Source organism: Pseudomonas sp. NFX5, assembly GCF_049132125.1.
GTDB lineage: Bacteria > Pseudomonadota > Gammaproteobacteria > Pseudomonadales > Pseudomonadaceae > Aquipseudomonas > Aquipseudomonas marginalis.
In genome coordinates this window covers 341,247-390,429 of sequence record NZ_JAFMZG010000035.1, presented here as the reverse complement: position 1 = coordinate 390,429, position 49,183 = coordinate 341,247, and the positions used below count along the sequence as shown (strand labels likewise).

The following is a 49,183-nucleotide window of genomic DNA, read 5'->3' as shown; positions in this document are numbered from 1 at the left end:
GCCCTGAAACCCGCGACCCGGTTCAGCCTGGAAGAATGCAGTGACTGTGTTGGGGCCGCTTCGCGCCCCAGCGCGGGGCAAGCCCGCTCACTACAACCGGCTTGTTTACCACCATCAGCGTTGTTTCATGCGGTCGATGACCACCGCCAGCAGCAGGATCGAACCGCGGATCACATACTGGTAGAAGGTGTCGATGTTCTTCAGGTTCATCGCGTTCTCGATGATCGCCAAAATCAACACCCCGGCGATCACGTGACGGATCATGCCGATGCCGCCGCTCAGCGACACCCCGCCCAGCACGCAGGCGGAGATCACCGTCAGCTCGAAGCCCTGGCCGATCATCGGCTGGCCCGAGGTCATGCGCGAGGCGAGGATCACCCCGGCCAATGCGCCGATCAGGCCGTGCACGGCGAAGATCAGGATCTTGGTGCGGTCGACATTCACCCCCGCCAGCAACGCCGCTTCCGGGTTGCCGCCGATGGCCATGGTGTTGCGCCCGTAGGTGGTGTAGTTGAGCAGCCAGCCGAAAAACAGGAAGCACACGATGGTGATCAGGATCGGCACCGGTACGCCCAACAGTTGGCCGTTACCGAAGATAAAGAACTGGTCCTGGGATACGCCCACCGCCTTGCCGTCGGCAAAGATATAGGCCAGGCCGCGCACGATCTGCATGGTCGCCAGGGTGGTGATCAACGCATTGACCCGCAGCTTGGCGATCACGATGCCGTTGATCAGCCCCACGATCAGGCCCATCAGCAACGCCGCGCCGATGCCCAGCATGACGCTGTCGGTGTCGCGCATCACAATCGCCGCCACCACGCCGGCGCAGGCGATCACCGAGCCCACCGACAGGTCGAAGTGCCCCGATGCCAGGCAGAATAGCATGGTGCAGGCGGCAATGCCCACGGTGGAAATCGCCAGGCCCAGGCCACGCATGTTCAACGGCGAAAGGAAGTTATCGATGAGCAAGGCGCACAGGACAAAGATGCCCACCGCCGCCAGCAGCATCGCCCAGTTGTCGAGCAGTGCGCGCATATCGAGGGGTTTGCGTGCCGTCGGCAGCGCGTTGTTTTGAGTGGTCATGGTCTTCTCTCAGTTCGCCAGGCCGCGCGGCAGGGCCAGTTGCAGCAGGTTGGATTCGGTCGCGTGTTCACGGGTCTGTTCGCCGCGCATCGCGCCTTCGCACAGCACCAGGATGCGGTCGGAGATGCCCATCACTTCCATGAGGTCGCTGGACACCACGATCACCGCAATGCCCTGGGCCGCGAGGTTATGGATAATCTGGTAGATCTCGGCCTTGGCGCCGATGTCGATGCCGCGAGTCGGCTCGTCCAGCAGCAGGACCTTCATCGGCATCGACAGCCAGCGGCCGAGAATGGCTTTCTGCTGGTTGCCGCCGGACAGGTACATGATCTTTTGCGCGGCGGTCGGGGTTTTGACCTTCATTGCCTTGATCTGCTGGTCGGCATTACCCTTCTCCCAGCCATCGCGCAGTAACCAGCCGAACGAAGAGTGGGCGCCACGGGCGCTGATATTGATGTTCTCGGCGACGCTGGACAGCGGAATGATGCCTTCCTTCTTGCGGTCTTCCGGGCACAGCAGTACACCGGCGGCGATGGCGTCGCGGGGCGAGCGCAGTTGCAGGGCCTCCCCACATAACTCAAGGCTGCCGGCGCTGGCGCGCTCCAAGCCGCTGAGCAAACGGAACAGCTCCGTGCGCCCTGCCCCGACCAAGCCGAACAGGCCGAGAATCTCGCCCTTGCGTACCTCAAAACTGACCGGCTCACGCAAACCCGGCCCCAACAAACCGTCGACCTTGAGCGCCACCTCGCCGTGCTCGCGCGGGCGGTAGTCGTAGATGTCCTGGATGTCGCGACCGACCATGCAGGTCACCAACTGGTCGTGGGTCAGCGCGCTCATGTCATCGAAGGTGCGCACGTAGCGGCCGTCCTTGAACACCGTCACCGCGTTGCAGATGCGGAACACTTCTTCCATGCGGTGCGACACGTAGAGCACCACTTTGCCCTCGTCCCGCAGGCGCGCGATGATCGCCATCAAGCGGTCGATCTCCCGCGCCGACAGGCTGCTGGTGGGTTCGTCGAAGGCAATCACATGGGCGCCACGGGACAGCGCCTTGGCGATTTCCACCAGTTGCCGCTGGCCCAGGGACAGGCGCCCGAGTTTTTCCTCGGGGTCGATTTCATCCGCCAGGCCCTTGAGGCAAGCCAGGGCCTGCTTGCGCAGCAGGCCCCGGTTGACCACGCCGAAGCGCGAGGGCAAATGCCCGAGGAACAGGTTTTCCGCGACGGTCATTTCCGGCACCAGATGCAGCTCCTGGTGGATCACCGCCACGCCGCTGGCGATGCTGTCGGCGGCGCATTTGAACGCCATGGTCTGCGCGCCGATCTGCACCGTGCCGCTGCTGGGGATATAGGCGCCGCCGAGGATCTTCAGCAGCGTCGACTTACCGGCACCGTTCTCGCCCATCAGGGCGTGTACCTGCCCCGGGTGGGCGGTGAAGCTGATGCCGTCCAGCGCCTTGACCCCGGGAAAGGTCTTGCCGATAGCGTCGAAACGCAGGGCTGCCGCCGTCATTTCCACAGCCCGATCTTGGTCAGTTCTTCCTGGAAGTTGGCGCGGGTGATCAGGGTCACTTCATCCATGGCCGTGTACTTCGGCGGTTCGGTGCCCTTGGTGACCCACTCGTACATCATCAGCGCAGTGTTGTAGCCCTCGATGTGCGGGCTTGGCAGCATGGAGCCGAAGAAGCCGCTGTTGGCCTTCTTCAATTCGCCGATGGCGTCGGTGCCATTGATACCGATACCGATCACATTGGCCGCAGCGAAGCCGGCGCTTTCGGTGGCGCGCACGCCGCCGAGCACGGTGTTGTCGTTCATGCCGCCGATGATCAGGTTTTTCGCACCGCTGGGCAGCTTGACCAGGGCCGAGTTGGTGGCGTCCATACTGCCGGGGACGTCGAGGGTTTTCAGTGCGGCGGTGAGGATGTGGTCTTTAGGGATGCCGGCTTCTTCGAGGGATTTGATCGAGCCGTCGGTGCGTTTCTTGCCGGTGTCGAGTTCATTGAAGGTGTTGATCACCGCGTAGGTGTCCTTCCAGTCCCAACCGCGTTTTTTCGCCTCGGCGGCCATGGCCGCGCCCTGTTTCTGGCCGACTTCAAAGGCGGCCATGCCCAGGTACGGCACGTCCTCCATGAAGTTGCCCTTGGCATCGACAAAGCGGTCATCCACGGCAATCACTTTCAAGCCGTTGGCCTTGGCCTTGGCGACGATCGCCGGGCCCAGGGACACATCCGGCGGGCAGATCACAAAGCCCTTGGCGCCGTTGGCGGCCAGGCTGTCGATGGCCGAGAGGGTTTTCTCGCCATCGGGCACGGCGATCTTGATCACGGTAAAGCCATGCTCCTTGCCGGCTTTTTCGGCAAAGGCCCATTCGGTCTGGAACCACGGTTCCTCGGCCTGCTTGACCAGGAAACCGATCTTCACTTCTTCAGCGGCCAGCAACAGCCCGCTCAAGCTCATGGCCGAGACCGCCACAGCGGCGCAGCACAGGGAACGGATACCACGACGACGATGATTCATACGGGTGACTCCTTGTTGTTGTTTTTAAGTCTTGGGGTTAACCGGCAAAGCGATGGCAAGGCATGCCGGGTACATCGACTTCGATGGCCAGCACCGCGCCGTCCAGAGGGTGATCCAATGGGCTGGCGGCGCTGGTGATATACAAAGTGGTGAGGTTGGGGCCACCGAATACGCAACTGGTGGGGCGACTCACGGGCAACTCGATAATGCGGTCCACCTCCCCCTCGGGCGTCAGGCGCAGCAAGCAACTGCCGTCCCAACGGGCGTTCCAGATGTAGCCTTGACTGTCCATGGCCGAGCCATCCGGCCCGCCGCGCAAGTGCGGCCCGAACCACGGCGTTGCGGGCTCGAGTTGGCCGTCGGCCTGGATCGAATACTGGTAGAGCGTGGCGTCCAGGCTGTCGCCGAAATGCACCTGGCGGCCGTCCTCGCTCCACAGCAAGGTGTTGGGAATACCCAGGCCGTGGAGCAACGGCGTGACCTGGGCATCCGCATCGATGCGAAACAGGCCGCCGGAGCGCCGCGTGATCGGCAGGTCTTCGCCGTGTTCGCCGATGTTGTTCTGCATGGTGCCCAGCCACAGGCGGCCCTGGGCATCGCAGCGCGCTTCATTGCCACGGTTGCCCGGTTGCGGGTCGGCCACGCACAGCAGGGTCAGGGCTTCGGTGGCCAGGTCCAGGCGGTAGACACCGCTGCTCAGGGTCACCAGCGCATCACCGCGTTCACACGGGATAAACGCCGAAACGTGCTCGGGCAACTGCCAGATCTGCAACTGCCCGCCCATCAGGCGCAGGGCCTGTTTGCCGGCGATATTCACCCAATACAGTGCCTGGGTGGGCGCGTCCCAGAACGGACCTTCGCCCAACTGAGCACGGTGCGGAGTAACGGCGATGCACGACATGTTGCCTCCTGATTATTTACAGCGAGTCGCGGGATGGCGTGCCATCCACCAGGCGCTGGATGCGCAGGGGGTTGGCGTTTTTCAACGCGTCGGGCAGCAGGCTGTCAGGGTAGTTCTGGAAGCACACCGGACGCAGGAAACGGTCGATGGCCAAGGTGCCGACCGAGGTGCCACGGGCATCCGACGTCGCTGGATAGGGGCCGCCATGCACCATCGAGTCGCAGACTTCAACGCCGGTCGGGTAGCCGTTGAGCAGGATGCGCCCGACTTTCTGTTCCAGCAGCGGCGTGAGTTCGGCGAACTGTTGAAAGTCTGCCGGTTCGCCAATGATCGTCGCCGTGAGCTGGCCGTGCAGGCCGTGCAAGGCGGCGCTGAGTTGGGCTTGATCAGCCACTTCGACAAACACCGTGGTAGGACCGAAGACTTCTTCCTGCAGCACTTCATCGCCCTCGAGCAACAAGCGCACATCGGCCTTGAACAGCTGCGGTTGCGCCTGATTGCCCGCCTGGGTGCTACCGGCCACATGCTGAATGCCAGGATGCGCCAGGAGTTTTTCCAGGCCTTTGCCGTAGCTGCTCAGGGTGCCGGCATTGAGCATGGTTTGCGCCGGTTGCTCACCGATCAATTGGGCGACCTGTTGGGTAAACGCAGTGAACTGCGGCGAGGCGATACCGATCACCAGGCCAGGGTTGGTGCAGAACTGGCCGCAGCCTTGCACCACCGATGCGGTCAGATCCCGTGCGACCGCTTCCGCCCGCGCTTGCAGGGCCTGGGGCAGCACGATCACCGGGTTGATGCTCGACATCTCGGCAAACACCGGGATCGGCTGCGGGCGCGCCGCGGCCATATCGCACAAGGCGCGACCGCCCTTGAGCGAGCCGGTAAAGCCCACTGCCTGGATCGCCGGGTGCTTGACCAGCGCCTCGCCGACGCCGCCGCCGAAGATCATGTTGAATACACCCGCCGGCATCTCGATTGCTTCTGCCGCACGAATGATTGCATTGGCCACCTGTTCAGCCGTGGCCATATGCCCGCTGTGGGCCTTGAATACCACCGGGCAACCGGCCGCCAGCGCCGCTGCGGTATCGCCGCCGGCGGTGGAAAACGCCAGGGGGAAGTTGCTCGCGCCAAACACGGCCACCGGGCCCAGGCCAATGCGGTATTGGCGCAGGTCCGGGCGTGGCAGTGGCTGGCGATCGGGTAACGCCTTGTCGATACGCGCACCATAAAAATCACCGCGACGCAGCACCGTGGCGAACAGGCGCATCTGGCCGCTGGTACGCCCGCGCTCGCCTTTGATACGTGCGGCGGGCAGCGCGGTTTCGCGGCAGACCAGCTCGATGAAGTGATCGCTCAGGCCATCCAGCTCGTCAGCGATCGCGTCCAGGAACTGCGCACGGCGCGCGGCACTCAACGCACGGTAAGCCGGATACGCCGCGGCGGCGGCCTTGGCAGCGGCGTCGACTTCTTCCGGCGTGGCCTGGTAGAAATCCTGCGGCAAGGTTTCGCCCGTGCTGGCATCGACGCTGTGCAGCTTGACGCTGCCGTTGGCGCTGCGCTGGCCGCCGATGTAGTTGTGGCCGAGGAACTGGGTCATGTTGATCTCCTTAAAGGGGGGTGACTTGGCCGGGTTCAAAGGCCGCCTCGCTGCTGCCGACACCATTGACCAACGGCGCGCCGAACTCGGCCTGGCTGATCTCGAACACATCGCCCGGTTGGGTACGTATACCATCGGCGAATGACAGCGTGGCGGTGCCGAAGAAGTGAATGTGCACATCGCCCGGCTTGAGGAACTGGCGGTATTTGAAGTGGTGGTACTCGAGGTTTTCCAGGCTGTGGCACATATTGGCCTCGCCACTGAGGAATTCGTTCCGCCAGATTTCCTCGCCGTTACGCAGGATGCGGCTGGTGCCGGCCAGGTGCTGGGGCAACTCGCCCACGCGCAGTTCGGGGCCGTAGCTGCAACTGCGCAGCTTGGAATGGGCCAGGTACAGGTAGTTCTTGCGCTCCATGATGTGGTCGGAGAACTCGTTGCCCACTGCAAAACCCAGGCGATAGGGCTGGCTGTCCGGGCCGATCACATACAGGCCGCCGATTTCCGGTTCTTCACCGGCGTCTTCGGCAAACGGTGGCACCGGGAAGGCTTCGCCTGGGCGCACGACGATGCTGCCGTCGCCCTTGTAGAACCATTCCGGTTGCACGCCAGCCTGGCCGGCAGCGGGCTTGCCGCCCTCGACGCCCCATTTGAAGATGCGCATGGTGTCGGTCAAGGCGCTCTCATCGCCGGCCTGCTGGTGCATTTTGTCCCGCGCCGAGGCACTGCCCAGGTGGGTCAGGCCGGTGCCGCTGATGAGCATATGGGCCGGGTCCGGGTGGTCCAGCGGCGGCAAAATCTTCAGGTCGGCCAACAGTGCGGCGTAGTCATGGCTGTCGCCCAGGCCCAGGCTCTCGACCTGCTGCTGCAACTTGACGCCCGCCTCGATGGCGGCCAGCGCCAGTTCGCGCACGCTGCGCGCGGTACGCACTTCGCGCACTGTGGCGCCTTCTACAACGCCGACCCGGCGTTCACCGTTGCTTGACTCGAACTGAACTAAACGCATCAGACTTCTCCCAGATTAAGTACGTGTGGCGCCACGGGCGCTGGCGGCGAATTGATCGGCGGGCAGTACGTGCTTGCGCTCCAGCACGCGGTAGACCACGCCGGTCAGGACCAGCCCGAACACCATGACCGCGGACAGGAAGTACAAGCCCGAGGCGAGGTTGCCGGTGTATTCCTTGAGCGCACCGATCACGAACGGACCGATATAGCCGCCGAGGTTGCCCACCGAGTTGATCAAGGCAATGCCCGCCGCCGCACTGGCGCCGGCAAAGAAGCGCCCCGGCAAGGTCCAGAACACTGCGGTGCAGGAAAACAGCGCAAACGCCGCCAGGCACAGCGCGGCCATTTGCAGCACCGGCACACTCAGCCAGGCGCTGAAGAACAGGCCGATGGCGCCGAGCACATACAGCACCGCCAGGTGGCCGTAGCGATCATTCAAGCGGTCGGAACTGCGCGGGATGATCAGCAGGCCGATGATGCCGAAGATGTACGGCACGGCGGAGATAAAACCGGTGACCAGGTCGGTGCCGCCAAACTGTTTGATCAGGGTCGGCAGCCACAGGCCCAGGCCGTAAATGCTCAGGGTCACCGGCAGGTAGAACAGCGCCAGCAGCAGCACGCGTTTGTCCTTGAGGGCATGCAGCGGGTTGCCGTGGCGGGTCTGGCCGTAGGCTTGCAGGTCTTTGTCCAGCTCGCCGGTGAGCCAGGCCTTTTCGTCGTCGCTCATCCATTTGACCTGCCTGGGGCCATCCGGCAGGTAGCGCAGCACTGGCCAGGTCAGCAGGATCGCCGGGGTGCCGATCACGATGAACAGCCACTGCCAGCCATGCAGGCCGAGGATGCCATCCATGCCCAGCAGGCCGCCGGACACCGGGCCGGTGATCATCATCGCAATCGGTTGGGAGAGGATGAACAGCCCGAGGATCTTGCCGCGATGGCGCACCGGGAACCATTGGGTGATGTAGTACAGGACGCCGGGAAAGAATCCGGCTTCGGCCGCGCCGAGCAGGAAGCGCATCACATAGAAGCTGTGCGGCCCTTGCACGAAGGCCATGCCGATGGTGATCGCGCCCCAGGTGATCATGATCCGCGCAAACCAGCGCCGTGCGCCGAAGCGGTCGAGCATCAGGTTGCTGGGGATCTCGAAGAGGAAGTAGCCAATGAAGAACAACCCCGCGCCCAGGCCATAGGCCGCATCGCCGATACCGACGTCGGCGCCCATGTGCAGCTTGGCAAAACCCACGGCGGAACGGTCCACGTAGGCGATCAGGTACAGCAGGATCAGGAAGGGAATCAGTTTCAGCGTGATGCGCCGAATAAGCCGCAGTTCCTGGCTCATGGGGTCGATCTCCGATTGTTGTTTTTATAGAAGCTCGGGGGACGCCTCTCGCGGAAATCCGCCAGGGTCATACCTCAGTTAAGCCAGACTATATAGTAGGACTATTTGCAAAACAACTCTTCCAAAGCATCGATTTTGCGCTTATGTTTAAGCACGCATAGAACATATAGTCATACAATAAGAGAATCGATCATGTCTGATAAAAAGCCCGGCCTACGCTCCGCCCAGTGGTTTGGTACCGCCGACAAAAACGGCTTCATGTACCGCAGCTGGATGAAGAACCAGGGCATCGCCGACCATCAGTTCCATGGCAAGCCGATCATCGGCATCTGCAATACCTGGTCGGAGCTGACCCCGTGCAACGCGCATTTCCGCCAGATCGCCGAGCACGTCAAACGTGGCGTGATCGAGGCCGGTGGCTTCCCGGTGGAATTCCCGGTGTTCTCCAACGGCGAATCCAACCTGCGCCCCACCGCCATGCTCACCCGCAACCTGGCGAGCATGGACGTGGAGGAAGCCATTCGCGGCAACCCGATTGACGGTGTGGTGCTGCTGACCGGCTGCGACAAGACCACCCCGGCCCTGCTGATGGGCGCCGCCAGTTGCGACGTGCCGGCCATCGTGGTCACCGGTGGGCCGATGCTCAACGGCAAGCACAAGGGCCAGGACATCGGCTCGGGTACCGTGGTGTGGCAGCTCAGCGAACAGGTCAAGGCCGGCACCATTACCCTGGATGATTTCCTCGCGGCCGAAGGCGGCATGTCGCGTTCGGCGGGCACCTGCAACACCATGGGTACTGCGTCGACCATGGCCTGCATGGCCGAGGCACTGGGCACGTCCCTGCCCCACAACGCGGCGATCCCGGCGGTGGATGCGCGGCGTTATGTGTTGGCCCATATGTCCGGCATGCGTGCGGTGGAGATGGTGCGCGAAGACTTGAAGCTGTCGAAGATCCTCACCAAGGAAGCGTTTGAAAACGCCATCCGCGTGAACGCCGCCATCGGTGGTTCGACCAACGCCGTGATCCATTTGAAAGCCATCGCCGGGCGCATCGGTGTCGAGCTCGACCTGGACGACTGGACCCGCATCGGTCGCGGCATGCCGACCATCGTCGACCTGCAACCGTCCGGGCGCTTCCTGATGGAAGAGTTCTACTACGCCGGTGGCCTGCCCGCCGTGCTGCGTCGTCTTGGTGAAGCCAACCTGATTCCGCACCCGAACGCCTTGACCGTCAACGGCAAGACCCTCGGCGAGAACACCAAGGACTCGCCGATCTACGGCCAGGACGAAGTGATCCGCACCCTCGACAACCCGATCCGCGCCGACGGTGGCATTTGCGTGTTGCGCGGCAACCTGGCGCCACTCGGTGCGGTGCTCAAGCCGTCGGCCGCCAGCGCCGAGCTGATGCAGCATCGCGGGCGTGCGGTGGTGTTCGAGAACTTCGACATGTACAAGGCGCGCATCAACGATCCGGAACTGGATGTGGACGCCAACTCGATCCTGGTCATGAAAAACTGCGGGCCCAAGGGTTACCCAGGCATGGCCGAAGTCGGCAACATGGGCTTGCCGGCCAAGCTGCTGGCCCAGGGCGTGACCGATATGGTGCGGATCTCCGATGCGCGCATGAGCGGCACCGCCTACGGCACCGTGGTCTTGCACGTGGCGCCGGAAGCCGCGGCAGGTGGACCGTTGGCCACGGTGAAGGAAGGTGACTGGATCGAACTCGATTGCGCCAACGGTCGCCTGCACCTGGACATCCCCGACGCAGAGCTGGCGGCGCGCATGGCCGACCTGAAACCGCCGCAGAACCTGATCGTCGGCGGCTACCGCCAGCTGTATATCGACCATGTGCTGCAGGCCGACCAGGGTTGCGACTTTGACTTCCTGGTGGGTTGCCGTGGTGCTGAAGTCCCCCGGCATTCCCACTAATTGGGATGCTATGATGCCGCGAATTTAAGTCGGAGCATCCCTGTCGTTATGGATCACCAGCCGTCCAAGCCGCGCAAGAGCATGCATGCCCAGATCGTTCAGGACTTGGGCATGCACATCGTTTCAGGTCGCTTCAAGCCCGAAGAACGGCTGCCCATGGAGGCCACGCTGTGCGAGGAGTACAAGGTCAGCCGTTCGGTGTTGCGCGAAGCGACCCGGGTGCTCAGCGCCAAGGGCCTGGTGTATTCCAAGCCACGGGTGGGTGCAGTGGTGCGGCCGCGCTTGAAATGGCACCTGCTCGACCCGGACGTATTGTCCTGGTTGATGCAGTCCACGCCCCACAGTGAATTCTTCAATACCCTGGCCGGTGTGCGGCGCATCCTCGAGCCGGAGATCGCCGCCATGGCCGCGACCACCGCCACCGATGAAGACATCGCCACCATCGAAAAAGCCTACCAGGGCATGGAAACCGCGCAGACCCACGAACAGCTGCTGCAGGCCGACCTGGACTTCCACCGCGCCATTGCCGATGCCACCCGTAACGACCTGCTCGCCTATATGTGCAACATGCTGTCGTTGCCGCTGCGCGAGTCGATCAACATCACCAACCGCCGCCCGGACATCCAGGGCCTGAGCCTGCCCCGGCACAAGGCGATCCTCACCGCGATCCAGAACCGCGACGCCCTCGGCGCGCGGCATGCGTCGCTGGTGCAGCTGGATGACACGCGGGTGGCGTTGGATACGGTGATGAATGTGCTGACGCCGTTGTAATGTAAACGTAGTCAAATGTGGGAGGGGGCTTGCTGTGGTGAGCGGGCTTGCCCCGCGTTGGGCTGCGAAGCAGCCCCAATACAGTCACTGCATTCTTTCAGGCTGAACCGGGTCGCGGGTTTTAGGGCCGCTTCGCGCCCCAACGCGGGGCAAGCCCGCTCACCACAGCAAGCCCGCTCCCACACTGGCACTGTGCAGGCCGTTAGAGGGTGTAGGCGATCCCTACCTGCACCGTGCGCGGTTCACCTGGGTAGGCGTACACATTGCCGAACGCACCTTCTTCATACTCTCGATTAAACAGGTTTTTCACGTCCAGGTTCAGCCGCACCTTGTCGTTGACCTTGTAGTAGCTGAGCAGGTCGACCACGGTGTAGGCGTCCATCGAGAAGGCGTTGTTGGCGGTCTGCCCGGCCCGTTCATCCACATACTTGCTACCCGCGCCGAGGCCCAGGCCCTTGAGGGCGCCGTCCTGGAACTCGTAGACGTTGAGCAGGCTGAAGCTGTTGCGCGGGATGTTCAGCAAGCGCGTGCCGCTGCGCAGGGTGTTGTCCTTGGTCACTTCGGCATCCACGTAGGCGTAGCCACCGATCACACGCCACTCGGGGGTGATATTGCCCGCCACGTTCAGGTCGAAACCAAGGCTGCGCACCTGGCCGGCGGCGACGCTGAAGGTGGAGTCGAGAGGGTCGGTGGTGAGCACGTTTTTCTTCTCGATCTGGTAGATCGCGGCGTCGACACTCAGTTGACGGTCCAGGGCTTCCCACTTGATGCCCATCTCGTAGGATTTGCCTTTCTCCGGCTCAAAACCACCGCCCTGGCGACTGGCGCCGGTGTTGGGCTTGAACGAACGCGCGGCGTCGGCGTAGACCGCGACGGTGTCGGTGAGGTCGTAGATCACGCCCACGCGTGGGGTGACGGCGTTGTCGCTGGCTTCCCAGCTTTTACCGCCCGGCACGTAGGTGTGGTAGTCGTGCTCGAAGCGCTCGAAGCGTGCGCCGGCGAGCACTTTAAGGCGCTCGGTCAGGGCCACCTGATCCTGCACGAAGGCCGCGTAGGTCTTGAGGTTTTCCTTGTCGTGGGTCGGCGTACGCGTGAGGTTCGGGCGCGCCTGGCCGTAGACCGGGTTGAAGATATCGATTGCATAAGCACCCACTGCGCCGCTGGAGCGCTGGATGATCGACTTGTAGTCGTAGTCTTCGAATTCGACGCCGGTGAGCAAGGTGTGGTCGAAACCACCGGTGGAGAAATGCCCGGTGAGGTTGAGCTGAGTGTCCTTGTCGGTCCACTCCAGTTTGCGGTAGTTGAAGTTGCGGCCCAGGGTGCGACCGTCGGCGGCCAGGCCGTTGGCTTCAATGGCATTGCCTTGCAAGGTGCCGTCCAGCCATTGGAAACCACCGCCCAGGGTCCAGCTGTCATTGAGCAGGTGCTCGAAACGCAGCTGGGCCATGCTGTTGTCGTTGTGCAGTTTGCCGGCGTCTTTTTCACCCCAGAAAGTGTCACGCGAGGCGGTGCCTTTTTGATTGGGGTAGCGCGTCAGGCCACGGTCCAGCGGGTGGTTGTTGCGCATGAAGTCGCCTTCGAAGATCAACTTGGTGTCATCGCTGGCCTGCCAGGTGATCACCGGGGTCACGCCATAGCGTTCGGTTTCGACATGGTCACGGAAGGTGTCACCGCCCTCGCCCACCACGTTCAGGCGATAGGCCAGGCGACCTTGTTCGTCCAGCGGGCCGGAAGCGTCGAGGGTGGCGCGCTGCATGCCCTGGTCATCCAGTTGGCTGCCGAGGGTCACGGTCGGCTCGGCCAGCGGTTGCTTGGACACCACGTTGAAGGTGCCGCCGGGATCGCCACGGCCATACAGCATGGTTGCCGGGCCGCGCAGCACTTCGAGGCGTTCGATGGTGTTGGCGTCGGGCATGTTCGGGTAGCCGCGGTTGATCGGGAAACCGTTGCGGTAGAACTCGCCGGTGGTGAAGCCACGTACGGTGAAGGTGGTGAGCCCCTGGCCGCCGAAGTTGTTGGCACGACCGACGCCACCGGCGTAGTCCAGGGCATCCTGCAAACGGGTGGCGCCGATGTCTTCGACCACATCCTTGGACACGACGCTGATGGACTGCGGGGTTTCATGAATCGAGGTGTCGGTGCGCGTCGCACTCGCCGAACGTGTGGCGTGGTAGCCCTTGACCGGCCCTTGCGCCGTCTCGTAGTCCGCCTCGCCAGTGACATTGGTGGCTTGCAGCTCAAGACTGGCCTTGTCGGCAGGGACAACCTCGGCCCAGGTAAACGGGGAAAACGCCTGAAGCACGCAGAGGGAAATCAGGGTACGACGCATGGATGTTGAACCTAGTGAATGAGCCAGATGGGGCGGCAAACCTGCCAAAAAACGCGGGAATGGTATACCAAGTCATTCGCGTTTGACATAAGTTCTCATTCACTATTTTTCAGGTAACAGCTTTGTATCGATCTGTAGGAAATTGGACGCGAGGCAAATGTGGGAGGGGGCTTGCCCCGATATCGGTGTATCAGTCACAGCAACATCGACTGGTCTACCGCTATCGGGGGCAAGCCCCCTCCCACATTTGGATTTTTATACAACTTTAGAAATGGATCCGATCAGCGATAGCGCTCCAGCCAATGGGCGTAAGGCGCCGGCAAGGTCCAGGAGGATTTCTCCACGCCCAGCTCCTTGGCCGCAAAGTACGCCCAATGCGGGTCAGCCAGGTGCGCACGACCGACCGAGACCAGGTCCAGGTGCCCGGCCTGCAACGCACCTTCCGCCAGTTGCGGCGTGCCAAAGCCCCAGGCCGAGGTCACCGGGATGCCGGCTTCGCGGCGCACGCGCTCGGCGATCGGGCCCATGAAAGCCGGGCCCCACGGGATATTGGTGTCGGGGATGGTGAAACCGACGCTGACGCTCAGCAGGTCCAGGCCGCCGGCCTTGAAGTTGCGGGCCAGTTCGATGGATTCGGTCAGGGTTTGTTCGTCACGGCCGTCGTATTCGATTACACCAAAACGCGCGGTCAGCGGCAGGTTTTCCGGCCAGACCTCGCGCACGGCAGCGAGGGTTTCCAGGAGGAAACGGCTGCGGTTGTCGAAGCTGCCACCGTAGGCGTCGGTGCGCTGGTTGGAATGCTCGGAGAAGAAGCTCTGGCCCAGGTAGCCATGGGCGAAGTGCAGTTCGATCCATTCGAAGCCGGCGTCACGGGCACGGCGGGCGGCGTCGACGAAGTCCTGCTTGACCCGAGCGATGTCGTCCAGGGTCATGGCGCGTGGCACTTGCGGCAGGTTGGCACCGAAGGCGATGGCCGACGGCGCGATGGTTTCCCAACTGCGTGCATCGGAGGCAGGCATATGGTCGTCCCCTTCCCACGGGCGGTTGGCGCTGGCTTTGCGACCGGCGTGGCCGATCTGGATGCCTGGCACCGAGCCGGCGGCCTTGATGGCCTTGACCATGGGCACGAACGCCTGGGCGTGGGCGTCGCTCCAGATACCGGCGCAGCCTGGGGTGATACGCCCCTCAGGCGCTACCGCGGTGGCCTCGACCACCAGCAAACCGGCGCCGCCACGGGCCATGCTGGCCAGGTGCACGAGGTGCCAGTCGTTGACGATGCCGTCATCGGCCATGTATTGGCACATCGGCGGGATGGCGATGCGATTGCGCAGGGTGACGTCTTTGAGTGTGAACGGTTCGAACAAAGCGGGCATTGAGAACTCCGGGAGCGAGTGGATGATTCGATAGTTCGATGGTAATCGAACTATGGTATTCGATGATAGCCCCCTGTTATGATTCGTTTCATGCGAGCCTTTAAACACCCCACCCCGGAAGACCTGACCCTCGAGCGCCTGTTGTACGCGCTGAGTGATCCGGTGCGCCTGGAGATTGTCCGCTGCCTGGCCGGCGTGCCCGAGGCCAGCTGCGGCGAACTGGACGGCGGGCGCCCCAAGTCCAGCATGTCCCACCACTTCCGGGTCCTGCGCGATGCCGGCCTGGTCCACACCCGCAGCGTGGGCACTACCCATATGAATTCATTGCGCGGCGAGGTGCTTGAGGAACGGTTTCCGGGATTGTTGCAGAGCATCCTGACGCAACGATAAAAGCCGGATCAGTCCAGCAGCGCGATCAGCCGCGACTCGATCGTCATGTCCCGCACGTCCAGCACCGCCAACGTCACCGGCAACTTGAAGCGCCGCCGCCCTGCACTGCCGGGGTTTACGTACAGTGTTGCGCCCCGCCATTCGATCAGGGGCTTGTGCGAATGGCCGGTGATCACCAGCCGAGTAGACGTGTCGAGTAAGGCGGGTACGTCGGCGATATCATGCACCACCAGCGTCCGCCATCCGTCCACCTCCAGCATCAGATGATCGGGCACCTGCTCTGCCCACGGCGCGTCCTGGTCATTGTTGCCACGCACCACGTGCAGGGGCGCGATCTGTGCCAATTGCTGAAGAATCTCAGGGCTGCCGATATCACCGGCATGGATGATCTGCCCGCATCCCTGCAAGGCAGCGACAGCCTCAGGGCGCAGCAGGCCGTGGGTGTCGGAAATCACGCCAACTTTCATAGGGCCTCCGGGGTGGACATCGAACGGTGAAACACCGGCGCGCCATCCAAATATACGCGGTCTTTGCCATTGCCCTTGGAGGCGTAGAGATTGCGGTCGGCACGCTTGAGGACCGCCGACATATCGGCCCCGGTCGTAAAGCGCGTCATGCCCGCACTGCAGGTGTAGTGATGGGGCGGCGCGACACTGCAGCGGATCGCTTGCAGCAGGCGCAGCGCGTAATCGGTGGCGAGATCGGGGTCATCGACCAGCAGCAGCACGCCGAACTCCTCGCCGCCAATCCTGCCGAAACTGTGGCTGCCGGGGGTGGATTTCAGGCACGCGGCCATGGCGCAGAGAATCCGGTCGCCGACATCATGGCCGAACTGGTCATTCTTCAATTTGAAACTGTCGATATCCAACATCATGAAGTAACCGGTATCACCGGCCGCAATCAGTTTGGCGAAGCCCTCCATAAAGGCGCGCCGGTTCAGGATGGAGGTCAAGTAATCCGTCTCGGCCAATTCCCGAAACTCACTCTCGACCAGTAACACGGAGCGCAGGTTTTTCAGGTAGTAGACATTCAAGATAAAGCCGATCGACACCGACGCCGCACAAAAAATAAACACATAGGTGTCGACCCCGTCATAAAGGCTCAGCTGAATGTTGGGCCACGTCAGTAACCAGACCAGGGCGGCGCAGACCAGAAAATCCTGGACCACGATAAACAGGATTGCGCTGCTCATCACCAAGGTCACGGCCAGCGGCAAGGCGAACACCTGCAACGCGGGGCGGGTGTGCACCACATAGGCAAAACCTGCGGACAGCAGCACCATGTAGAACCCGCCCAGCGCCCGCCACAGCACATAATGCGTCACCACCCGGTGAACCCCATACACCACGCACAGCCCCAGCGTGACCAGCACCACCGGCCAGCCGAACATCCCCCCACGATCCACCAGCAACACCGCCAGCCAGGCGAAAATCCCGATCAGTTCGGCCTGGGCGATGGCGGGCGACAACAGCCTCTGCATCCGAGGCCTGAGTTTCACATTTGCCGGCATCCCGTCACTCCCTGTGCATGGGTGGCCGGTGTGTCATCGGCATGACTCAGTTGAAGACTGTGCAGGCAGATCGCAAACGAATAGGCCATGAACCGTCTTACCAGCACGACAAAAGGTGGCAGGACCTCAAGTTGCGTCTTGGAATGAATCTTGAAATAGCCCCGCTCGGCCCCCTCTTGCACCAGACGAATGACGTGGGTCTTGGACACCGAAAGTTGCTCAGCGATGGAAAGATAGGACGATGACCTGAAACTTGCGCCCTGGTTATCCCGCGTACACGCATCGTTATAGATCGCCAGCATCAACATATGCCCGGCATCGCGTTTTACCAGCCAATAACAATCCGGTATCAACAGGTCAATGCTCAGGTTACGGCAGAGAAGCACCGAAAACCCTTTGAAATACCGGGCCAGATAGGCGCGATCATCCAACCCGGCCATTGAGGCGCACACCGCGGGTTCGGGGCACATCACGCCCAGCGGCTCGACCATGGACGTGAGCATCGGCCGGATCTCCGCGCAGGCTTGGGACGATGGGCTGAACAGCCGCAGACGGCTGTCGTCCGGATGCCTCGACACCGTCATGAACCCCAGTGCCCTGAACAGCAGGAAGATCGACTCCAGGCTGTTTCGCGAACAGAACCCGCGCGCCACACAAAACGCTTTCACCTCGGACAGCAAGGGGACCGGCTTGGTGAAATACGTGCTCAATAACGTAAAGGACACCATCAAGCGACTGAATTTCAGCGCCGTCTTGTAGAAAAACGGTCTTTTTGAATAGCACTCCAGCAGAGCCGAATAATGGGTACGAATACACCCGTCAAAATCCATATGGCGCTCAAACGCCCGCGCCGACTGTTCAATCGCCAGCTTCAACGAACCACTGCACATGAGAAAGAGCCCTGATCAAACAACTTGGATTCACTGATCTCAATTGCAGCACCGGTAATGGCGTTTTGCCTTGAGCGCAATCTAGCGTGATTAGCTCAGGGGACATCGTCGTTACCAAAATTGTTCCAAAAAACCCGGGCGGCTTAACCGTTTCAGTCGCCGCGGCGAACCTTCCCCGCAAGCCGGCGTCCGAGCTAAGGCACTGTTGCCTACCGTTCGCCGCGAGGTTGTCGTTTGAAAGCCGCCATCATCAAAAAGTACCGCCTGATCATCAAGACCATGGGCTATGTGGGCTGGTCACTGTTCTGGCTGTTGCTGTGGGACGTCGCCGTCACCGTGGACTTCATGCTGTTCCTCACCGCCAAGATCAATTTGCCGCTGATGCCCCTCACCCTGCTGGGCTCGGCACTGATCGTGCTCATCAGCTTTCGTAACAGCAGCGCCTATAACCGCTGGTGGGAGGCCCGCACGCTGTGGGGCGCGATGGTCAACAATTCACGCAGCTTCGCGCGGCAGGTATTGACCCTGCTGGACGACCCCGACGGCGAAGTGAACCCGGTCAAGGCCACCCTGCTGCGCCGCCACGTAGCCTACGTGAATTGCCTGGCTGCGCACCTCAAGGGCGAGCCGTGCCCTGATGAAGTACGCGCCTTTATCCCCGCCGAGGAATTCGCCCGCAACGGCGCCACCAATAATTTCGCCAATGACATCCTCACCGGCTCGGCGGCGTTGCTGGCCAGGGAATACAAGACCGGGCACCTGGACAGCATTCGCCTGGCACGGCTGGAATCGACCCTGGTGGATTTGTCCAATGCCCAGGGCGGCATGGAGCGGATCGCCAACACGCCACTGCCCTACCCCTACGTGTATTTCCCACGCCTGTTTATCTCGCTGTTCTGCCTGATCGTGCCCGTGGGCCTGGTGGAATCCCTGGGCTGGTTCACCCCGCTGGCGTCCACCGTGGTGGGCTTTATGTTGCTGGCCATCGAACGCATCGGCACCGACCTGCAAAGCCCGTTCCGCTCCAGCGAACACCAGATCCAGATGGAAGCCATCTGCGAAACCATCGAGAAAAACCTGCAATCGATGCAGCGTGATGCGCTGGGTGGCGAGCGCATCGGATAAACACGCCCTTCGGCCTAAAGTGCGTGCTCCCGCAGTCGATACAAAGGGAGTACGCATGGGCCACATCCCCTCAAAACAACACATGCGACGCTCGACGCCACTGTTTTCTCCTTGCCAAAAATATAAATACCCGCGGGTGAAGTCATGAATATCAAGCAAAAGTTGACCTGGGCGTTTGCCGCTATCGCGTGCCTGCCAGTCATCCTGGTGGCCGTTATGGTTGTGCTGAACTTGCGCGAGGGGGCCCTGGCCAATTTCCTCGACAGCAGCGGTCGCGAGATCCGTCAGATCGACAACGGCATGAAGCAGTTTTTCGATGGCATCAGCCAGAACGTCGACTTCGTCGCCAAGGACCCGCGCGTTGTCGCGGCCAAGGACCTCAAGAGCTACGCCGGCGCCGACGCCGCGCAAATCCCCCTGACCCAGACCAACAAAGACCTGCTGGCGATTTTCGATCAGTTCGCCAAGAGCCACCCGAGCACCGCCTACTTGTCCTTGGGCCTCGCCGACGGCGGTTATGCCAGCTGGCCTGACGACACCAAACTGAACAACTACGACCCACGCGTACGCCCCTGGTACAAGGCCGCCATCGCCGCCCCAGGCGCCACCGTGCGCACCGGCGCCTATTACTGGGCACCGGACGACGTGGTGCTGATCGGCACCGTGCACACCGTCGCCGACGCCACCGGCAATATCCTTGGCGTGGTCGGCCTGGACGTGTCGCTCAAGCAGCTCACCGAGCTGGTGCGCAACATCAAGCTGGGCGACAGCGGCTACCTGATGCTGGTGGAAGCCAACGGCAACGTGCTGGTGGACCCCAGCGACGCCAAGCACAACTTCAAGCCGATGGCCGACCTGGGCCCCAACTACGCCGAACTGGCCAAGCGCGGCGACGGCGTGACCCAGGTCGACATCAACGGCGTGGCCTACATGGCCAACGTGGTCAGCTCCAAGGATCTGGGCTGGCGCTTTATCGGCCTGATCAAACGCGATGAAGTCATGGCCGGCGCCACCAGCCTCACGTGGTTGATCGCCGCGATTGCCGCCGCCCTGGCCGTGGTGTTCGCGATTGTCGGCGCCAGTTTTGCGAGCATGATCGTGCGCCCGATTCGCGGGGTGGCCGACGGCCTGCAGGAGATTGCCGAAGGCGAAGGCGACCTGACGCGCCAACTCAAGGTGCAAGGCAAGGACGAAACCGCCAGCCTGGCAGGCTGGTTCAACCAGTTCCTGAGCATGATCGCGCAATTGGTGCAGCGCATCGGTAACGCCTCTTCCGACCTGCAGACCGCCGCCGCCGACACCAGCGAAGTCGCCAATAACATGAATCAGGCCGCCGGCCGCCAGCGCGAAGCCGTGGAGCTGGTAAGCACCGCGTTCAACGAAATGGTGGCCACCGCCAACGAGGTCGCGCGTTCCTGCAGCGCCGCCGCCGCGAGTGCCGACGAAGGCTACCGCGACGTGCACAATGGCCAGCAGCACATCGGCGAAGCCACCGGCAGCGTGCTCAAGCTCAGCGAAGACCTGCAAAAGTCGACCCAGACCATGCAGTTGCTGGAGCAGGACAGCCAGAACATCAACACCATCCTCGACACCATCCGCTCGATCGCCGAACAGACCAACCTGCTGGCGCTCAACGCCGCGATTGAAGCCGCGCGCGCCGGTGACCAGGGCCGCGGTTTTGCCGTGGTCGCCGACGAAGTCCGCGCCCTGGCACGCCGCACAGCCGACTCCACCGGTGAAATCGACAGCCTGCTGGGCAACCTCGCCCGCCGCACCCAGGAAGTCACCCAGCAGATGCAGGGCAGCCTGCTGGTGTCCCACACCAGCGTGGAACGCATCCAGCAGGCCCGCGACAGCTTCGACAAGATCCAAGGCTCGGTGGACTCGATCCGCGACCAGAACACCCAGATCGCCACCGCGGCCGAAGAACAGCACCAGGTGGCCGAAGAGATCAACCGGCACATCGCGCAGATCCATGCCGATGCGCAACTGGTCGAAGGCTTTGCCCACTCGGCGCAGACCGGATCGGGGCGGTTGACGGATATTTCCGGTCAGCTCAAGGGGTTGGTGGGGCGGTTCAAGTTCTAGGGTCGCCTGCGGGGACGTGTATTGGCTACTATAGCCTCGCACTCCCCGCCTCTTACCCAAGCACTGCTATCAACGCGCTGTCGGGGATGACGGTGGTCACCAATGACTTCGGGATCGTGCAGGCCCTGATGGATGCGACGCAGGTCACGGTGATCCACACCGGCGGCCAACTGGACCATGACAACCCTTCTTCCGTCGGCGGGCTGGCCGTGGCGACCCTGCGCCAGGTGGTCACGGACATCGCCTTTGTGTCCATCAGCTCCTGGGACGTGCACCGAGGCATCCCCCCCTCGGCGCTGAAAGTCGAGGTCAAGCAAGTGGCGATGCAATCGGCGTCCCAGGTGGTGTTGGTGGCGAGCAGCTCGAAGTACGGCACTTTCAGCATGTACCGTATCGGGCAAGTCGAATCGTCGCACCGCCCCTCCCACATTTGAACCGAACCGACACAGAGGCTCGTCGACTACCGAGCCGCTTTCCAATCCCGCAACCATTGCAGGCCCGCTGAGGTGTCGCCCTTTGGCCGGTATTCACAGCCGACCCAGCCGTCGTAACCCAACTGGTCCATCAGTTCGAACAGGAACCTGTAGTTCAGCTCGCCCAGGTCAGGCTCGTGACGGTCCGGTACCCCGGCAATCTGGATATGGCCAATGCCATCGAAGTCGCGGAGCAGCTTGGTGGCCAAGTCACCTTCGACGATCTGGCAGTGGTAGCAGTCGAACTGCACCTTGAGGTTGCGCGCGCCGACTTCACGGCAGATGGCGTGGGCCTGGTCCTGGCGATTGAGGAAAAACCCCGGCATGTCGCGGGTGTTGATCGGTTCCAGCAACACGGTGACGCCGACCTTGGCCGCCGCCGCGCTGGCGTAGGCGAGGTTTTCCAGGTACACGGCGTGATGGCGCTCACGCAGGAATTCCGATGGCAACAGCCCCGCCATGACATGCACGCGGTGGTTGCCGAGCACGGCGGCGTACTCCAACGCGCGCTCGAAGCCACTGCGAAACTCGGCTTCACGCCCCGGCAGGCTCGCGATGCCCCGCTCCCCCGCCGCCCAGTCACCGGGCGGTGCGTTGAACAACACCTGCACCAGGCCGTTATCACTCAAGCGCTGCTTGAGCACCTGCGCGTCGTACTCGTAGGGAAACAGGTACTCCACCGCTTCAAAACCATCGGCCTTCGCGGCACTGAAACGCTCGAGAAAGTCATGTTGCGAGTACAGCATGCTCAGGTTGGCAGCAAAACGAGGCATAGGAACTCCTGGAAATCAGACAAAAGGCCAGATCAACAATGTAATCACGAAACCCAAGGTGCCGAGCAAGGTGGTGATCACCGCCCACGTGCGCAAACCGTCGGGCACGTTAAGCCCGGCAAGTTTGGTGAAGATCCAGTAGCCGGCATCGTTGATATGGGACATAGCCAGCCCGCCACTGTTCATGGGGTACTCCAGAGGAAAACGGCGGCTGACACCACACCGGCGAGCCGCGTTGGAGTTGGGATCGATCACTCACCAATGAACGGATCATGTTAATTATTTTTTCAATCTGACATTTTTTAACATCGATCCGAGAAAACCTCCGCCTCACCCCTTATCGCCTTTCCCCACGCAAACTCATTTGCGACCCTTGTGCTTTGCGTATTATGGTATACCATCATACGCAATCCACTCCCCCACACCTGATGGAGCCGCTCATGAGTTTCGAAATCCGCAAGATCGTCAGCTACGTAGAAGAAACCTTTATCGAAGGCGGCAAGGCCGCGGACACCCCGGTGAAAATGGTCGGCCTCGCCGTGGTGCTGAAGAACCCATGGCTGGGTCGTGGCTTCGTCGAAGACTTGAAGCCCGAGATCCGGGCCAATTGCTCCGACCTCGGCGCGCTGATGGTCGAGCGCCTGGTGGGCATCATTGGCGGCGCCGAAAACATCGAGGCGTATGGCAAGGCTGCCGTGGTCGGGGCCGATGGCGAGATCGAACACGCCAGCGCGATCATCCATACCCTGCGCTTCGGCAATCACTACCGTGAAGCGGTCAAGGCCAAGAGCTACCTGAGCTTCACCAACAAGCGCGGCGGGCCGGGCACCTCGATCCAGATCCCGATGATGCACAAGGACGACGAAGGCCTGCGTTCGCACTACATCACCCTGGAAATGCACATCGAGGATTCGCCGCGCGCCGATGAAATCGTCGTGGTATTGGGCTGCGCCGATGGCGGCCGCCTGCACCCTCGTATCGGCAACCGCTATATCGACCTGGAAGAGCTGGCCGCTGAAAAAGCCCAGTAAGCAAGACCGGCCAAAACAAAAAGCATGCAGGAGCGCTCCATGATTCGGCTCACCGCTGAACGCACCCCGGCTGGCACCAGTTATCTGGCGACCGGCCAAGGCCAGCCTGTGGTTTTGATCCACGGCGTGGGCCTGAATAAAGAAATGTGGGGCGGGCAAGTCGTTGGCCTGGCCACGAATTACCGCGTGATCACCTATGACATGCTCGGTCATGGCGCCAGCCCGCGCCCGGCCGCCGGCACGCCGCTGCTGGGGTATGCCGACCAGTTGCTGGAGCTGCTCGACCACCTGCAATTGCCCCAGGCCACGGTGATCGGTTTTTCCATGGGCGGCCTGGTCGCCCGGGCGTTTGCCCTGCACTACCCCGAGCGTCTCACATCCCTGGTAGTGCTCAACAGTGTGTTCAATCGCAGCCCCGAACAGCGTGCCGGCGTGATCGCACGCACCGCCCAGGCCGCCGAACACGGCCCGGATGCGAATGCCGAAGCCGCGCTGTCGCGCTGGTTCAGCCGTGAATACCAGGCGGCCAACCCGGCGCAGATCGCCGCCCTGCGTGAAACCCTGGCGGGCAATGACCCCCAGGGCTACCTGACCACCTACGAACTGTTTGCGACCCAGGACATGTACCGCGCCGACGACCTCAAGGGCTTGCGCGTACCGACCCTGGTCGCCACCGGCGAACTCGACCCCGGCTCAACCCCGGAAATGGCCCGGCAACTGGCCGATCGTATTCCCGGCGCCACCGTTGCGGTGCTGGCCGAGCAACGGCATATGATGCCGGTAGAATCGCCACGCCTGGTCAACCAGCTGCTGCTGGGCTTCCTCGACACGGTGTACGCCCAAAACAATCCAATCAAGGGGATCGTTGCATGACACTCGCACGCTTCCAGATGTGCATCGGCGGTGAATGGGTCGATGCCCTGTCCGGCAAGACTTTCGACAGCCTTAACCCGGCCCTGGCCGAACCCTGGGCGCAACTGCCCGACGCCGATGAAGCCGATGTGGAGCGCGCCGTGCAGGCCGCACAAAGCGCCTTCGACAGCCCGGCCTGGCGTGGCCTCACCGCCACCGCACGGGGCAAATTGCTGCGCCGCCTGGGTGACCTGATCGCCGAGAACAAGGAGCAACTGGCCCAGCTCGAAAGCCGCGACAACGGCAAGTTGATCCGCGAAACCCGTGGCCAGGTCAGCTACCTGCCGGAGTTTTTCCACTACACCGCCGGCCTGGCCGACAAGCTCGAAGGCGGCACCCTGCCGCTGGACAAGCCGGACCTGTTCGCCTACACCGTGCACGAAGCCATGGGCGTGGTCGCCGCGATCATTCCGTGGAACAGCCCGCTGTACCTGACCGCGATCAAACTCGCGCCGGCCCTGGCGGCGGGCAATACCATCGTGATCAAACCGTCGGAACACGCCTCGGCGACCATCCTCGAACTCGCGCGCCTGGCCCTCGAAGCCGGGATCCCAGCGGGCGTGGTCAACGTCGTCACCGGCTACGGCCCCAGCACCGGCGCCGCCCTCACCCGCCACCCACTGGTGCGCAAGATCGCCTTCACCGGCGGCGCGGCCACGGCCCGCCATGTGGTGCGCAGCAGTGCGGAGAACTTCGCCAGGCTGTCCCTGGAACTGGGCGGCAAGTCCCCCAATATCATCTTTGCCGACGCCGACCTCGACAGCGCCATCAATGGTGCGATTGCCGGGATCTATGCGGCGTCCGGGCAGAGCTGCGTGTCCGGTTCACGCCTGCTGGTGCAGGATGAAATCTACGACGAATTCGTCGAGCGCCTGGTGGCACGCGCCCAGCGCATCCGCATCGGCAACCCCCAGGACGACGCCAGCGAAATGGGGCCCATGGCCACCGCGCAGCAACTGGCCGTGGTCGAAGGCCTGGTCGCGGATGCCATCGCCGAAGGCGCGCGCCTGCGCACCGGCGGCAAACGCCCGCAGAACCTCGGTGAGGGCTGGTTCTATGAGCCGACCTTGTTCGAGTGCGACAGCAACTCGATGAAGATCATGCAGGAAGAAGTGTTCGGCCCGGTGGCCTCGGTCATCCGTTTCAAGGACGAAGCCGAAGCGCTGGCCATCGCCAACGACTCGCAGTTCGGCCTCGCCGCCGGCATCTGGACCCGCGATCTCGGCCGCGCCCACCGCCTGGCGCGGGACGTGCGCTCGGGGATCATCTGGGTCAACACCTACCGCGCCGTGTCGGCCATGGCGCCTATCGGCGGCTTCAAGAACAGCGGCTACGGACGTGAAAGCGGCATCGATTCGGTGCTCGCCTACACCGAGCTGAAGACGGTGTGGATCAACCTCTCCCAGGCGCCCATGCCTGATCCTTTCGTGATGCGCTAAGAGACCCCGACCATGATCGAACCCGGCATTTACAAAGACGTCATGAGCTCATTCCCTTCCGGGGTCACGGTGGTCACCACCCTCGACCCGGACGGCGGCATCGTCGGCATTACCGCCAGTGCGTTCAGCGCGCTGTCGATCGACCCGGCGCTGGTGCTGTTCTGCCCCAACTATGGGTCGGACACCTACCCGATCCTGCGCGACAGCAAGCGCTTCGCGATCCACTTGCTGTCCGCCGACCAGACCGCCGAGGCCTATGCTTTCGCCAGCAAAGGCAAGGAAAAGGCCAAGGGTATCGAGTGGCACCTGAGCGAGTTGGGCAACCCGCTGCTGGCCAAGGCCACGGCGATCATCGAGTGCGAACTGTGGCGCGAATACGACGGCGGCGATCACGCGATCATCGTCGGCGCGGTGAAGAACCTGATCCTGCCCAAGGAACCGGTCACGCCGATGATCTACCACAAGGGCAAGCTGGGCCCGCTGCCGGCCCTGGCCTGAGGCGCGCGGGGGCCGTGAGGGTTTGTCGCTTAAGGAACGCAGCATGATAAACTTGGGCACGATTTTCGGCCCTCAATCGGCCCCGGCCGGCCGAGGCCTCCAGTTAACCGCCAAATTCAGAGCAGACCCCATGAAACGCGCGCCCCTCGACGACAGCTTCAAGGTCAATCACAACCCGGTCACCCTGCGCGAAATCGTGCTGGAAAAACTGCGCAGCGCCATCATGAACTTCCAACTGCTGCCCGGTGACCGCCTGGTGGAGCGCGACCTGTGCGACCGCCTCGGCGTCAGCCGCACCTCGGTACGCGAAGCCTTGCGTCACCTGGAGTCCGAAGGCCTGGTGGAATTCGCCGATGCCAAGGGCCCGCAGGTGGCGATCATCACCCTGGCCGACGCCGTCGACATCTATGAACTGCGCTGCGTGCTCGAAGGCTTGATCGTGCAATTGTTCACCCTGCGCGCCAAGGCCAAGGACATCAAGGCCCTGGAAAAAGCCCTGGAAGAAAACCGCAAGGCCCTCAAGGACGGTGAGCTGCAACAGGTCATCGACTCGGTCCAGGGCTTCTACGACGTGCTGCTCGAAGGTTCGGGCAACCATGTGGCGGCCACCCAGTTGCGCCAGCTGCAAGCGCGCATCAGCTACCTGCGCGCCACCTCGGTGTCCCAGGAAAACCGTCGCGGCACCAGTAACCAGGAAATGGAACGCATGGTCCAGGCGATCAAGAGCGGCGACCCGCTGGCGGCCCACCAGGCCTGCGTCGATCACGTGCGTGCGGCGGCCGCCGTGGCCCTGGACTACCTCAAGCGCAAACAGGAAGAAACCGGCAAGATTCCGGAAATCACCCTGCCCATCGCGCTGAAAGAACCGCGCATAGGTCACTGACCTTGGCCAGCCACAGCTTTTGCCCGACATGCGGCGGCAGTGACCTCGGTCACCAGCTGCCACCGGGCGATACCCATGAGCGCCTGATGTGCCGGGGCTGCGGCTATATCCACTACATCAATCCCAAGATCATCGCCGGCTGCATCATCGAGCAGGACGGCAAATACCTGCTGTGCCAACGGGCGATCCCGCCCCGCCCGGGCACCTGGACCTTGCCTGCCGGCTTTATGGAAGGTGGCGAAACCACCGAGCAGGCGGCGTTGCGTGAAGTCTGGGAAGAAAGCGGCGTACGCGCCGAGATCGTATCGCCCTACTCGATCTTCAGCGTGCCGAAAATCAGCGAGGTGTACATCATCTTCCGCGCCATCGCGCTGGAGATCACCGGCCAGTTCGGCCCGGAGACCCTCGACTACAAGTTCTTCGCGCCCGAGGAGATTCCCTGGGACAGCATCTACTACCCGGCGATCCGGCAGATCCTCGAACGGTATATCGAGGAACGCCAGGCTGGGGTGTATGGCATTTACATCGGCAATGATGACAGCGGCAAGATTCATTTCATCCGCTGACCGCACGGCCAAACACGGATCAACATGTGGGAGGGGGCTTGCTCCCGATAGCGGTGTATCAGTCAGCATCCTTGTAGCTGACAGATCTCTATCGGGAGCAAGCCCCCTCCCACATTTGGCCCATGTTCGGCCTGATGACCTAGGGCGCCAGCCCTTCCACGATGATGATCTGCGCCAGCCCCACCCCTTCACGGTGCGCCTTCGCCTCCTGATATTCAGCGGACTCATAACACGCCACCGCCTGCTCATAGCTCTCAAACTCAATCACCACATTACGCTGACGTGCCGGCCCGCCTTCCATTGCCTCGCTGCGCCCGCCCCTGGCCAGGAACCGTCCGCCAAACTTTGCAAACGCCGCCGGCGCGCGCTGGGTGTACTGCGTGTATTGCTCGGCATCGGACACATCCACATGGGCAATCCAGTAGGCCTTCATCGTGACATCCTCTTGTTGAGTTTTGTGGTATACCATAATACATACAACCAACAAATCGAGCACTCTCCATGTCCTTCAACAGCATCGCAGACATCATCGAAGACTACCGCCAAGGCAAGATGGTGCTCCTGGTGGACGACGAAGACCGGGAAAACGAAGGCGACCTGTTACTGCCTGCGGCCTGCTGCACCGCCGAGACTATCAGTTTCATGGCCCGCGAAGCCCGTGGCCTGATCTGCCTGACCCTTACCGACGAACACTGCCAGCGCCTTGGCCTGGAACAGATGGTGCCGAGCAACGGCAGCGTGTTCAGCACCGCGTTTACCGTGTCCATCGAAGCCGCCAGCGGCGTGACCACCGGCATCTCCGCCGCCGACCGCGCACGCACCGTGGCAGCGGCCGTCGACAGCAATGCCGGGCCGGCCGACATCGTGCAGCCGGGGCATATCTTCCCGTTGCGCGCCAAGGACGGCGGCGTGTTGACCCGCGCCGGCCACACTGAAGCCGGCTGCGACCTGGCGCGCCTGGCCGGGCACACCCCCGCATCGGTGATCGTCGAAGTGATGAACGATGACGGCACCATGGCCCGCCGCCCCGACCTGGAAATCTTCGCGCGCAAGCACGGCATCAAGATCGGCACCATCGCCGACCTGATCCACTACCGCCTCAGCACCGAACGCACCGTGGTGCGCATCGGTGAACGCGACCTGCCCACGGTGCACGGCACGTTCCGCCTGATCACCTTTGAAGACCGCATCGACGGCGGCGTGCACATGGCAATGGTGATGGGCCAGTTGCGCCGCGATACCCCGGCGCTGGTGCGCGTGCATGTGATCGACCCGCTGCGCGACCTGGTCGGTGCCGACTACAGCGGCCCGTCCAACTGGACGCTGTGGGCGGCCTTGCAACGTGTCGCCGCTGAAGGCAGCGGCGTGGTGGTGGTGCTGGCCAACCATGAGTCGTCCCAGGCGCTGCTGGAACGCGTGCCGCAACTGACCCAGGCACCGCGCCAGTTCAACCGCTCGCAGTCGCGCATCTATTCCGAAGTGGGCACCGGGGCGCAGATCTTGCAGGACCTCGGCGTCGGCAAGCTGCGTCACCTCGGCCCGCCCCTCAAATACGCCGGGCTGACCGGCTACGACCTGGAGGTGGTCGAGAGCATTCCCTTCACCGAATGACGGATAACCGGTAAGGCAAAATGCTTGCACAAAGTTTGGAATACCATAATATGATATTCCATAGACCGAACGCTTCCGCCAAGTGCGCCCGCCAGGGAGAGCACCAATAACAGCCCTTGGCACGGTCGCCTTTCGGGGTCTCGATTAGAGGCCCCCGATGGACCTACTGCTCCCGATAGGCGGGCATTACCAAGCCCGCTCAATAACAAAACAAATGAGGGCGTGAAAATGGTGTTGAACAAACGTGCAACCGCGGTGCTGTTCGCGGGTTTATTGGCCACGGCCACTCACGCGGCCATGGCGGCCGAAAGCGTCAACTTCGTGAGCTGGGGCGGTAGCACCCAGGATGCGCAGAAGCAGGCCTGGGCCGACCCGTTCAGCAAGGCCAGCGGCATTACCGTGGTCCAGGATGGCCCCACCGACTACGGCAAACTCAAGGCCATGGTCGAAAGCGGCAACGTGCAGTGGGACGTGGTGGATGTCGAGGCCGACTTCGCCTTGCGCGCCGCCGCCGAAGGCCTGCTCGAACCCCTCGACTTCTCGGTGATCCAGCGCGACAAGATCGACCCGCGCTTCGTCTCCGACCATGGCGTGGGCTCGTTCTTCTTCTCCTTCGTGCTCGGCTACAACGAAGGCAAGCTCGGCGCCGGCAAGCCCCAGGACTGGACCGCGCTGTTCGACACCAAGACCTACCCCGGCAAACGCGCCCTCTACAAATGGCCAAGCCCCGGCGTGCTCGAACTGGCGCTGCTGGCCGACGGCGTCCCGGCCGACAAGCTCTACCCCCTGGACCTGGACCGCGCCTTCAAGAAACTCGACACCATCAAGAAAGACATCGTCTGGTGGGGCGGCGGTGCGCAGTCGCAACAGTTGCTGGCGTCCGGCGAAGTCAGCATGGGCCAGTTCTGGAACGGTCGCATCCACGCCCTGCAGGAAGACGGCGCGCCCGTGGGCGTGAGCTGGAAGCAGAACCTGGTCATGGCCGACATCCTCGTCGTGCCTAAAGGTTCGAAAAACAAAGCGGCGGCGATGAAGTTCCTGGCCAACGCCAGCAGCGCCAAGGGTCAGGCGGATTTCTCCAACCTGACCGCCTATGCACCGGTGAACATCGACAGCGTGCAGCGCCTGGATTCGGTGCTCGCGCCGAACCTGCCGACCGCCTACGTCAAGGACCAGATCACCCTCGATTTCGCCTACTGGGCCAAGAACGGTCCGGCCATTGCGACACGGTGGAATGAATGGCTAGTCAAATGAAAATGACGGCAACCACACCGACCGGGAGCGCCCTCGGCGCTGCCGGCGCGGTTTCGCCCAAGGCCGGGGCGCCCTCCCTGGCGCAGCGTTGGCGGGGGTCGAGCAACCTGATCCCGGCCCTGCTGTTCCTCGGCCTGTTCTTCCTGGCGCCGCTGATCGGCCTGTTGCTGCGCGGCGTACTGGAACCCACGCCGGGCCTGGGCAACTACGAACAGCTGTTCGCCAACTCGGCCTATGCACGGGTGCTGCTCAACACCTTTTCGGTGGCGGGCCTGGTGACCCTGTTCAGCCTGCTGCTGGGCTTTCCGCTGGCCTGGGCGATCACCCTGGTGCCGCGCGGCTGGGGGCGCTGGATCCTGAATATTGTGCTGCTGTCGATGTGGACCAGCCTGCTCGCCCGCACTTACTCGTGGCTGGTCTTGCTGCAGGCCTCCGGGGTGATCAACAAGGCGCTGATGGCCATGGGCATCATCGATGTGCCCCTGGAGATGGTGCATAACCTCACCGGCGTGGTGATCGGCATGAGCTACATCATGATCCCGTTCATCGTGCTGCCATTGCAGGCGACCATGCAGGCCATCGACCCGATGATCCTGCAGGCCGGCTCGATCTGCGGCGCGAGCCCGTGGACCAACTTCTTGCGCGTGTTCCTGCCGCTGTGCCGGCCGGGGTTGTTCTCCGGCGGCCTGATGGTGTTCGTGATGTCCCTCGGTTACTACGTCACCCCGGCGCTGCTCGGCGGTGCGCAGAACATGATGCTGCCCGAGTTCATCATCCAGCAGGTGCAATCGTTCCTCAATTGGGGCCTGGCCAGTGCCGGCGCCGCGTTGCTGATCTTCATCACCCTGGTGCTGTTCTACTTCTACCTGAAGCTTCAGCCGGAATCCCCGGTTGGCGCCAGCAACGCGAGGTAAGCCGTCATGCTCCTGACTCCCAATGCCATGAGCCGCAGGATGCGCTTGGGCCTCTACACCACCACCGGGTTGATCGGCCTGTTCCTGCTGCTGCCGATCGTGTTTATCGTGCTGCTGTCGTTCGGCTCGTCGCAATGGCTGGTGTTCCCGCCGCCGGGCTGGACGCTGAAATGGTACGGCCAGTTCTTCTCCAACGCCGACTGGATGAACGCGGCCATGGCCAGCCTCAAGGTGGCCGTGCTGACCACCGTATTCGCCGTCGCCCTCGGCCTGCCCACCGCCTTTGCCCTGGTGCGCGGGCGCTTCCCCGGCCGTGAATTGCTCTACGGCCTGTTCACCCTGCCAATGATCGTGCCGCTGGTGATCATCGCCGTGGCGGTGTACGCGCTGTTCCTCAAGCTGGGCTACACCGGCACGCTGTTCGCCTTTGTGGTCAGCCATGTGATCGTGGCGCTGCCGTTCACCATCATCTCGATCATCAACTCGCTGAAACTGTTCGACCAGTCGATCGAAGACGCGGCGGTGATCTGCGGCGCCTCGCGGTTGCAGGCAGTGTTCAAGGTGACCTTTCCGGCGATTCGTCCGGGGATGGTCGCCGGTGCGCTGTTCGCCTTCCTGGTCTCATGGGACGAAGTGGTGCTCAGCGTGATGATGGCCAGCCCGACCCTGCAAACCCTTCCCGTAAAAATGTGGACCACCCTGCGCCAGGACCTGACGCCTGTGATCGCCGTCGCGTCGACGCTGCTGATCGGCCTCTCGGTGCTGGTCATGGTGATTGCCGCCGCCGTTCGCCGGCGTACCGAAACCCGCGCTTGAGCGCCGAGGAGAAGAACATGAGTGCAGTGATCAACGATGTCGCGCAGAGCCATGGCCAACCCCTGGTCAGCCTGCGCAACCTGAACAAGCACTACGGCGAATTCGCTGCCGTGGACAACATCTCGCTGGACATCCGGGACGGCGAATTCCTCACCTTCCTCGGCTCCAGCGGCTCGGGCAAAAGCACCACGCTGTCGATGCTTGCCGGCTTCGAAACCCCAAGCAGCGGCGAGATCCTGGTCAGCGGCCAATCGCTGGTCAACGTACCGCCGCACAAGCGCGACATCGGCATGGTGTTCCAGCGTTACTCGCTGTTCCCGCATTTGTCGGTGCGCGACAACATCGCCTTCCCCCTGGCGATTCGCAAACTGGCCAGCGCCGAACGCGACAAGCGCGTCGACGCCATGCTCAAGCTGGTGCAGTTGGAACAGTTCGCCCATCGCCGCCCTTCGCAATTGTCCGGCGGCCAACAGCAACGGGTCGCCATCGCCCGCGCGCTGGTGTACGAACCACGCATCCTGCTGATGGACGAACCCCTCGGCGCCCTCGACAAGAAGTTGCGCGAAGACCTGCAGGACGAACTGCGTCAACTGCACCGGCGCCTGGGCATCACCATCGTCTACGTGACCCACGACCAGGAAGAAGCCATGCGCCTGTCCCAGCGCATCGCGATTTTCAGCCACGGCAAGATAGTCGGCCTGGGCAGCGGCTTCGACCTGTACCAGAACCCGCCGAACGCGTTCGTAGCGTCGTTCCTCGGCAACTCCAACTTCCTCAAGCTCAAGGCCCAGGGCAATGCCGTGGCGGCGTTCGAAGGCCAATCCGTGTCGATCCGCCTGACCAGCGGGTTGCACACCGAGCAGGAGGTGCTGCTGATGGTACGCCCGGAAAAAGCCCTGGCGCTGAGTGTCGAACAGGCCGCAGAGCAATCGTTGGCAGCGGGCTGGAATGAAGTGTCGGCGATTGTGGGTGAGGTGCTGTTCCTCGGCGAGAGCCAGACCTGCACAGTGAAAACCCTCGGCGGCACATCGATGACGGTCAAGGCGCTGTCCGCTGCGGGCATGCCCCTCAAGGCCGGCGACCCGGTGCGTGTGCGCTGGGCGACGGCGGATGCGTGCGTGTATACGCAGTGGGCGGAGAGTGATCTGAACAAGGCCGCAGGCGCGCATTGAATCCCATGTGGGAGGGGGCTTGCCCCCGATAGCGTTGTGTCAGTTAAAGATGCATTCACTGACACGCCCTCATCGGGGGCAAGCCCCCTCCCACATTTGAAGCGCGTTTATCCGTCAACTCTTGCGCTCGAAAATCGCCCCCTCGATCCCCAACACCTCACGGGTATCGGCATAGATCCCCACGCCCTTCTCCCACACGTGCTTGATCGAGCGGTCGGCGCAGCGAATCCGGTAATTGAGCTCGAACGGCTCCTGCCGTGACAACGCATATTGCACCTCGCGCCACACATAGTCGGCGTCCTGCGCCAGGATCAGGCTGTTGTAGGTGAACTCATGGTTGTCCACCAGTCGCTCAGCGGGGTAACCGGTCAACTCCAGGCAGCCGGCGCTGACGAATTCCATGGTCCAGTCGCGGTTGTTGCGGCCGCGATAGATCAGGCCCGGCATGCTGTCGAGCAAGCTCATGCTGCTGCGCTGGCTGGCCTGCCAGGCGATTTCGCGGCGCTTGTGGGCAGTAACGTCCCCGGCCACCAGGTAGAAGCCTTGGGGGCCGCGCTTGAGGCTGATCTCGAACCAGCGCAGTTCGCCGCTGGGGTGCACAAAGCGCAGGCGCTGGTTGAATGAGGTGTCGGGGCGGCGACGCAGTTCATTCAGGGCCTGGCGCCATAGCGGGCGGTCTTCCTGGTGCACGTAGTCCATCAGGTTGCGCTCCGCGCCCGGCGCGCCCATCAACTCGGCCCAGGCCAGGTTGAAGTGGGCGATCTGGCCGTTGTCGCGCAGTTGCAATAAGGCGGCGGGAAAGCAATCCATCAGGGCAATCGGCGGGGGCGCAAACGCTTCGGGGCTGTCCCTCATCTAGTGGCGCTCCTCGTGTTTCATCAAGGCACCGCTGTGCACCCAGGCCGCCAGCTCCAGGCGCGAATGCAGGCCGAGCTTCTGCAACAGGCTGCGCACGTAGATTTTCACCGTGCCGTCGCTGATCCCCAGTTCCCTGCCGATCTGTTTGTTACTCATGCCGGCGGCGATCAGCGCCAGGGTCTGGCCTTCGCGCTCGGTAAGGTTTTCGCTGCCCGCAGCCTCACACGCTTGCGTGGGCTCGGCCTGGTCGGCGAGCAAGGCAATCAGGCTCGAGTCCAGTACGATCGCGCCCTTGTGGCAGTTGCGCATATACGCCAGCAACGCATCCGGCTCGGTTTCCTTGAGCACATAACCGCTGGCGCCCAGGCGCAAGGCCGTGAGCAACTCGGCGCGGTCCATGGAGGCGGTGAGCACCACCACCTGGCAATCCAGATGCAACTGGCGCAGTTCATCCAGCACCTGCAAACCGCTGAGGCCAGGCATGTGCAAATCCAGCAGCACCTGTTGCGGCGTCAGGCTCACGGCCAGGTTGATGCCCTCGCGGCCGCTGGCCGCCTGCCCTACCACTTCGAAGTCGCCGCTGGCATCGAACAACTGCGCCAGGCCCTTGCGAAACAACGGGTGATCATCGATCAGTAATAAGGTCGTGCAGCCCATCGAGACTCCCCTGTGGCAGATCGTGGTGGCGGCGCAGGCCAAGGTGCACGCGCACCCCGTGCGGGCGGATCGCTTCTATGCTCAGCCGCGCGCCGATGCTGGCGGCGCGCTCGCGGATAATCGCCAGGCCGAAATGGTTGTGCTCGTCGCAGGCCGGGATCAAGCCGATGCCATCGTCTTCCACCGACACCGAGGCGTCGCCGTCCTGGGTCTGGCGCAGTTCGATGCGCACGTGGCGCGCGTGGGAATGCCGCACCGCATTGGCCAGGGCCTCGCGAATGATCTGCAGGATCTGCAATTCGGTTTCCGGGCTCAGGGCGTCGTCGGCCAGGCGGTTGTCGAGTTCGAAGACGATGATGCAGCGCCGCGAGAACTCCGCGACGGAGTCGGCCAGGGCCTGACGCAGCGAGCGCCCGTCCATGGTCAGGCGCGCACTGGTGATCAGCTCGCGCACCTGGCGTTGCAGTTGGCTCAGGCCGGTGCACAGGTCCTGCAGTGCCGGCTCGCCCAGTTGCGACTGCAAGCCATGGGCCTGGAACGACAGGTAACCCAACTGCTGCGCCACCGAATCGTGCAGTTCACGGGCCAGGGCACCGTGGCGGGAGGTCGCCTGTTTGCGCTGCTGTTCACGGGTTTGACTGCGCAGGCGCACGCTCACACCTACCGCCTGCGCCGCCTCTTCCAGTAGCTGGCGCCAACTGCCACCGGCGCGCCGGGGAGTGTCGAGCAGCAATGCGCCCTTTTCACCCTCGGGCAAGGCGCACACCAGACGGTGCACGCCCCGTTGCCGGCACGGTCCGCAGGCTTGGGGGGCGTCCGTCACGCTGGCGTCGCGCCAGGGGCAACGCGCGACCGCCTGGCAGCCATCGACCCACCCTCGTCGCGTCGGGCCCAGGTCTTCGCCGCCGAGGATCAGGTTGAGCCTGGCAGGCGGCAGCAGTGCGTCGAAACGGTCCAGGAAACCCGACAAGGCACCGTCAGCGTGCAGGGGCAACCCGGCCAATAACCTGCGCACGCTGCGCGCCTGTTCGGGGCGTACAGGCCCCAACCAGAGCGGCCAGCCTTTTGGTCGTGTCAGCACTCTTCGATAACTCCCCGTCCGGTTGCGCTGCGTGGTCGAAAGGCCCAGCAACTTCCATGCCCCGAATGGCCGGCGCGCAAGGCTTATCTCCAAAGGCATAGCCCTTTTTCCAGATTGAGAAGATTTTCCCCATAGGAAAGTATCTCTCCCAACAGGAAACAAAACCCACCGTGGAGAGCCCCCCATGACCCACACCCGCAGCCGCCCCATCGTGGTGATGCAATCAGCCGCCGCCAGCGCAGCGTTCATCAGCGAACTGGACAGCCCCCTGCTATTGAACGGCGAACACCCCGAGTTTGCGCGGCGCCTGCAACAGGCGCTGGCCAGCGCCACCGTGGGCTGCAGGCTCTACCTGCTGGGCGACGAAGCCTTTATCTGGCGTGTGCACGGCGAGGCCCGCGCCGCCGGCCTGGAAGACGACGAGATCGACATGACCTGCATCCCCGGCCTGCGCCAGGTGTATTGCGCACACTGCGGCCTGACCCAGGCGGCCGGGCCGGAGCCGCTGTTGAACTGCATCGGCTGCCACGTCGGGCTGGAGGTCCGCACGCATTTTTCCCGGCGCCTGGGGGCGTATCTCGGCGTGTGCATCAACCCCGACCAGCCCTACGCGGGGTTCCAGCCATGAGCGCGGCCCTCAACGTCCAGGTCAGCGCCGCACGCATGCTCACGCCGGTGGTGCGCGAATTCACCCTGACGCCCGCCACGGGCAGCCTGCCCGGCTTCTCGCCCGGCAGCCATGTGCAGGTGCACCTGCCGCTGGCCGAAGGCACGGTGCGCAACGCCTATTCACTCACCAGCGACCCGGCGCAGCCCCAGCACTACCGCATCGCCGTGCGCCTGCAAGACGCCTCGCGCGGTGGCTCGCAGTACCTGCACAGGCAGGTGCAGGTCGGCGACACCTTGCAGATTTCACCGCCGGCCAATCTGTTCGCACCCCATGGCACCGCGCGCCTGCATATCCTCATCGCCGCCGGGATCGGGATCACGCCGTTCATGGCCTATATCGCCGCGATGGAACAACAGCAGGCCGACTTCGAACTGCATTACCTGTTCCGCCGGGGCCTCAGCGACGCCTATCTCGACGAGCTGCAACAGCGCCTCGGCCCGCGCCTGCACACCTACGACCGGCGCCCGGACCTTAACCCAATCCTCGGCAACCGGCCGCTGGGCAGCCACGTCTACACCTGCGGTCCGCAGCCCTTGCTCGAGGCGGTTGAGCAACACGCTGCACGCCTCGGTTGGCCGAGCAGACGTGTGCATTCGGAAGCCTTCAAGGGCGCACAACCCGGCCAGCCATTCGACCTGCAGCTGCTGCGCAGCGGCCGGCGCCTGCGGGTCGAGGCCGAGCAAAGCCTGCTCGAAGCCCTGGAACACGCAGGACTACAGGTGCCCAACCTGTGCCGTGGCGGGGTCTGCGGCCAGTGCATCACACGCCACCAGGGCGGCGCCATCGAACACCGCGACAGCTTCCTCAGCCCGGCCGAGCAGGCCGACTTTCTGATGCCCTGCGTCTCGCGCGGCAGCGGCCCCTGCGTTTCGCTGGACCTATAGGAGTGAGTGCCATGCCCCTGCAAACGAGCCCCGTGCTGAGCTATCGCGACGATTTCAGCTTTCGCAACAGTCCGGCCGCGATCCGGCGTTTCCCCTTTCCCTTTATCGAGGACAGCTACCTGTACTCGGTGAACATCGAACCGGCCATCTCCCGCGACCCCGGGTCGATCTATGAGCACGCCTTCGACATCGACGAGCACTACCGCTCGGAAATGGCCGAGCGCGCCCTGGTGCTGGACAAGGACCCACGCCGCTACCTGGTGATGCCCCACATGCAAGTGGCGGCCTGGGATGCGCTGCAGATGATCATGGAACACTTGGCCGCCGACTACCCGCAGGCGTTCAGCCTGACGCAAAACGGCGAGCGCTGGCAGTGGCGCAACCACCTGCTGGACATCGACCAGGCCTTCATCTTCGGCGATGCCAGCAGCCTGCCCTGCGCGCCGCTGGAGTACATCGGCCGCCAGGTGCAGGGGGATTTCGCCCTGCTCGACCAGCGCGACGGCGACCTGTACATGGACGCCGGCCTGGTCACCAGCCCGGCCGACTGGTCGCTGGCGTTCGACGCCGGCATGAGTTTCAAGCAATGGCACGCACCGGTGCCCATGGCCCATCAGATGGGCGTGTTCGAACGGGCGCTGAAGTACCTGCTCAACCTGCAGGTCGGCCAGCCGGTACGGCGCTTGAACTGGACCCTGACCATCAACCCGCGCCTGGATTCGTCGCCGGAAACCTTCCATGAATGGGGCGCCGATCGCGGCCGGATCACCGCGCAGAACGTCGGCCAGCAGGTGCACCTGCGGGTCGAGCTGCAAGTGATGGCGCGCCTGCCGCGCAGCCACGCGGTGATGTTCAGCATCCGCACCTACCTGATCAGCCTGGACGAGCTGGTCACACAACCCGGCTGGGGCTGTCGCCTGCACCGCGTGCTGCGCGACCTGCCCGACCCCATCGCCGACTACAAGGGCATGACCCGCTACCGCCATACGCTGGTCGAGTGGCTGAGCCAGTTCGACCCACAGGCCTGACGCCCCTTCTTCTACGACAAGGAACCTCACATGACCCACTCATGGCGTATTTCTGCATTGGCCGACCGGCACCGCGCCCTCGGCTCCCACCTCGAAGACTGGAACGGCATGGGCACTGCCTGGACCTACAGCAGTGACCTCGCCGACCACCACCAGGCGATCCGCACCCGCGCCGGCCTGATGGACGTATCCGGCCTGAAAAAAGTCCATTACGTGGGGCCCCACGCCGAGAGCCTGTTGCAGTGGGCCACCACCCGCGACATCGCCAAGCTCTACCCGGGCAAATCGGTGTACGCCTCGATGCTCGACGAGGACGGTAAGTTCGTCGATGACTGCATCGTCTATCGCACCGGCCCCAACGCGTTCATGGTGGTGCATGGCGCCGGTACCGGGCATGAAATGCTCGTGCGCTCGGCCCAGGGCCGGCAAGTGGCGGTGCTGTTCGATGACGACCTGCACGACCTGTCGCTGCAAGGTCCGCTGGCGGTGGATTTCCTCGCCGAACACGTGCCCGGCATCCGCCAGCTGGCGTACTTCCACCACCTGCAAACCCGCCTGTTCGACCGCCCGGTGATGATCTCGCGCACCGGCTACACCGGCGAACGTGGCTATGAGATTTTCTGCAAGGCCGCCGATGCGCCGTTCCTGTGGGACAGCATCCTCGAACAAGGCGCGAGCCAGGGGATCATCCCCTGCGCCTTCACTGCCCTGGACTGGTTGCGGGTGGAAAGCTCGCTGATGTTTTTCCCCTACGACAACTCGCAGATGTACCCCTTCGCCGACCAGAAGGCCGGCGACACCCTCTGGGAAATGGGCCTGGACTTCACTGTTTCACCTGGCAAGAACGCCTTCCGTGGCGCCGAAGAACACCTGCGCCTGCGCGGCCAGGAGCGCTTCAAGATCACCGGCGTGCTGCTTGAGGGCGTCCGCGCCGCCGAGGCCGGCGACACCGTGTGGCAGGGCAACCAGCAAGTCGGCGTGATCACCTGCGGCATGTATTCGCGCCTGAGCAAACGCTCGATGGCCATCGCGCGCATGAGCGTCGCCTGTTCCGAACCCGGTATTGCCTTGCAGGTTCGCGGCAGCCTCGAGGCCAGCGCCAGCACCCACGCCCTGCCCTTCGACGACCCGCAAAAAACCAAGCGCACGGCCAAGGGCTGAGCCTTCCTTCACGCAATTCAGGAGCCTTCGATGGACGCCTCCCGCGAACATTACATCCTCAAGATCACCTGCCCGGCGGCGTCCGGGATTGTCGCCGCGATCAGCGCGTGCCTGGCCCGACAGCAGTGCTACATCAGCGAGCTGGCGCAGTTCGACGATGAGTTCACCGGGCAGTTTTTCATGCGCGCGGTGTTCCGTTTCTACACCGGCGTGAGCGGCGACGTCGGCGCCCTGCGCAAAGGCCTCGGCGACCTGGCCGGTGGCTTCGACATGCACTGGCAGTTGTTCAGTTCGCGCCAACCGACCCGCGTACTGCTGATGGTCAGCAAGTTCGACCACTGCCTCACCGACCTGCTCTACCGCCACCGCAAGGGCGAGATGGACATGCACATCACCGCCGTGGTCTCCAACCACCTGGACCTGCGGGCGATGGCCGAACGCGAAGGCATCCGCTTCATCTACCTGCCGATCACCCAGGATACCAAGGCCGGCCAGGAAGCCGAGCTGATGCGCATCGTCGAAGACACCCAGACCGACCTGGTGGTGCTCGCGCGCTACATGCAGATCCTGTCCGACGGCCTGTGCCAGCAACTGTCGGGCCGGGCGATCAATATCCACCACTCGTTCCTCCCAGGGTTCAAGGGCGCCAAGCCCTACCACCAGGCCTATGACCGTGGCGTCAAGCTGATCGGCGCCACCGCCCACTACGTCACCAGCGACCTGGATGAGGGCCCGATCATCGAGCAGGAAATCCAGCGCGTCGATCATACCCACCTGCCCGACTCGCTGGTCGCTATCGGCCGTGACACCGAAACCGTGGCCCTTTCCAAAGCCCTGAAATACCACCTGGAACACCGGGTGTTCATCAACCAGGACAAGACAGTGATCTTTCGCTGAAACCTTCAGGAGGCACGCTCATGACCCTACGTGTTGCAATCATCGGCGCCGGCCCATGCGGCCTGGCGCAACTTCGCGCGTTCCAGTCGGCCCGTGACAAAGGCGCCGCCATCCCTGAGCTGGTGTGCTTTGAAAAACAGCAGGACTGGGGCGGCATGTGGAACTACACCTGGCGCACCGGCCTCGACGAGAACGGCGAGCCGGTGCACGGCAGCATGTACCGCTACCTGTGGTCCAACGGCCCCAAGGAATGCCTGGAGTTCGCCGACTACACCTTCGAAGAGCATTTCGGCCGACCCATCGGTTCCTACCCGCCGCGTGAAGTGCTGTGGGACTACATCAAGGGCCGCGTGGAAAAGGCCGGCGTGCGCGACTACATCCGCTTCAACAATGTGGTGCGCCAAGTCACCTTCGACGAACAGAGCCAGCGCTTCACCCTCTACGCCCACGACTACACCAGCGACACCTTGACCTGCGAAACATTCGACTACGTGATCAACGCCTGCGGCCACTTCTCCACGCCCAAGGTGCCGTACTTCGAAGGCTTCGAACAGTTCGCCGGGCGCATCCTGCATGCCCACGATTTCCGCGAGGCGCTGGAGTTCAAGGACAAGGACCTGCTGATCGTCGGCAGCAGCTATTCGGCCGAGGACATCGGCTCGCAATGCTACAAATACGGCGCGCGCAGCATCACCAGTTGCTACCGCAGCGCGCCCATGGGCTATGCCTGGCCGGATAACTGGGAAGAAAAACCGCTGCTCCAGCGCCTGGAAAACAACCGCGCGTACTTTGTCGATGGCAGCAGCAAGCACATCGACGCGGTGATCCTGTGCACCGGCTACAAGCACCACTTCCCGTTCCTGCCCGATGCACTGAGCCTCAAGACCGACAACCGCCTGTGGCCGATGAACCTCTACAAGGGCGTGTTCTGGGAACCCAACCCCCGCCTGGTCTACCTCGGCATGCAGGACCAGTGGTACTCCTTCAACATGTTCGACGCCCAGGCCTGGTATGCCCGCGACGTGATCCTCGGGCGCATTCAGTTGCCCGGCCACGCCGACATGGTCGCCGACAGCCAAGCGTGGCACGCACGGGAACAGGCCCTGGAAACCAACCAGCAGATGTTCGAGTACCAGGGCGCCTATATCCAGCAACTGGTGGACGCCACCGACTACCCGAATTTCGACATCGCCGCCGTCAACGAAACCTTCCTGCACTGGAAGCACGACAAGGCGGAAAACATCATGGGCTATCGCGACAAGTCCTATCGCTCGCTGATGACCGGCACCCAGTCGCCGCCGCACCACACGCCGTGGTTGCAGGCCCTGGATGACTCGATGGCGGCGTACCTGGGCGAGCCCGCGACACCCATCAAGTCGGTCGGCTGATGATGAATGCACCGCGTGTTTCCCATCCCCGCGAACCCGGGCTGTTTGCCCGCGCGCCGAACCTGGAACGCTACCGCGTGGCCGCCGGCGGCGTGACCCTGGTCGACTTGCAGCCCGGCGACGGCCTGCAAGTGATCGACGTCGAAGGCCGGCAAACCTGCGCACTGCTGGCCCTCGACACCGGTGGCCGCAGCGCCCTGGCGAGCTGGGGCCTGAGCGGGTCAACGGCGTGCAGCGTGCCTGGGCGTATCGGCCAGGCGCTCCAGCGGCGCGGCATCGATGCACAGGCCTTGCCGCTGGCGGCCTCGCTATGGGACGCCGACAGCCCGCCCGGCCACAGCCGACAGTTTGTCGCCGAGGACGCGCTGCTGGTGATCGTCGCCGCCCCCGCCGAGGCCACCGCCGTGGACCGGCAATACCGGCCCAGCGAGCTGCGCCTGATCGTGACGCGGGCCAATCCGTCGCCGCTGCTGCTGCCGGCCCTGCCCGAGCCGTTGGGCGAAGTACTCGACGAATTCACCCTGCGCGCGGGCACCGCCCACGGCTACACCGTCGCCAAAGGGCAGTACATCCAGGTGCTGGACGTCGCGGGCCGCCAGTGTTCGGACTTCGTCGCCCTCGACCGGCGCGCCCTGGATCGCGGCGTCGAGCTGGACCTGGACCAGACCGTCACGCGCACCCTGAACGGCAGCGCCTACCCGGCACCGGGGCTGTTCTCGAAGTTTTTCGACCGCCATATGCAACCGGTGCTGGAGGTGATGCAAGACACGGTCGGGCGCCACGATTCATTCGCCCTGGCCTGCGCGGCGCGCTACTACGAAACCCATGGCTATTTCGGGCACGACAACTGCAGCGACAACCTCAACCGCGTCCTCGCCCCCCATGGCGTGCAGGCGCGCAACGGCTGGCCGGCGATCAATTTCTTCTTCAACACCGGTATCGATGCGCACCAGCAGATGACCCTGGATGAACCCTGGTCACGGCCCGGCGATTATGTGCTGCTGCGGGCCATGACCGACCTGCTGTGTGGCAGTACCTCGTGCCCGGATGACATTGACCCGGCCAATGGCTGGAACCCGACCGACATCCATGTCCGCATCTACAGCGAGAAGGAGCGTTTTTCCATCGCCATGAGCACTCGAACCACGGCGGATGCCGACCCGATCCTCACCCGTGAGTCCGCGTTTCACTCACGTACCCGCGCCCTCACCGGCAGCTTCACCGACTACCGCAATTGGTGGCTGCCGCTGCGCTACGACGGTTACGGCGTCACCGAGGAATACCTCGGTTGCCGCGAACGGGTGGCGGTGATGGACCTGACTGCCCTGCGCAAATTCGAAATCATCGGCCCCGACGCCGAAGCCCTGTTGCAGTACTGCCTGACCCGCGACATACGGCGCCTGGCGGTGGGCCAGGTGGTGTATTCGGCGATGTGCCACGCCCACGGCGGCATGCTCGACGACGGTACCCTGCTGCGCCTGGGCCCGGACAACTTCCGCTGGATCTGCGGCGAAGACTACGCCGGCGTGTGGTTGCGCGAGCAGGCACAGAAACTGGGCATGAAGGTGTGGGTCAAGTCCGCCAGCGAGCAGATTCACAACCTGGCGGTGCAGGGGCCGCTGAGTCGCGAGCTGCTCAAGCAGATGGTCTGGACCCCGCCCACACAACCGAGTGTGGAAACCCTCGGCTGGTTTCGCTTCCTGGTCGGTCGATTGGACGGTTTCGACGGCTGCCCGTTGATGATTTCGCGCACCGGCTACACCGGCGAACTGGGCTTTGAGGTGTGGTGCCAGCCCGAAGACGCCGAACGGGTCTGGGACCGCATCTGGCAACTCGGCCAACCCTTGGGCCTGGTGCCCCTGGGCCTGGAAGCCCTGGACCTGCTGCGCATCGAAGCCGGGCTGATTTTCGCCGGCTACGAGTTCAGCGATCAGACCGATCCGTTCGAGGCCGGTATCGGTTTCAGCGTGCCGCTCAAGAGCAAGACCGACGACTTTATCGGGCGTGACGCCCTGCTGCGGCGCAGTGCCCATCCCAGCCACAAGCTCGTTGGCCTGCACCTGAGCGGCAACGAGGCCGCCCACCATGGCGACCCGGTGTACCAGGGCCGGGCCCAGGTCGGGGTGATCACCAGTGCCTGCCGCTCACCGTTGCTGGCCAGCAATATCGCGTTGTGCCGCGTCGACGTGAGCTGCGCCGAGCCCGGCACTGAACTTGAGATTGGCAAAGTCGATGGCCTGCAGAAGCGCATCAGCGCCACGGTCAGCGCAGCGATTTTCTACGACCCGGACAAAAGCCGGGTGCGTAGCTGATCGTCCCGAAACGTGTGTGCCACCCCATTTTGACTGCCCCAACCTAACCGCTATTCAGACATGGGAATACGAAGATGGAAGCGACGACGTTCGAGGCTGTACCGCAGGCTGCCGGCTCGGTGGGCAGCCTGCACCGCAAGATCGACTGGCGCGGGGCCTTCTGGGTCGCCAGTGGCGTGCCCGCGCTGGTGTTGTTCTCCATCGGTGCGATCGCCGCCACGGTGGGCAAACCGGCATGGATCGTGTGGATCGTGTCGATCCTGTTCGGGTTTATCCAGGCCTTCACCTATGCCGAGATCGCCGGGCTGTTCCCGCACAAATCCGGCGGCGCCTCGGTGTACGGCGCGGTGGCCTGGGTGCGCTACAGCAAGCTGATCGCACCGGTGTCGGTGTGGTGCAACTGGCTGGCCTGGTCGCCGGTGCTGTCCATCGGTTCGGGGCTGGCGGCGGGGTATATCCTCACGGCGCTGTTTCCCGCCGATGCGTTGATCAACACCTGGCAACTGACCCTGCTGGACCTGGGCTGGGTCAAGAGCGGCCTGTCGTTGCGCATCAACGCGACGTTCGCCATTGGTTTGTTGATTTTGCTCACGGTGTTTGCCGTGCAGCACGGCGGCATCCTGCGGTCGGCGCGCCTGACCCTGGTGCTCGGCGTCACCTCGTTGATTCCGCTGCTGCTGGTGGGCGTGGTGCCGTTGTTCACCGGGGATGCGACCCAGGCCAACTTCCTGCCGCTGTACCCCCTGGCCCATGACGCGGCCGGTCAAGTCATCGATGGGCCGTGGGATATGTCCGGCTGGTCACTGATGGCCGGTGGGCTGTTCATGGCGGCGTGGTCCACCTATGGCTTTGAAACGGCGGTGTGCTACACCCGTGAGTTCAAGGACCCCAAGCGTGACACCTTCAAGGCAATCTTCTACGCCGGCCTGCTGTGCATCCTGGTGTTCACCCTGGTGCCGCTGGCATTTCAAGGCAGCCTCGGGCTGGGCCAACTGGTGACGCCGGCGGTGCTCGACGCCAGTGGCGCAATCGTGACGCCCGCGGTGTACAGCGGCCTGCTCTCGCCCGCGATCTACAGCGGCATGGGCGTTGGCCAGGTGTTGGCCGACAGCATCGGCGGCGGCAAGGTGGTGGCCAATATCGTATTGATCATGCTGGTGCTGGCGACGTTGCTGGCGATCATGACCTCGATGTCCGGTTCGTCGCGCACCCTGTACCAGGCCTCGGTGGATGGCTGGCTGCCCAAGTACCTGGGGCGCACCAACGAACATGGCGCGCCGACAGCTGCGATGTGGACCGACCTGTCGTTCAACCTGCTGCTGTTGCTGATGTCGGACTACGTGTTCGTACTTGCGGCGTCCAACGTCAGCTATATCATCTTCAACTTCCTCAACCTCAATGCCGGCTGGATCCACCGCCTGGACCGCCCCGACTGGGTGCGTCCGTACAAAGCCCCCACCGTGCTGCTGGCGGCCGGCGGCGTGCTGAGCTTCGTCAACCTGGCCTGCATGGGCCTGGGCGCGGACATCTGGGGCGCAGGCACGCTAGTCACCGGCCTGCTGTTGGCGCTGCTGATCCTGCCGGTGTTCTGCTACCGCCACTATGTACAGGACAAGGGCCGCTTCCCCGCCGCCATGCTCACCGACCTGTATATCCAGGCCGATGACGGCCAGCGCCGCGCCGGCTGGCTGCCCTATGCCACGCTGGTCGCCGGTGTGCTGGTGGTGTATGCCTGCCATCAACTGGTAGCCTGAGCCTTCCGGCCTGCCTATGGCTGAGGGATTCTTATCCCTCAGCGCCTTATTTCCCCAGACAACGGTGACGCTTTTGACCAGCTCTCTCCCCACGCCTGCCCGCGATATCGACGGCAAGGCCATCTCTGCCCAGGTGCTCGACGAGGTTCGCGAAGAGGTCCTGCTGCTAGCCTCGCAGCAAATCTACCCGGCCCTGGCGGTATTGCTGGTGGGCGATGACCCGGCCAGCCACGTCTACGTGCGTAATAAGCTGCTGCGGGCCAAGGAAGTCGGGATTCGCTCCCTGGAATACCGGCTGCCGGAGGATGCCAGCCAGACGCAGGTGCTCGACCTGCTTGCCCGGTTGAATGCCGATGCGACGGTCAACGGCATCCTCGTGCAGTTGCCGCTGCCGGCGCATATCGACGAGGCGGCAGTGATCCACGCGATCGACCCGATCAAGGACGTGGATGGCTTCCACCGCGAAAACGTCGGTGGCCTGGTGCAAGGCATCGAAGTGCTGACGCCCTGCACGCCCAGCGGCTGCATGCGCCTGCTGCACGAAACCTGCGGCGACTTGAGCGGCTTGCACGCGGTGGTGATCGGTCGTTCGAACATTGTCGGCAAACCCATGGCAACCCTGCTGCTGCAGGCCAACTGCTCGGTCAGCGTGGTGCACTCGCGCAGCGTCGATGCACCGGCGTTGTGCCGTTTGGCCGACATCGTCGTCGCCGCCGTAGGCCGGCCGCAGTTGATCGATGCCAGTTGGCTCAAGCCCGGCGCAGTGGTCATTGATGTGGGGATCAACCGCATCACCACCGAGACCGGCACACGGTTGGTGGGGGATGTGGACTATGCCAGCGCACGCACCGTAGCCAGCGCGATCACGCCGGTGCCCGGCGGTGTGGGGCCGATGACGATTGCCTACCTGCTGAAGAACACCCTGGTGGCGAGCCAGCTGCAACGCAGCAAGGCAAATGCGGGAGGAGACTTGCCCCCGATGGCCGTGGCTCAGCTACAACCCAGCTGACTGAAAGACCGCTGTCGGCGCATAGGTATCCACAACGGTAACCACGATGCGAAGCGAGCCGCTCTTGCTCTTGCTCTTGCTCTTGCTGTAGATCTTGATCTTGATCTCAGGCGCCCCGTTAACCACGCTGGCCGGAATCCGATAGTGATGTGGGGGGTAAACCGGCAGGGATGCCGGTTTAGCCGCCCCGCGCCATGGATGGCGCGTGGCGGCGGCCCCCCACATCACTGTCGGATTACGGGCACACCGAGCCTGGGCGAGGTGCCGAGTGGTGGGGCAAGAGCCCTTTGCTTACTTTGGGGCTTTTCCAAAGTGAGCCGCCGTAAGGGCGGAACCAATAGTCGCCTTTACCGCAGCAACGGATATGTACTCGATCCGATCCAACATCCTGGTCGGCTGTCAGGCCGCCATCGGGGGCAAGCCCCCTCCCACATTTCAGTCCCGGGGCACCCGTTAGAGAGTCGTCGGCTCCCGAGCCGCCACGGGGCAAGTCGAATCGTCGCACCGCCCCTCCCACATTTTGAGCTGCGTTTACTCAGGGGGAATGATCAGTGGTTGTAGGCCCGCTCATTATGCTCGGCCAGGTCCAACCCCATCTCCTCCACCGACTCATGGGCACGCAAGCCAACCAGGGCATTGACCCCCTTGAGGATGATCCAACTGATCACAAAACAGTACACCGTAGTCAGCAGCACCCCCTTGAGCTGGGCAACCACCTGCCCGCCCATGGTCACACCTTCCACCAGGCCCCCCATGGACGGTACACAGAACACCCCGGTCAACACCGCGCCGATCATCCCGCCAATGCCGTGCAGGCCGAACACGTCGAGGCTGTCGTCGTAGCCGAAACGGCGCTTCAACACCGTCACGCTCAAGTAGCAGAACACCCCGCACAGCAAGCCGATGGCCAACGCACCGCCGACGCCCACGTAGGCACACGCCGGGGTGATCCCCACCAGGCCGGCCAACGCGCCGCTGGCCAGGCCGAGGGCACTGGGCTTGCCGACCTTGAACCACTCGGTGAACATCCAGCCCAGGATCCCGGCGCAGGCGCCCAACTGAGTGTTGAGCATGACGATGCCCGAGGTGCCGCTGAGGCCGCCACCGGAGCCGATATTGAAGCCGAACCAGCCGACCCAGAGCATCGCCGCACCGGCCATGGTCAGGCTGAGGTTATGCGCCGGCATCGGCGTGTTCTGGTAGCCCTTGCGCTTGCCGAGGATCAGGCACGCAGCGAGCGCAGCCACACCGGCATTGATGTGCACGGCGGTGCCGCCGGCAAAGTCGAGCACGCCCCAGTTATGCATCAAGGCTCCCGAACCGCCCCAGACCATATGCGCCACCGGGGCATAGACCAGGGTGAACCAGATGGCCATGAACAGCAGCGCCGCCGAGAATTTCATGCGTTCGGCAAAGGCGCCGGCGATCAGGGCCGGGGTGATGATGGCGAAGGTCATCTGGAAGGTCACGAACACCCCTTCCGGAATATCCCCCACCAGGCTCTCCGGGGTCATGCCCGCCAGGAAGGCGCGGCTCAGGCCACCGACAAAACTGTTGAAGGTCACCTGCCCTTCGACCATGCCGGTGGTGTCGACCACCATGCTGTAGCCGTAGATCACCCACAGCACGCCCACCAGGCCAGCGATGCCGAAGCACTGGGTGAACAACGAGAGCATGTTTTTCGCACGGACCAGGCCACCGTAGAACAACGCAAGCCCCGGCAAGCACATGAACAGCACCAGCACGGCGGCGGTGACCATCCAGGCGGTGCTGCCGGTGTTCAAGGTGGGTGCATCAGCGGCGTACGCCAAGGGTGCAAAGGCACCGGCCACTAATAAACCGAAGAGGGATTTGCCGAGAAGACGATTGACCATGTTCAAAGCTCCTGCAAAAGAAATGGGAAGTACCTGGGTGTAGTGAGCGGGCTTGCCCCGCGCTGGGTGGCGAAGCCGCCCGTAAACCAACCGCCGCATTTCTACCTCAATGAATGCGGCGGCTTTATTGGGGTGGCTTCGCCACCCGGCGCGGGGCAAGCCCGCTCACTACAGGGGCCCGCTAGTAACCGGAACCCGGCACCCAGCTGGTTCCTGCCAGCGGCACCCGTGCCATGGCGGCCGATTCCACCGTCAGCGCCACCAGGTCCTCGGGGTCGAGGTTGTGCAGGTGCGACTTGCCGCACGCACGGGCCATGGTCTGCGCCTCCAGCACCATCACCCGCAGGTAGTTGGCCAACCGCCGCCCGCCTTCCACCGGGTCGAGGCGCTTGGACAGCTCCGGGTCCTGGGTGGTGATGCCGGCC

General features: G+C 63.4%; 43 protein-coding genes and 4 pseudogenes (1 of these 47 running past the window's edge). 27 read left to right on the top strand and 20 right to left on the bottom strand.

Translation table 11 applies throughout. From position 1 onward, the window contains the following. Positions 1–114: 114 nt before the first annotated feature. Genes araH through J1N02_RS26325 form a run of 7 tightly spaced genes read right to left on the bottom strand, consistent with a single transcriptional unit; the run spans position 115 to position 8,438 of the window. Complete coding sequence (gene araH / locus J1N02_RS26355; protein WP_027607587.1) at positions 115–1,083, bottom strand: L-arabinose ABC transporter permease AraH; 969 nt, start codon at positions 1,081–1,083, stop codon at positions 115–117. Positions 1,084–1,092: 9 nt separating this feature from the next. Continuing rightward, positions 1,093–2,595 carry an L-arabinose ABC transporter ATP-binding protein AraG gene (araG, locus tag J1N02_RS26350; protein WP_421147987.1) on the bottom strand — a complete coding sequence of 501 codons (1,503 nt, stop codon included), beginning with the start codon at positions 2,593–2,595 and terminating at the stop codon, positions 1,093–1,095. Then, positions 2,592–3,599 carry a substrate-binding domain-containing protein gene (locus J1N02_RS26345; RefSeq protein WP_065926374.1) on the bottom strand — a complete coding sequence of 336 codons (1,008 nt, stop codon included), beginning with the start codon at positions 3,597–3,599 and terminating at the stop codon, positions 2,592–2,594. The genes araG and J1N02_RS26345 overlap by 4 nt, the downstream gene beginning before the upstream one ends. 37 nt (positions 3,600–3,636) lie before the next feature. Next, positions 3,637–4,500 (bottom strand): SMP-30/gluconolactonase/LRE family protein, encoded by an 864-nt coding sequence (locus tag J1N02_RS26340; protein ID WP_419480233.1) that lies wholly within the window; start codon positions 4,498–4,500, stop codon positions 3,637–3,639. A gap of 16 nt (positions 4,501–4,516) precedes the next feature. Beyond that, the gene (locus J1N02_RS26335) at positions 4,517–6,097 is read right to left on the bottom strand and encodes an aldehyde dehydrogenase (NADP(+)) (protein WP_421147986.1); all 1,581 of its coding nucleotides are present in this window, start codon (positions 6,095–6,097) and stop codon (positions 4,517–4,519) included. 10 nt (positions 6,098–6,107) lie between these two features. After that, complete coding sequence (araD1, locus tag J1N02_RS26330) at positions 6,108–7,100, bottom strand: AraD1 family protein (protein WP_092359072.1); 993 nt, start codon at positions 7,098–7,100, stop codon at positions 6,108–6,110. 15 nt (positions 7,101–7,115) lie between these two features. Then, positions 7,116–8,438: an MFS transporter gene (locus tag J1N02_RS26325; protein WP_421147985.1), complete on the bottom strand. Its 1,323-nt coding sequence runs from the start codon at positions 8,436–8,438 to the stop codon at positions 7,116–7,118. A 192-nt stretch (positions 8,439–8,630) separates the two neighbouring features. Here J1N02_RS26325 and J1N02_RS26320 point away from each other — a divergent pair, with 192 nt between their 5' ends. Both J1N02_RS26320 and J1N02_RS26315 read left to right on the top strand, forming a co-directional pair. Continuing rightward, positions 8,631–10,367: an IlvD/Edd family dehydratase gene (locus tag J1N02_RS26320; protein ID WP_027603618.1), complete on the top strand. Its 1,737-nt coding sequence runs from the start codon at positions 8,631–8,633 to the stop codon at positions 10,365–10,367. A gap of 48 nt (positions 10,368–10,415) precedes the next feature. Then, positions 10,416–11,138, top strand: a complete 723-nt coding sequence (locus J1N02_RS26315) for a FadR/GntR family transcriptional regulator (RefSeq protein ID WP_027603617.1) — start codon at positions 10,416–10,418, stop codon at positions 11,136–11,138. A 202-nt stretch (positions 11,139–11,340) separates the two neighbouring features. Here J1N02_RS26315 and J1N02_RS26310 read toward each other — a convergent pair whose 3' ends face one another. Further along, on the bottom strand, positions 11,341–13,467 hold the full coding sequence (locus tag J1N02_RS26310) for a TonB-dependent siderophore receptor (RefSeq protein WP_421147984.1): 2,127 nt from the start codon (positions 13,465–13,467) through the stop codon (positions 11,341–11,343). A gap of 281 nt (positions 13,468–13,748) precedes the next feature. Continuing rightward, positions 13,749–14,840 (bottom strand): NADH:flavin oxidoreductase/NADH oxidase, encoded by a 1,092-nt coding sequence (locus J1N02_RS26305; RefSeq protein ID WP_027603613.1) that lies wholly within the window; start codon positions 14,838–14,840, stop codon positions 13,749–13,751. A gap of 78 nt (positions 14,841–14,918) precedes the next feature. On the opposite strand from J1N02_RS26305, the gene J1N02_RS26300 reads away from it, so the two are divergent. Next, complete coding sequence (locus J1N02_RS26300; protein ID WP_027603612.1) at positions 14,919–15,230, top strand: ArsR/SmtB family transcription factor; 312 nt, start codon at positions 14,919–14,921, stop codon at positions 15,228–15,230. Positions 15,231–15,238: 8 nt separating this feature from the next. On the opposite strand, the gene J1N02_RS26295 is transcribed toward J1N02_RS26300, so the two are convergent. The 3 genes from J1N02_RS26295 to J1N02_RS26285 are packed head-to-tail and all read right to left on the bottom strand — an operon-like array spanning position 15,239 to position 17,615. Then, positions 15,239–15,697 carry a metallophosphoesterase family protein gene (locus J1N02_RS26295; protein WP_027603611.1) on the bottom strand — a complete coding sequence of 153 codons (459 nt, stop codon included), beginning with the start codon at positions 15,695–15,697 and terminating at the stop codon, positions 15,239–15,241. After that, positions 15,694–16,740, bottom strand: a complete 1,047-nt coding sequence (locus tag J1N02_RS26290; RefSeq protein ID WP_027603610.1) for a GGDEF domain-containing protein — start codon at positions 16,738–16,740, stop codon at positions 15,694–15,696. Before J1N02_RS26290 ends, J1N02_RS26295 begins: the two co-directional genes overlap by 4 nt. Beyond that, positions 16,725–17,615 carry a hypothetical protein gene (locus J1N02_RS26285; RefSeq protein ID WP_223841678.1) on the bottom strand — a complete coding sequence of 297 codons (891 nt, stop codon included), beginning with the start codon at positions 17,613–17,615 and terminating at the stop codon, positions 16,725–16,727. The genes J1N02_RS26290 and J1N02_RS26285 overlap by 16 nt, the downstream gene beginning before the upstream one ends. Positions 17,616–17,864: 249 nt before the next feature. Here J1N02_RS26285 and J1N02_RS26280 point away from each other — a divergent pair, with 249 nt between their 5' ends. The 4 genes and pseudogenes from J1N02_RS26280 to J1N02_RS26265 all read left to right on the top strand — a co-directional run. Continuing rightward, positions 17,865–18,755 carry a bestrophin family protein gene (locus J1N02_RS26280; protein ID WP_027603608.1) on the top strand — a complete coding sequence of 297 codons (891 nt, stop codon included), beginning with the start codon at positions 17,865–17,867 and terminating at the stop codon, positions 18,753–18,755. Positions 18,756–18,899: 144 nt separating this feature from the next. Then, a pseudogene (locus J1N02_RS26275) lies at positions 18,900–19,979 on the top strand (cache domain-containing protein); the annotation flags it as partial. Positions 19,980–20,327: 348 nt separating this feature from the next. After that, positions 20,328–20,843 (top strand): annotated as a pseudogene (locus tag J1N02_RS26270) (methyl-accepting chemotaxis protein); the annotation flags it as partial. Between the two features lie 68 nt (positions 20,844–20,911). After that, positions 20,912–21,250, top strand: a pseudogene (locus tag J1N02_RS26265) (DeoR/GlpR transcriptional regulator); the annotation flags it as partial. A gap of 53 nt (positions 21,251–21,303) precedes the next feature. Here the strand turns inward: J1N02_RS26265 and otnI are convergent. Continuing rightward, on the bottom strand, positions 21,304–22,089 hold the full coding sequence (gene otnI, locus J1N02_RS26260) for a 2-oxo-tetronate isomerase (protein WP_421147983.1): 786 nt from the start codon (positions 22,087–22,089) through the stop codon (positions 21,304–21,306). Positions 22,090–22,104: 15 nt separating this feature from the next. Then, a pseudogene (locus J1N02_RS26255) lies at positions 22,105–22,275 on the bottom strand (transporter); the annotation flags it as partial. 254 nt (positions 22,276–22,529) lie between these two features. Here J1N02_RS26255 and J1N02_RS26250 point away from each other — a divergent pair. The 6 genes from J1N02_RS26250 (at position 22,530) to J1N02_RS26225 (ending at position 27,418) form a co-directional block, all read left to right on the top strand. Beyond that, entirely contained in the window at positions 22,530–23,120 is a 591-nt protein-coding gene (locus J1N02_RS26250; protein WP_065939735.1) for an amino acid synthesis family protein, read from the top strand. A gap of 39 nt (positions 23,121–23,159) precedes the next feature. Beyond that, on the top strand, positions 23,160–23,993 hold the full coding sequence (locus J1N02_RS26245; RefSeq protein WP_027603603.1) for an alpha/beta fold hydrolase: 834 nt from the start codon (positions 23,160–23,162) through the stop codon (positions 23,991–23,993). Next, positions 23,990–25,471, top strand: a complete 1,482-nt coding sequence (locus tag J1N02_RS26240) for an aldehyde dehydrogenase (protein WP_027603602.1) — start codon at positions 23,990–23,992, stop codon at positions 25,469–25,471. The genes J1N02_RS26245 and J1N02_RS26240 overlap by 4 nt, the downstream gene beginning before the upstream one ends. Before the next feature lie 12 nt (positions 25,472–25,483). Beyond that, positions 25,484–25,969, top strand: a complete 486-nt coding sequence (locus J1N02_RS26235) for a flavin reductase family protein (RefSeq protein WP_027603601.1) — start codon at positions 25,484–25,486, stop codon at positions 25,967–25,969. Positions 25,970–26,099: 130 nt separating this feature from the next. After that, positions 26,100–26,852: a GntR family transcriptional regulator gene (locus J1N02_RS26230; protein ID WP_027603600.1), complete on the top strand. Its 753-nt coding sequence runs from the start codon at positions 26,100–26,102 to the stop codon at positions 26,850–26,852. Between the two features lie 2 nt (positions 26,853–26,854). Beyond that, positions 26,855–27,418 (top strand): NUDIX hydrolase, encoded by a 564-nt coding sequence (locus J1N02_RS26225; RefSeq protein ID WP_421147982.1) that lies wholly within the window; start codon positions 26,855–26,857, stop codon positions 27,416–27,418. 139 nt (positions 27,419–27,557) lie between these two features. On the opposite strand, the gene J1N02_RS26220 is transcribed toward J1N02_RS26225, so the two are convergent. Further along, positions 27,558–27,851: a DUF1330 domain-containing protein gene (locus J1N02_RS26220; RefSeq protein WP_027603598.1), complete on the bottom strand. Its 294-nt coding sequence runs from the start codon at positions 27,849–27,851 to the stop codon at positions 27,558–27,560. A gap of 68 nt (positions 27,852–27,919) precedes the next feature. Between J1N02_RS26220 and ribBA the strand changes: the two genes are divergently transcribed. The 5 genes from ribBA (at position 27,920) to J1N02_RS26195 (ending at position 33,185) form a co-directional block, all read left to right on the top strand. Then, a complete protein-coding gene (ribBA, locus tag J1N02_RS26215; protein WP_027603597.1) occupies positions 27,920–29,029 on the top strand; it encodes a bifunctional 3,4-dihydroxy-2-butanone-4-phosphate synthase/GTP cyclohydrolase II in 1,110 nt (369 codons plus the stop codon). A 228-nt stretch (positions 29,030–29,257) separates the two neighbouring features. Further along, positions 29,258–30,283: an ABC transporter substrate-binding protein gene (locus J1N02_RS26210; protein ID WP_027603596.1), complete on the top strand. Its 1,026-nt coding sequence runs from the start codon at positions 29,258–29,260 to the stop codon at positions 30,281–30,283. Beyond that, complete coding sequence (locus tag J1N02_RS26205; protein WP_146477603.1) at positions 30,280–31,197, top strand: ABC transporter permease; 918 nt, start codon at positions 30,280–30,282, stop codon at positions 31,195–31,197. Before J1N02_RS26210 ends, J1N02_RS26205 begins: the two co-directional genes overlap by 4 nt. Before the next feature lie 6 nt (positions 31,198–31,203). Next, the gene (locus J1N02_RS26200) at positions 31,204–32,013 is read left to right on the top strand and encodes an ABC transporter permease (RefSeq protein WP_108574602.1); all 810 of its coding nucleotides are present in this window, start codon (positions 31,204–31,206) and stop codon (positions 32,011–32,013) included. A gap of 17 nt (positions 32,014–32,030) precedes the next feature. Beyond that, positions 32,031–33,185, top strand: a complete 1,155-nt coding sequence (locus tag J1N02_RS26195) for an ABC transporter ATP-binding protein (RefSeq protein ID WP_027603594.1) — start codon at positions 32,031–32,033, stop codon at positions 33,183–33,185. 114 nt (positions 33,186–33,299) lie between these two features. On the opposite strand, the gene J1N02_RS26190 is transcribed toward J1N02_RS26195, so the two are convergent. The 3 genes from J1N02_RS26190 to J1N02_RS26180 are packed head-to-tail and all read right to left on the bottom strand — an operon-like array spanning position 33,300 to position 35,715. Then, positions 33,300–34,040: a PAS domain-containing protein gene (locus J1N02_RS26190; RefSeq protein ID WP_146477601.1), complete on the bottom strand. Its 741-nt coding sequence runs from the start codon at positions 34,038–34,040 to the stop codon at positions 33,300–33,302. Further along, entirely contained in the window at positions 34,041–34,700 is a 660-nt protein-coding gene (locus J1N02_RS26185) for a response regulator (RefSeq protein WP_053139518.1), read from the bottom strand. After that, positions 34,669–35,715 (bottom strand): ATP-binding protein, encoded by a 1,047-nt coding sequence (locus J1N02_RS26180; protein WP_027603624.1) that lies wholly within the window; start codon positions 35,713–35,715, stop codon positions 34,669–34,671. Before J1N02_RS26180 ends, J1N02_RS26185 begins: the two co-directional genes overlap by 32 nt. A gap of 250 nt (positions 35,716–35,965) precedes the next feature. On the opposite strand from J1N02_RS26180, the gene J1N02_RS26175 reads away from it, so the two are divergent. From J1N02_RS26175 to folD, 9 genes are all read left to right on the top strand, one after another. Then, the gene (locus J1N02_RS26175) at positions 35,966–36,409 is read left to right on the top strand and encodes a dimethylamine monooxygenase subunit DmmA family protein (RefSeq protein ID WP_098479808.1); all 444 of its coding nucleotides are present in this window, start codon (positions 35,966–35,968) and stop codon (positions 36,407–36,409) included. Then, positions 36,406–37,335 (top strand): PDR/VanB family oxidoreductase, encoded by a 930-nt coding sequence (locus J1N02_RS26170; protein ID WP_421147981.1) that lies wholly within the window; start codon positions 36,406–36,408, stop codon positions 37,333–37,335. Before J1N02_RS26175 ends, J1N02_RS26170 begins: the two co-directional genes overlap by 4 nt. Before the next feature lie 11 nt (positions 37,336–37,346). Further along, positions 37,347–38,363, top strand: a complete 1,017-nt coding sequence (locus tag J1N02_RS26165; RefSeq protein ID WP_065939725.1) for a heme-dependent oxidative N-demethylase family protein — start codon at positions 37,347–37,349, stop codon at positions 38,361–38,363. A 30-nt stretch (positions 38,364–38,393) separates the two neighbouring features. Then, complete coding sequence (locus J1N02_RS26160) at positions 38,394–39,524, top strand: aminomethyltransferase family protein (RefSeq protein ID WP_146477595.1); 1,131 nt, start codon at positions 38,394–38,396, stop codon at positions 39,522–39,524. Between the two features lie 30 nt (positions 39,525–39,554). Next, the gene (purU, locus tag J1N02_RS26155; RefSeq protein ID WP_421147980.1) at positions 39,555–40,421 is read left to right on the top strand and encodes a formyltetrahydrofolate deformylase; all 867 of its coding nucleotides are present in this window, start codon (positions 39,555–39,557) and stop codon (positions 40,419–40,421) included. A gap of 20 nt (positions 40,422–40,441) precedes the next feature. Next, positions 40,442–41,809: an NAD(P)-binding domain-containing protein gene (locus J1N02_RS26150; protein WP_092359096.1), complete on the top strand. Its 1,368-nt coding sequence runs from the start codon at positions 40,442–40,444 to the stop codon at positions 41,807–41,809. Positions 41,810–41,811: 2 nt separating this feature from the next. Then, on the top strand, positions 41,812–44,121 hold the full coding sequence (locus J1N02_RS26145; RefSeq protein WP_421147992.1) for a DUF1989 domain-containing protein: 2,310 nt from the start codon (positions 41,812–41,814) through the stop codon (positions 44,119–44,121). A gap of 74 nt (positions 44,122–44,195) precedes the next feature. Continuing rightward, the gene (locus tag J1N02_RS26140) at positions 44,196–45,875 is read left to right on the top strand and encodes an APC family permease (protein WP_421147979.1); all 1,680 of its coding nucleotides are present in this window, start codon (positions 44,196–44,198) and stop codon (positions 45,873–45,875) included. Between the two features lie 73 nt (positions 45,876–45,948). Continuing rightward, positions 45,949–46,884 (top strand): bifunctional methylenetetrahydrofolate dehydrogenase/methenyltetrahydrofolate cyclohydrolase FolD, encoded by a 936-nt coding sequence (gene folD, locus J1N02_RS26135; RefSeq protein ID WP_043293248.1) that lies wholly within the window; start codon positions 45,949–45,951, stop codon positions 46,882–46,884. A 548-nt stretch (positions 46,885–47,432) separates the two neighbouring features. Here the strand turns inward: folD and J1N02_RS26130 are convergent. Beyond that, positions 47,433–48,758 carry an ammonium transporter gene (locus tag J1N02_RS26130; RefSeq protein ID WP_405125950.1) on the bottom strand — a complete coding sequence of 442 codons (1,326 nt, stop codon included), beginning with the start codon at positions 48,756–48,758 and terminating at the stop codon, positions 47,433–47,435. A gap of 181 nt (positions 48,759–48,939) precedes the next feature. Beyond that, on the bottom strand, positions 48,940–49,183 hold the 3' portion of the coding sequence (locus J1N02_RS26125) for an FMN-binding glutamate synthase family protein (protein ID WP_027603581.1). The gene runs 1,079 nt beyond the window's last position; only the last 244 of its 1,323 coding nucleotides appear in the window; its start codon lies beyond the right edge, outside the window — the gene reads right to left on this strand; it ends in the stop codon at positions 48,940–48,942.

What these genes read in the sequence shown, in the direction of transcription:
- J1N02_RS26190 (WP_146477601.1), bottom strand. Translation starts at nt 34,040, where the DNA reads ATGAGGGACAGCCCCGAAGCGTTTGCGCCCCCGCCGATTGCCCTGATG.
- J1N02_RS26250 (WP_065939735.1), top strand. Translation starts at nt 22,530, where the DNA reads ATGAGTTTCGAAATCCGCAAGATCGTCAGCTACGTAGAAGAAACCTTT.
- J1N02_RS26245 (WP_027603603.1), top strand. Translation starts at nt 23,160, where the DNA reads ATGATTCGGCTCACCGCTGAACGCACCCCGGCTGGCACCAGTTATCTG.
- J1N02_RS26205 (WP_146477603.1), top strand. Translation starts at nt 30,280, where the DNA reads ATGAAAATGACGGCAACCACACCGACCGGGAGCGCCCTCGGCGCTGCC.
- J1N02_RS26230 (WP_027603600.1), top strand. Translation starts at nt 26,100, where the DNA reads ATGAAACGCGCGCCCCTCGACGACAGCTTCAAGGTCAATCACAACCCG.
- J1N02_RS26200 (WP_108574602.1), top strand. Translation starts at nt 31,204, where the DNA reads ATGCTCCTGACTCCCAATGCCATGAGCCGCAGGATGCGCTTGGGCCTC.
- J1N02_RS26210 (WP_027603596.1), top strand. Translation starts at nt 29,258, where the DNA reads ATGGTGTTGAACAAACGTGCAACCGCGGTGCTGTTCGCGGGTTTATTG.
- J1N02_RS26310 (WP_421147984.1), bottom strand. Translation starts at nt 13,467, where the DNA reads ATGCGTCGTACCCTGATTTCCCTCTGCGTGCTTCAGGCGTTTTCCCCG.
- J1N02_RS26315 (WP_027603617.1), top strand. Translation starts at nt 10,416, where the DNA reads ATGGATCACCAGCCGTCCAAGCCGCGCAAGAGCATGCATGCCCAGATC.
- J1N02_RS26130 (WP_405125950.1), bottom strand. Translation starts at nt 48,758, where the DNA reads ATGGTCAATCGTCTTCTCGGCAAATCCCTCTTCGGTTTATTAGTGGCC.
- J1N02_RS26345 (WP_065926374.1), bottom strand. Translation starts at nt 3,599, where the DNA reads ATGAATCATCGTCGTCGTGGTATCCGTTCCCTGTGCTGCGCCGCTGTG.
- J1N02_RS26305 (WP_027603613.1), bottom strand. Translation starts at nt 14,840, where the DNA reads ATGCCCGCTTTGTTCGAACCGTTCACACTCAAAGACGTCACCCTGCGC.
- araG (WP_421147987.1), bottom strand. Translation starts at nt 2,595, where the DNA reads ATGACGGCGGCAGCCCTGCGTTTCGACGCTATCGGCAAGACCTTTCCC.
- J1N02_RS26300 (WP_027603612.1), top strand. Translation starts at nt 14,919, where the DNA reads ATGATTCGTTTCATGCGAGCCTTTAAACACCCCACCCCGGAAGACCTG.
- J1N02_RS26185 (WP_053139518.1), bottom strand. Translation starts at nt 34,700, where the DNA reads ATGGGCTGCACGACCTTATTACTGATCGATGATCACCCGTTGTTTCGC.
- purU (WP_421147980.1), top strand. Translation starts at nt 39,555, where the DNA reads ATGGACGCCTCCCGCGAACATTACATCCTCAAGATCACCTGCCCGGCG.
- J1N02_RS26295 (WP_027603611.1), bottom strand. Translation starts at nt 15,697, where the DNA reads ATGAAAGTTGGCGTGATTTCCGACACCCACGGCCTGCTGCGCCCTGAG.
- araD1 (WP_092359072.1), bottom strand. Translation starts at nt 7,100, where the DNA reads ATGCGTTTAGTTCAGTTCGAGTCAAGCAACGGTGAACGCCGGGTCGGC.
- J1N02_RS26145 (WP_421147992.1), top strand. Translation starts at nt 41,812, where the DNA reads ATGAATGCACCGCGTGTTTCCCATCCCCGCGAACCCGGGCTGTTTGCC.
- J1N02_RS26160 (WP_146477595.1), top strand. Translation starts at nt 38,394, where the DNA reads ATGACCCACTCATGGCGTATTTCTGCATTGGCCGACCGGCACCGCGCC.
- J1N02_RS26325 (WP_421147985.1), bottom strand. Translation starts at nt 8,438, where the DNA reads ATGAGCCAGGAACTGCGGCTTATTCGGCGCATCACGCTGAAACTGATT.
- J1N02_RS26175 (WP_098479808.1), top strand. Translation starts at nt 35,966, where the DNA reads ATGACCCACACCCGCAGCCGCCCCATCGTGGTGATGCAATCAGCCGCC.
- J1N02_RS26220 (WP_027603598.1), bottom strand. Translation starts at nt 27,851, where the DNA reads ATGAAGGCCTACTGGATTGCCCATGTGGATGTGTCCGATGCCGAGCAA.
- otnI (WP_421147983.1), bottom strand. Translation starts at nt 22,089, where the DNA reads ATGCCTCGTTTTGCTGCCAACCTGAGCATGCTGTACTCGCAACATGAC.
- J1N02_RS26150 (WP_092359096.1), top strand. Translation starts at nt 40,442, where the DNA reads ATGACCCTACGTGTTGCAATCATCGGCGCCGGCCCATGCGGCCTGGCG.
- J1N02_RS26340 (WP_419480233.1), bottom strand. Translation starts at nt 4,500, where the DNA reads ATGTCGTGCATCGCCGTTACTCCGCACCGTGCTCAGTTGGGCGAAGGT.
- J1N02_RS26170 (WP_421147981.1), top strand. Translation starts at nt 36,406, where the DNA reads ATGAGCGCGGCCCTCAACGTCCAGGTCAGCGCCGCACGCATGCTCACG.
- J1N02_RS26320 (WP_027603618.1), top strand. Translation starts at nt 8,631, where the DNA reads ATGTCTGATAAAAAGCCCGGCCTACGCTCCGCCCAGTGGTTTGGTACC.
- J1N02_RS26195 (WP_027603594.1), top strand. Translation starts at nt 32,031, where the DNA reads ATGAGTGCAGTGATCAACGATGTCGCGCAGAGCCATGGCCAACCCCTG.
- J1N02_RS26165 (WP_065939725.1), top strand. Translation starts at nt 37,347, where the DNA reads ATGCCCCTGCAAACGAGCCCCGTGCTGAGCTATCGCGACGATTTCAGC.
- ribBA (WP_027603597.1), top strand. Translation starts at nt 27,920, where the DNA reads ATGTCCTTCAACAGCATCGCAGACATCATCGAAGACTACCGCCAAGGC.
- araH (WP_027607587.1), bottom strand. Translation starts at nt 1,083, where the DNA reads ATGACCACTCAAAACAACGCGCTGCCGACGGCACGCAAACCCCTCGAT.
- J1N02_RS26235 (WP_027603601.1), top strand. Translation starts at nt 25,484, where the DNA reads ATGATCGAACCCGGCATTTACAAAGACGTCATGAGCTCATTCCCTTCC.
- J1N02_RS26335 (WP_421147986.1), bottom strand. Translation starts at nt 6,097, where the DNA reads ATGACCCAGTTCCTCGGCCACAACTACATCGGCGGCCAGCGCAGCGCC.
- J1N02_RS26290 (WP_027603610.1), bottom strand. Translation starts at nt 16,740, where the DNA reads ATGCCGGCAAATGTGAAACTCAGGCCTCGGATGCAGAGGCTGTTGTCG.
- J1N02_RS26140 (WP_421147979.1), top strand. Translation starts at nt 44,196, where the DNA reads ATGGAAGCGACGACGTTCGAGGCTGTACCGCAGGCTGCCGGCTCGGTG.
- J1N02_RS26240 (WP_027603602.1), top strand. Translation starts at nt 23,990, where the DNA reads ATGACACTCGCACGCTTCCAGATGTGCATCGGCGGTGAATGGGTCGAT.